Origin of the sequence: Dyadobacter sp. 676 (assembly GCF_040448675.1) — a bacterium.
Taxonomy (GTDB): domain Bacteria; phylum Bacteroidota; class Bacteroidia; order Cytophagales; family Spirosomataceae; genus Dyadobacter.
In genome coordinates this window covers 229,189-286,110 of the sequence record NZ_CP159289.1, presented here as the reverse complement: position 1 = coordinate 286,110, position 56,922 = coordinate 229,189, and the positions used below count along the sequence as shown (strand labels likewise).

The following is a 56,922-nucleotide window of genomic DNA, read 5'->3' as shown; positions in this document are numbered from 1 at the left end:
CAAGGAGGTTTTTGCGCAATCCATACACCAGGCCAGTAATCGCGCTAGGAAATCGTTTGTGGCCATTAACTGCTCCGCTTTCGGTAAAGATTTACTTGAAAGCGAAATGTTCGGGCATAAGGCGGGCGCATTTACAGGTGCCATGCGCGACAAAAAAGGGCTCTTCGAGGAAGCTAATAATGGTACCATTTTCCTCGACGAAATCGGAGAGCTGGCGCCGGAGTTGCAGGCAAAGTTGCTCCGCGTGCTCGAATCGGGCGAATTTATCAAAGTCGGGGACACCCATCCCACGAAAGTGAACGTGCGCGTGATAGCCGCCACACACCGGGATTTGCCGAAGCAGATCGAAGCCGGCGAATTTCGCAGCGACTTGTATTACCGCCTTTCCGTTTTCCAGATCACGCTCCCCGCATTACGCGAGCGCACATCGGACATAGCCGCGCTGGCGAATAGTTTTGCTACACAATTTGCATTGAAAGCCAACAAGAAAGTGGGCTCGTTGTCTCCCGATTTTATCGCCGCATTGGAAAAGAGCCCCTGGAACGGCAATATCCGGGAGCTGAAAAACGTGATCGAACGGAGTGTGATCCTTTCCGACGGCCCGGTGCTCGATATAGAAAGCCTGCCTTTCGAAATGCAACATCCGGGGCAAAACGGCCAAAACATGTCGGCATTCTCACTCGCGAGCGCCGAAAAACTGCATTTGCAAAAAGTTCTTAACTACACCAACGGCAACAAAGCCGAGGCCGCAAGGCTGCTGGAAATCGGCATAGCCACTTTGTACCGTAAAATCGAGGAGTACAAACTCTGAATAGCCCGCGCATATCCGGCAATAGCACAGCCCGCCATACCATTTCCATTCTGATAAAAAAGCTTATCATTTTGATAAGCTTTTTTTTACACTCCAAAAAATATCATCCACACATCTGTCTATCAATCAACATCTTCCCGTCGACTTTAGTCGACGGGAACAAAAGTGGCAAGCAATGCTCCAATAAGATTTAAAAAAAGAAAAACAATGACGACACTCCTTCTTCTCGCTGCGGGCGCCCTGAGCTTCGCGCTTTTTTTCAAAACCGTTCACTATTTCGAAAAGATCTGAAATCATGCCTGCGCTATTCATCGTCTCGATTCTGGTTTTCGCCTACATGTGCTACGTGCTCATGAGACCCGAAAAATTTTAAAATACCCAATCCAATGAACACTGAATTAACTGGTATCGTCGCGTTGTACGCCGCCACAGTCGCTACGGCGATTCCATTCGGCAAATACATCGCGAAAGTATATGGAGGAGAAAAAACGCTCCTCGACCGGGTCCTGGGCCCTTTGGAAAAAGGGTTTTACCGTTTGAGCGGCATTCGGCCGAGTGTGGAAATGAACTGGAAGCAGCATTTGTTCGCATTGCTGACGATCAATATGGTCTGGTTCTTCCTCGGAATGGCCGTATTGATGAACCAGGGCCGCCTGCCGCTCAACCCCGACGGCAATCCGTCGCAATCCGCCGATCTGGCCTTTAACACTGTTATTTCGTTTGTAGTCAACTGTAACCTGCAACATTACTCGGGCGAAAGCGGGATGAGTTACCTCGGACAATTGTTCTTGATGTTCCTGCAATTTGTGACGGCAGGAACCGGTATGGCTGCCGCGGCGGCGGTGATCATTGCCATGAAAGAACGCACCACCGACAAGCTGGGCAATTTTTATGACCTGTTTATCAAATCTTGCACCCGTATCCTGTTGCCTGTTTCGTTCGTCATCGCATTGATCCTGCTCGCGAACGGTACGCCCATGACATTCGACGGCAAGGGCACCATGTACACCGTGCAGGGGGATACCGTGCGGGTTTCGACCGGCCCCGTGGCAGCATTTGTGCCTATCAAGCACGTGGGCACTAATGGCGGCGGTTTCTTTGGCGCCAACTCGGCACATCCGTTTGAAAACCCCAACTACGCAACGAATCTGGCCGAAATGTTCGGCCAGATGATCATTCCCCTGGCGATGATCTTCGCGTTAGGCTATTATGTCAAAAGAAAAAGGCTTGCCTGGATGATCTTCGGTGTAATGACGCTCGGATTTTTGTCGCTGACTGTCCCGACGATCGTTACCGAGTTGCACGGTAATCCGAAGATCGCACAAATGGGTGTCGATATTTCGTCCGGGGCGATGGAGGGGAAGGAGACCAGGTTCGGCACGGCTGCCTCCGCATTCTGGAGTATAGCCACAACCGTTATTTCCACCGGTTCAGTCAACTCCATGCACGACAGCTTCATGCCGGTCTCCGGTTTGACCCAAATGCTGTCCATGATGACCAATGCGTTCTATGGCGGTGCCGGAGCCGGTATCCTCAACTTTTACATATTCATTATCCTCGCCGTGTTCATCAGCGGACTGATGGTAGGGCGTACACCTGAATTTATGGGTAAAAAGATCGAAGCGAGGGAAATGAAGATCGCGATGATCGTCGCTTTGCTGCACCCGCTGCTGATCCTGGCCGCCACGGCGTCAGGCGTGGCAATGCCGGAACTGACCGCCGGTACATTAAACAACCCCGGCTTCCACGGATTCAGCGAAATACTGTATGAATACACGTCCTCGGCCGCCAACAACGGCAGTGGTTTCGAAGGCCTGGGCGACAATACACCCTGGTGGAACATCAGTTGTGGAATTGTGCTGATCCTCTCGCGGTTTATTCCAATCATCGGCCCGGTGGCCATTGCGGGCATCCTGGCTTCCAAAAAGCACATTCCCGAAAGCGCAGGCACACTCAAAACCGATAACGGCACATTTGGCCTGATGGTATTCGCCGTGATCGTGATCATCACCGCATTGTCCTTCTTTCCCGCACTGACCCTCGGGCCGATCGCCGAATACTTTTCAATGCAATAATCAACCGAATAGCAGAAATGAAAGCTCAAAATACATCCCTTTTCCGGGGAGACCTCGTGCGCGAGGCGCTGGTACAATCCTTTATAAAGCTCGATCCCCGGATCATGTTCCGCAACCCGGTTATGTTTACAGTCTGGATCGGCACATTTGTTATGCTGATCGTGAATTTATGGGTGATATCGGGAGAAAAATCGCAGGGGGGTCTGGTTTACAACCTGGTAATCTTCGTGATCCTTCTGCTTACGTTGCTGTTTGCGAATTTCGCCGAGGCCATTGCGGAGGCGCGCGGTAAAGCTCAGGCCAACAGCTTGCGTAAAACCCGCGAAGAAACGCCTGCCAAATGGATTCAGCCGATTGGCGATATGTATGTGAATGAAATCAAAATCATCCCGTCGTCACAGTTGCGCAAGGGGCATATTTTTCTTTGCGAAGCCGGAGACATCATCCCTACCGACGGTGAGATCGTCGAAGGTCTCGCTACGATCGACGAAAGCGCCATTACGGGCGAATCGGCGCCCGTGATCCGCGAGGCGGGCGGTGACAAAAGCAGCGTTACCGGCGGCACCAAAGTTCTTTCCGACCGTATCAAGGTGAAGGTCACCATCGAGCCGGGCGAAAGCTTTCTGGACAAAATGATCGCATTGGTGGAAGGCGCGAGCCGCCAGAAAACGCCGAACGAGATCGCATTAACGATCCTTCTGGCCGGTTTTACACTCGTTTTTATCATCGTATGCGTCACATTGAAACCGTTTGGCGATTTCGCGAAAACGCCCATTACCATTGCGGCATTCATTTCGCTTTTCGTCTGCCTTATCCCGACCACGATCGGGGGATTGCTCTCGGCGATCGGCATCGCCGGTATGGACCGTGCATTGCGTGCCAATGTGATCACCAAAAGTGGAAAAGCCGTAGAAACAGCCGGCGATATCGACACATTGCTGCTCGATAAAACCGGCACGATCACGATCGGTAACCGTAAAGCCACCAATTTCTGGCCTGCCAAAGGCATCGACAAAAGCCATTTCATTAGAGCGGCCGCATTGAGCTCCGTAGCCGACGAAACCCCCGAGGGTAAATCGATTATCGAGCTCGCCGGCCTGCATCCCGATTACTTGCGTGTCGAAAATCCGACATTCATCGGGTTTACTGCCGAAACGCGCAGCTCAGGTGTAAACTTCGCGGATACCCGCATCCGCAAGGGGGCATCGGACGCGATCCGCAAACTGACCGAAAAAGCCGCCAATGCATTTCCGGACGACGTGGCGGCGAAAGTGCGCGATATTTCCAGCAATGGCGGTACGCCGCTGGTGGTGGCCGAGAACGAGCACGTGATCGGAGTAATCGAGTTGCAGGATGTGATCAAGCCCGGCATTCAGGAACGCTTTGAAAGGCTGCGAAAAATGGGTGTCAAAACCGTAATGGTAACCGGTGACAACCCGTTGACAGCCAGATATATTGCCGGGAGGGCCGGCGTGGATGATTACATCGCCGAGGCCAGGCCGGAAGACAAAATGAATTATATCAAGGCCGAACAGCAGAAAGGCAAGCTCGTAGCCATGATGGGCGACGGTACCAACGATGCCCCGGCGTTGGCACAGGCCGACGTGGGTGTAGCCATGAACAGCGGTACGCAAGCCGCCAAGGAAGCGGGTAATATGGTCGACCTGGATAATGACCCGACCAAGCTGATCGAAATCGTTGAAATCGGGAAGCAACTGCTGATGACCCGTGGCACCCTCACCACATTCAGCATCGCCAACGACGTCGCCAAATACTTCGCCATTGTGCCCGCATTGTTTATTGCGTCGGTTCCCGCCCTGCAAGGGCTCAATATTATGCGCCTGCACAGTCCGGAAAGTGCAATTTTGTCGGCCATCATCTTCAACGCCGTCATTATTCCGCTGCTGATTCCCCTGGCCTTGAAAGGAGTAGCCTACAAACCGATCGGGGCGAGCGCATTGCTGCGACGGAACTTGCTGATTTATGGGCTGGGAGGAGTGCTGGTGCCTTTTGCAGGGATTAAGGCGATTGATTTGATTGTAAGTGTCTGGTTTTAGTTCACTATTGTTCATAATGGCCATGAACGGTAACCACATTGCCTTTCTCGAAATTCTCGATGCCTTTTTCCAGACGCTCAAAATATTCTTCACGGGTTTCTTCGCGAAGAAACCCTTTGGAAGCCCGATCGCTAATGCTGATGGTAATTTCGGAGTTTTCTTTACCACGAACCAACGCTTTGATTTTTTCAATCAATTCATCTGTAAACTCCGAAGACTGAATTCTTAAAACGGCTTCCATGCGATTTCTTTTTCTCAAAATAAAAATTTCAAGCCCATGAAACAACACATTCTTCCGGCGATCCGGCTGACGGCCGTGACGCTCTTATTCTTCTCCGGTGTATATACGCTGGCGATTTTCGGCATTGCACAGCTCTTTCCTAACCATGGCAGAGGAGAGGTTATCGAACAAAACGGCAAGCGGTACTATGCCAATATCGGGCAATCGTTTACGGACGACAGGTATTTCAATTCGCGCCCCTCGGCGGTTAAGTATAATGCATCCGGTAGCGGCGGCAGCAACAAAGGGCCTTCCAATGAGGAGTATCTTGGCGTAGTGCAGGCCCGCATCGACACTTTTTTAATGCATAATCCTGATGTACGAAAGGCCGATATTCCTGTGGAGCTCGTCACAGCGAGTGGTAGCGGGCTGGACCCGCACATTTCCGAAAAAGCGGCGCTGGTGCAGGTGAACAGGATCGCGAAAGTGCGTAATGTATCCCGGCAGAAATTACAGCAACTGGTTAATGAGCATATTGAGGGACCATTGCTCGGAATGTTCGGTCCGACGAAAATCAATGTGCTGAAACTGAACCTGGCACTCGACCAATTGAAGTAGCCCCACCAAGGCGCCGCCCGTTTCCCACGCCGTCGCAGCGGGCAGCGCACATCTCAACCGCGCGGCCGAAATTGAACAGATTGCTTTTTTATGAAAACCTTGCTATTCACTCTACTTGCCATTGCCTCTGTTTCGCACGCTACTGCACAGGATTCGACACGGTCCATGTCGCCATTAGCGGTGAGCGCTTATGTGGAGACGTATTATTTACAGGAATTCCACAAAACCGGTAACCATACCATGCCCGGTTTTATCTACAACCATAACCGGACGGGCGAAGTGAGCCTGAACCTCGCATTCCTGAAAGCCGGCTATACGCATGAACACGTGCGAGCGAATCTGGCGTTGGCGGCGGGTACCTACATGAATGCCAATTACGCCGGCGAACCCGGCGTGCTGAAAAACGTATTCGAAGCGAATGCGGGGATAAAGATTTCCCGGAACCGGAACCTATGGCTCGACGCGGGCATTATGCCGTCCCATATCGGTTTCGAAAGCGCGATCGGGAAAGACAACTGGGCTTTGACGCGAAGCCTGATGGCGGAAAACACGCCTTATTTCGAAACAGGTTTGAAGTTGGCCTACACCACACAGGACTCTAAATGGTACCTCTCCGCAATGTACCTTAACGGCTGGCAACGTATTCAGCGGGCGGACGGTAATTCCACGCCCGCATTCGGGACGCAGATTACCTTTAAACCAAATGCGGCTGTGACATTGAATTACAGCACATTCATAGGCAGTGACAAGCCCGACAGTACGCGGCAAATGCGGTATTACCATAATATTTACGGAATATTTCAGTTTTCGGACCAATGGGCCCTTACCACCGGTTTCGACATCGGCAGCGAGCAGAAGGCAAAGGGCAGCGGTACGTATAACACGGTTTACGTGCCGGTAACGATCCTGCGCTTTTCACCTTCTTCCAAAATCGATATCGCGGTCCGCGGAGAGTACTATCATGACAAGAACGGGGTGATCGTCGCTACGGGCACCAGTAGTGGCTTCCGGACTTTCGGTACATCGCTGAACTTCGACTACCGGGTCACCCCGCAGGTAATGTGGCGGATCGAGGCACGCAATCTCCGCAGCCGCGACGCCATTTTCAATGGTAAGGATGCTGATTTGTCCAAAAACAAGACTTACCTGACTACCGCCCTGACTTTCGCATTGAATTGACATATAACTTTCGTGTCCGTGTATAAAACTCCCTGGCAAATGGAAACCAGCAACGCCGAACATTTCCTCGAACTGATCCGAAAATCGAGAAGGGGCAAATTCAAGATATACATCGGTATGAGCGCCGGCGTGGGCAAAACCTACCGCATGTTGCAGGAAGCTCACGCACTCTTGCGAACCGGCATCGATGTGAAGATCGGTTATATCGAAACCCATCAACGGAAAGAGACGCACGAATTGCTGGAAGGCCTGCCGGTGATCCCCAGGCGGAAGCTGTTTTACAAGGGTAAGGAGCTGGAAGAGTTCGACGTGCAGGCCGTGATCGCGCTGCGGCCGGAAGTTGTGATAGTCGACGAGCTGGCGCACTCGAATATCGAGGGTAGCAAGAACGCCAAGCGATGGCAGGATGTGCTGGATATCCTCGACGCGGGAATTAACGTGATTTCGGCCGTGAACATCCAGCATATCGAGAGCCTGAACCAGGAAGTAAGGGAAATCACCGGCGTGGAGGTGGCCGAACGCATTCCCGACAAAGTGCTTGGCCTGGCCGACGAGGTCGTGAATATCGACCTTACCGCCGACGAGCTGATTACCCGTTTGAAAGAGGGCAAAATTTACCGGGAGGAAAAGGTCCAGGTCGCATTGCAGCATTTCTTCAAGCCCCGGCACATCCTCCAACTGCGCGAGCTGGCATTGAAAGAAGTGGCTTCTCAGGTGGAGCGGAAGGTGGAGAGTGAAATACAGCCGGGAATGGCGCTCAAACACGAGCGGTTCCTGGCGTGCATCAGCAGTAATGAAAAGACGGCCCGCAATGTGATCCGTAAAACGGCTCGGCTTGCGAATTACTATCACAGTACCTGGTTTCTGCTGTATGTGCAAACGCCCCGCGAGTCGGCGAGCCGTATCGGGCTGGCGAAGCAGCGGCATTTGATCAACAATTTCAAACTGGCCACCGAACTCGGAGGGAATGTGATCAGAATCGGAAGCGGCAGCATTGCCAAAACGATCGTGGAAGTGGCCGAAAAGAACAAGATCACAACGATATGCATCGGAAAGCCCCATTTGAATCTTTTCAAGGTTATCCTCGCAACGAATGTCTTCAACGGGCTTTTAAATAAAATGTCTTCTTCCGACATTGACCTCGTAATACTTTCCTGAAATGAAGATCAAAACCAAACTGAGGCTGGGGATCGGCCTGCTTTTCGCCATGATCACCGTGCTGGCTGTGGTGGGGATCAGGCAGGTGAGCCTGCTTTCGGCGGATTCGCGCAATATCCTCGTCGCCAATCATAATTCCCTGCAATACACGCGCCAGATGCTGCAAGCGCTCGACGAGCTGGAAGTGCACGCCGGCGCATTGGATGTATTTAAAAAGAATCTCGAAGCGCAACAGAAAAATATTACGGAAATCGGGGAAAGGGAGCTTACCGCACGGCTGACGGACCATTTCGAAAAACTCAGGGCAAATGTGCGCGACAAGGGCGTAATCGCGCGGATCCGCAGCGATGCGCTCGAAATCATGCGCGTTAACCTCGACGCCATAAACCGCAAAAGCCACATTGCCGGCCAGACGGCCAAAAGCTCGATGGTGTGGATCGGCATTACCGGCACGCTGTGCTTCGTAATCGCGTTTACCCTGTTCGTCAACCTGCCGGGCAATATCGCTAACCCGATCCGCGAGCTAACGGAAAGCATCCGCCAGATCGCCAACGAGAACTACACCGAACGCGTACATTTCGGCAGTCGCGACGAATACGGGCAGCTCGCACAGTCGTTCAACACGATGGCGGAGAAACTGGAAGAGTACAACAGCAGCAATCTGGCCAGATTAATGATGGAAAAAAAGCGGGTGGAGACGCTGATAGACAATATGCATGACCCGGTGATCGGGCTGGATGAGAACCGCAAGGTGATTTTTGCCAACGAAGAGGCCAGGAAAGTGACCGGCCTGCAAGCAGCCGGGCTCGTCGGCCGCGATGCCGCGGACGTGGCGCTGCATAACGACCTCGTACGCTCGCTGGTGAAAGATATTTCAGAACCGCAGGCGAAGCATAGCGAGCAGCCGGCGCCGATCAAGATTTATGCCGACGATAAGGAGAGCTATTTTGAAAAAGAATATGTCGATATTTCTATCGTGCCCACAGGCGAGCAGCAACCGAGATCGATAGGGCACGTGATCATCCTGCGGAACGTGACGCCGTACAAGGAGCTGGATTTTGCCAAAACGAACTTCATCGCCAACGTCTCCCATGAACTCAAAACGCCCATTTCCTCGATCAAAATCACGCTGGATCTTCTGCGCAACGAGCGCGTGGGCGAAACCAACGAGGAACAGCGCAACCTGCTCGACAGCATCCGCGAGGATGCCGACCGCCTTCTGAAAATCACAGGCGAACTGTTGAACATCACCCAGGTGGAAAGCGGGAAAATTCAGCTGAATATCGGCACTGCGTCGCCCGGCGAAATCGTCCGATATGCAGTTGCCGCTACCGAAACCCAGGCCGAAAGCCGCGATATCCGCTTGCAAATTGAAGAAAACGGCGTGCGCTCGCATGTTCTGGCCGATTCGGAAAAGACAGCCTGGGTACTGACGAACCTGATTTCCAATGCGATCCGCTATTCCTACGACCATTCGAGCGTTCAAATCGCATTGACCGAGGATGACGAAACGGTGCAAATTGCGGTCAGGGACAATGGCCAGGGTATTTCACAGGAATATAAGGATAAGATTTTCGACCGCTATTTCCGTGTACCGGGTTCAGCCCGGGAGGGAACCGGCCTGGGCCTGGCAATCAGCCGCGAATTTATGGAAGCCCAGAACGGCACGCTTACCGTTGAAAGCGAGCTCGGTGCGGGCAGCACTTTCACAATCGGACTGAAAAAGGCCGGGTAATATGTGCGGTCTGTTTAGTTTTGGACTAACAGCGCGGATTACTGTCACAAACTTCTGCGGGTTGCGGTCTACAAGCGGGAACCACGAGCTCTGCACCTGCACCATGATCTTGTGGCCCCTTTTGAAACAATGTGCCGCGTCCTGCATGTCGAATTTCGCGTTTTCGATTTTACCCGGTTTCATCGGTTCGGATTTCGAAAAGCTTTTCCGGAATTTGGCACGCATTACCTCGCCGCGGACGAGCAACTGGAAACCGCCCATTTTCATGTTCGGGTTAACGGGAACGTTGTTCGGAGCGTCGCCGGGATAAACGTCGTGAGCTTGACAACGAAATCGGCATCGGTGCCGGTAGTCGATACGAACAGGTCGGCAAAGACGTTGCCCGAAATGGTCACATCTTCCTTTAAAACTTCCGACTCATACACGAGCACATCCAGCCGGGAGGTGGCAAAACGCTGGTCCTCATACATAAAATCGCTTCCGCGGATGATGCGGATTCCCGAGGCATATGGCACAGGCTTATCGGGGTCACCGCCGGTTTGATGTTTTTCAAATGCGGCACAGGCGTGCGGGCTTTCCAGAAATCGTTGTAGGTTTCGTTTTCCATCATCTGATTCCAGATGTGGTTCGGGCCCTTGAAAATCTGTTCGTTAAAGTTTTTCAGCGGCCCTATTTTCTTGTAAAATTCATAGGAATCCGGTGTTCCATAGGCTGAGAACTGAGGTGCACCTTTCGTGGTAGGGACCGGCCGCGACGCGCTGTACGACGAAAAGGAATGCGAATATACCCATCAGGAAGAATGCGCCGTTGTGGTGCCGGTCGTCGCCCATGAACCAGTCGGTAACCGGTGCCTGCGGTGAAGCGATTTTCAATGCAGGGGTGTGCCTCCACGGCCGTCATGGTAGCATAATAACCGGGCGCTGAAATGCCCCAGGTGCCTACCTTGCCATTGTTTCCTTCTATATTTTTAATGAGCCATTCGATGGTGTTGTAGTCGTCCGAGCTTTCGTCGATGTCTGTTTTACTCTTTTTAACGGGAATAGACGGCCGGTAAGCCTCGAAATAGCCTTCCGACATAAATTCGCCCTTTACATCCTGATATACGATAATATATCCCTCGCTGGCGAACAGCATGCCGGGCCCCAATGCTGTTTTGTACGAGTCTTCACCATAAGGCGCGACACTGTATGGAGTCCTGTTGAGCAGAATAGGGTAGGCTTTGCTTTTAGTGATGTCTTTGGGCAAATAAATAGAAGTGAAAAGCTTCACGCCATCGCGCATGGGGATTTGCCGCTCGATTTTGGTGTAGTGCCGGCGGATGTAAAGAGAATCCTCTTTCGTGCCCGTTTGTGCCAGTGTATTTGCCGCGACCATTAGCACAAGGACCAGTAGCAATGTGATGCGCCGACTTTCGAGGAACCGGCAAATGGAGGGGGAAGTAATGCTGTTTTCAAGACGGTTACCGGATTAGTTTCAGCCAATTTAATATAAGACACCAAACATTGGAGGCGGTTCTGCAACACGATCCCGAGAGGGACGCTACCGCTCGTCACATTGAGGTTGCAGTTCTGGAGTAGGTACTGTATATTGCATAGTACCTTGTAAAACATTTTTTACCATGAAAATAAAATCACTATTGATCTCGCAAATTGCCATACTCGCATTGCTGATTTCCTGTAACAACGGCGACGTTAATATTGCCGTGAAGGACGACGACGATTATTACCGGTTCAGGGCCCATTTCGACGAGGACCTGTCGCCATATGTTAGCGAATTTCTCAACGACCGTATTTCGCCCACGCGAATCGATCCGGAGAGGGATTCCAAAATCATCACCGTGTTGAAAGACCAAACCAAACTGACCATCGAATCATCGCCCGGCGAGCTGATGGTTTATCTCGATAAGGAGGAGAATAGCCGCGATGCTTACCATCGTGTCAAAAACCTCTGCGATGGCGTAAAGGACGTTATCCTGGCGCATAGCAAGTAACCGCCCGGAAAAACGCCGGGAACGGATTAGACCGCTGGCCGAAAATTTTTATTTTTGGCGAAGCAACAGACTGGTTACAGATGGTTCCCAAAACGATCGGCGATTTTTACCGCAAACACAGGCAGGAGCTGCTCTACGGCGTATCTCTTGCCTTTTTGCTGTTTGTGCTCCGGTGGCTCGAATTGCGGTTCCTGGTCATCGATCACCTTATTGAAATTTACGTCGGCGCGATTGCGCTGCTTTTTACCGGGCTGGGCATCTGGCTGGCGCAGAAGCTCACTACGCCGAAAGTCGAAACGCGGATCGTGGAACGGGAGGTAGCGGCCGGCGGGGATTTCTCAGTAGATGAAGCGGAGCGGTTGCGCCTGGGCATCAGCCTGCGCGAGCTCGAAGTGCTGCAACTGGTGGCCGAAGGGCTGAGCAACCAGGAAATTGCCGAAAGGCTATTCGTTTCGCTGAATACGGTAAAAACACATTCGTCACGGATTTTTGAAAAACTGGAAGTCCGTAACCGCACACAGGCCGTCGAACGGGCAAGACGTTCCAGGCTCATCGCCTGATGCAGGTGTTGTCAGGAATAGTCATATGTTGTCAGGTAGTCATGTGTTGTCAGGAATAGTCATGTGTTGTCAGGTAGTCATGTGTAATCAGGGTTAACCTACTATTTATGTCCACACCTGACAACACCTGACCATACTTGACAACATTTGACCCGAAAAAGAGACGATATTTCACCCGCCGAATGCAAAATCACCCGAAAGTATGACTCGAAAACGGCTGCTACGTCTCAATTTCGCAGTATTGTCGGATACTTAAATCGAAATGATATGAACAGGATCATCGTTATCTGCGGCCTTATTTCGGGCGTGCTCGTGTCGACTTTCATGGTAGCTTCAATGGCCGTTTGCTATCAGAAGGAGAGTTTTGAAGGCAATATGCTGCTTGGCTACTCAGCCATGCTGCTGTCGTTTTCAATGGTTTTTGTCGGGATCAAAAACTACCGCGACAAGTACAACAACGGCCCGTTTTCTTTTGGAAAAGCATTTAAAATCGGATTATACATCACATTGGTGGCGTCGACTGTATATGTCGTAGTCTGGCTGATCGATTATTACCTTTTTATCCCCGATTTCATGGATAAGTACACGGCCCATTTGCTGAAACAATTTCAGGCCGAAGGCCCGACGGCGGCGGAGCTGGACGCAAAAGTGACCGAACTGGCGGATTACAAGGAAATGTACCGGAATCCGCTCGTGGTCATTCTGTGGACCTATGCCGAAATCCTGCCCGTGGGGCTGGTCGTTACGCTCATTTCCGCATTGATCCTCAAAAAGCCCGGCGCCGAGGTGCGGCCTGCATAGGTGCGGCCTGCATAGGTGCGGCCTGCATAGGTGCCGCCTGCACAGGTGCACGTAAAAAATCTGCCGGACGACCTCGTTACCGGAGGTGCCGATAAAGTATACATGCGGAGAAAGATTGATCAACGAGTAATACTTAATGGATAGCCAGTTTTTTGACCACACTCCGGCCGTTTACATTCACTTTCAAAAAATAAATACCGGCTGAGAGCTGGCCGGGCAGGAACGGGGCTGCCGTCGGGCCGAGGGTCATCTCGCGGGTATCTAATGTCCGGCCCGAGATGTCGGTGAGCGTGAGATCCGCCCTTTGCAGGGCATGCCCCGTCGTCCGGATCTGCATTTGGCTTGCCGGCGATGGGTTGGGTATGATTTCGACGTCGACGGTCATGCCAGGTTCGGTGGCAAGAACGACTTCCCTTAATGTGATCCCGCGAATAGGTGTGTACAATAACCGCCCGTCGTTGCCGGCTGCCACGATACGGTAGTAATACTGCGTGTCTACCGGTAGACTGGCGCTCTGGGTGTCGGTGTATGTATAGTCTTTTCGCGCCGTAGAATTGGGTTTAATGGCAGCCCTGCCGACTTCCGTAAAATTGGGAGGGGCGGCAGACCGCTGAATGGCGAAATATGCGAGATCGAATTCAGAGATAGTCGACCAGGAGAGTGTGACCAGATTTTTGTCATCCTTCTTCGCGTCGAAACTTACGAACTCGGCCGGGAGAGGCCTGGCAACTTCTACATGGAAAACATCCTGAATGCAATTTTGCCCGTCTTTTACGACGTAGTCTGCATTTTCCGCGGGTTGCACCGTGATTGTCCGCGTTTTTGAGCCATCGTTCCATATATAATCGCCTATAAAAGAGGCTTTCAGCTCCACATCCTCGTCGAGGGCTATTGCGTAGGTTGTTTCCTTGTTTACGCCTTTTTCCATCGTGAACTGGTCGCGTACCAGGCCGTCGGCAGCTATCCATTTCAGATCGAGTCGGTTACTTTCTACTTCGAGTATCAAACCGCCACCTCTTTCTGCGTCGGAGTAGTACATGGCCTTGTGGGGAAAACCGGCTTTCGGGGCGCCGAGCTGGCCGCCCGAGCCTGCCACAACGTATACAGTGCCACGGTTTTGCGGGGTATTTTTGATATAAGGACAGGAATTGTCCGAACCGTCATACCGGGCCGAGGAACTGCTGACGACGTGTTTGGCGGGGTCGAACGTGCTGCTATGCCCGTAATGCCCGCCCATCAGGCGCGAGCGCTCGTACACATGGCTGTGCCCGCACAGGATCAGGTCCACTCCGAGCCGTTCAAGAATGCGGATGAAGTTCTGCCGGATGGCCGTCATTTCCGGGTCGCCGTCCGATTCACGGGAACCCTTCGAGTAGGGCGGATGGTGCCAGTAGGCGACTACCCAATCCTTATTTTTGTTGGCGGCGAGGTCTTTTTTGATCCACTGTACCTGCCGGCCCAATGTGTCGTAAAGCCTTGTGGCGTTGTCTTCGCGGCCGTAGGAATCCAGTGAGAGGAAATGCACATTGCCATAGTCGAATGAATAGTAGGCCTCCGTTCCCGAAGGTTCGCCACCTGCTTCGCCTTCGGCGGGCATCGTAAAAATATCGTAATAAGGAACCCGGTGGTCGTCTTGCCGGGCCGGATTGTCGTTGTCGTAGTCGTGGTTACCGGGACTCGGAAAGAGCGGACTTTTTTTCAGGAAATTGTCTTTGTAATGCGCAAAAAAATTCGATTGATACTCCGCGTCCCGCCCGAACGAGTAGGCATTATCGCCTAGCAGCAGCCAGGCATTCATGTAGTTGTTACCAAGGTATTCCGTCATTTTGTCTCTTACGGCTTGCTGCGTCGCCGAGCTGTTGCCGCAGTCGCCGATCACCCCGAAGCGGTACTTGCCGGCTTTACCTGCGACGGCGGCCGTCTGGAAGTAATTTTGCTCGTCCGCCTGCAACACCCCGCTTTGCGAACCGACCGAATAGTAGTAGCGCGTTTCAGCCAGCAGGCCTGTGATCTTTACCTCATGCTCGGTAGTGGCGGTATTATCGGCGATGATCCGGTCGAGCGACTGTGCGCTGGTGCCGATTTTAACGACGGAACCGGAAGGCTTATCCGTGCGCCAGCGTATTACGATGCTTGTGGGCGTGGCTACCTGAAGGTACGGGCCGCGCAGGAGTACGCCTTGCCCGCGGGTGGCGATCATGGCGAAGACTAAAAGGAAGGTAAATAAATATGGTTTCATAGGCGGTCGGTGAGCGCATGTAAAAAGGCAATGAGATCGGATTTTTCCTGATCGGAAAGGCGGAGCGGCGTCGCTGACAACGTTTGTCCGGGTATACTGACGCCCAGGCCCGAGCCACCGCCTTTGTCATAAAATTCGATTACCTTTTCCAGACTTCCAAAAGTGCCGTTATGCATGTAGGGAGCGGTCGCGGCGGCATTCCGGACGGTGGGCGTCTTGAATGCACCGCGATAATAGGGGGTGGGGCGGATTTCGAAACGCCCTTCGTCGGAGTCTGCTTTCGGATGCAGGAAGTCGTCCGAGGCGGTAGTGCCCAGTATTTCAAATTCCGTAAAGGTATACAGCGGTGGGACCAGCCCATTGAAAAGCGGCGCGAAATGGCACGTACCGCATTGTGCCTTGCCCATGAAGAGGTTGAAACCATTGATCTGGCTGTTGGTCAGGGCCGTCTTTTCGCCGGCAATGTACCGGTCGAAGTCGGAGCTGAATGGCCGCAATGTACGCACGTAGGCCGCAATAGCCTTGTAGATAAGGGTATCATTCAATGGCGTCCGGCGTGGTACCGCGTTGCGGATCAGGCGGCGGTACGGCCGTTCCCGCGCCAGCTTTCGTATGGTTTCCTCCGGTTTCCCGTTCATTTCCAGGCTATCGTGGATCACGGTGCGGATTTGCTCTTCCAGCGTTCGGGCGCGGCCATCCCAGAACTGCGCATGTTGGAACGCACTGTAAAGCAACGATGGCGCGTTTCGCCTCGCTGTCCCACCCGGATGGATGCCGATGCTTTTGGGCAGGCCGTCGGTGAAATGCAATGCGGGATTGTGGCACGATGCGCAACTGCGGGCGCCGTTGGACGACAGCCTGGTTTCGGAAAAGAGCTCCTTACCCAATGCGGCCAGACCGGAGTCCCCGTTTTCGTTTTCCCCGAACGGGCCATGTGCAAAGGCGTCCGGACTAAAAAGATTTTCGGCGTTGTAGTTCAGGATACCTTTTTCATTAAGTTCCAGTCCCATTCCGGCGATCATCCTGCCGAAGCGTTCCTGCAATGGCAATGCGTAATTGGTCAGGAAATGAAGACGATGGAATGCGTCGAAATCGCTGCTTTCGCCAAGCGCGGCTTCACAGGAAGCAAGCAATTCGCAAACGACATTGTCGTTGGCCTGTTTTGCGTAGGGCTTTAATACGGTATCGATCGTTTCGAGCGAAACGCGTGCTTCTTCAAGTCCGCTTTTCAGTAATGGCGCGTCGAAACCGGTGATGCTGAGCGTCATGACCCTTATGAGCTCGATGCGCACGCTTTCAAGGATTTGCGCGTCCGTTGCTTTGAAATTGTACAATAATGCCGGCAAATCGTCCGCAGCGGTTTCGAGTAGGCGGCATTGTTGCAGCATTTCGTTTTTATGCAGGCCGGGATTTTCGAAAAGCAGCGCTTCGATGTATTGCAGGCCGGCGGGTTCGGCGTATTCGAGGTGCGGTTCTTCGATTTCGTTTTTGGGCGGGCGGTTGTAAATGCGGGAAGAGGTGAAAAAGAAGTATTCCAGAAAGAATGCGATCCGTTTGTAGTGCAGGCGTGCTTCTTTCAGCTTTTGTTTGGCAAGCCGGATGCCGGACGCGTTCGAACTATCCATTTGCCCGATAGCGGCTTTCATTTCCTTCACGCTTTCCGCAAATTTCCCCGCATCGACCCTGAACACCGCAACGCAGTTTTCGACGCCGATGGATTGCCGTCGCGGCGCGGATGCGAACAAGAGCAATGCGAGCGCGATAGCGAAGGCCTTCCACATGATTTGCGGGGTTTTGTGAAATGCTGCAAGATACTAAACGGCCATTTAAAACGCACGAAGGGCCCGGGTTTGCGGAATAAACCCTAAATTGCCGTTTCTGACCCAATTCAAGGATTACGCATGCACGGTTCATTTCCCAGGCTCGACATCGGTCCGCTCTCGGAGTATCGCGAAGACCATATCATGATCGCACGGTTTTCGGAGTACCGCCATGAGCACCAGAGCCTCATTTTTCCGCACCGCCATAGTTTTTACCACCTGGTGCTTTTTACCGAGGGGCACGGCCCCCATACCATCGACTTCCATCGTTTTCAGGCAGCGCCTTTCCAGATCTATTTCATGATTCCCGGCCAGGTACATTCATGGGATTTTGAAGAGCAAATGGAGGGATATGTGGTGAATTTTTCGGATTCCTTTTTCAAATCGTTTCTGCTGCAACCCGAATACCTGGATTCATTCTCTTTCTTTGACCAGGATAGCAGTAATAATGTGCTGACAATCACGGAGAATATCCGGGAGCGTGTCTGCGGGCTGTTTGAAGAGCTGCTGGTGCAGAATCGCCGCTCAACCACCTGGCGCGACGACTTTATGCGGGTTTTGCTCTTGCAGATATTCCTGCTCATCGAGCAAAGCGATTCGGTAGACAGGAAGAAGGTCGGCGGAAAAAGCAAGAATGCGACGGTGCGGAACTTCATCCGGCTGATCGACAAACACTACGACCAGAAAAGGCTTCCCGGCCAATACGCCGAAATGCTTAACGTGACGCCCAATCACCTGAATGCGTTGTGCAAGGAGCATGTGGGTATGCAGGCGGGAGAACTGATCCGCAGCCGCATCGTGCTGGAAGCCAAAAGGTTGCTTATCAACCTGGACCTTACGGTTGCGGAAATCGCCTACAAACTGAATTTCAACGACAATTCCTACTTCACCAAGTTCTTCCGGAAAGAAACCGGCATGACCCCGGAAGATTTCCGGAAGAGCACGGCGATATGATAAGCTACGCGCGTTCTTCGGTTGAAACCGGCTTAATAAACAGCGCCAGCCAGGTCCTGCGCGCCATGCGGTAAAAAAGCGGTGTCAGGATCACGAGGATCGGGATAATGCTTACCAGGAAATAGTCGAGGTATTCCTTGAAGAAATTGACGAATATCAGAAAGTAAATCACCATGAATGCCACGTAAAACGCGTAACTGATGTAAAGCGCTCCCTGATAAAACCCGGGCTCGGGTACCAGGTCGGCACCGCAGTGAGGGCAATAGCGGTTCATTTTGTCGAAGTTCCGCAGGTTGTAGGCACTTTTTGTAATGAAGAAATCACCCTGGCCGCATCGCGGGCATTTGTTGAACAAAACGCTGTATATTTTATTGGGCTTTGCCATGATCTTACTGTTTTAATCTCCCTACAAATTTCCCCACAAACCCGTTTAAAAAGAAAGACTGAATCCCGCTTTTATGGTACAAATCAACGATTGCTAAAAATATTATTCCAACTCGTTGATAAAAGAAGCCATTTGAATGGTGTCGAAAACGTAATCCACGTGCAGGTGGGTCATGGCGTAATGCGGCATGAAAGGCATCTGGGCGGTGTCGGGATTTTGTACGGCCGTAATGCCGCCGGCCTGCTTCACCGCGGCCAATCCTTCCGAACCGTCCTCGTTGGCGCCGGAAAGCAGGATCGCAACCAGGCGGCTCCCGTACACTTCCGCGGCGGATTCGAATGTGACGTCGATGCTCGGACGGCTGAAATGGATTTTCTCGGAGTAGTCGAGCGAAAAGGTGCGTTCGTGCTCGATGAGCAGGTGATAATCGGCGGGGGCCAGATAGATCGTGCCCGGTATTACCGGATCTTTGTCTTCCACCTCGCGGGTCGGGTTCGGGGTTTTGGAAGCCAGCAGGTCCGACAGCGAGGAGTCTGCCGAATTGCGCCGGTGCAGTACCAGCACCACCGGAAACCCCAATCCGGCACGCAGGAGCGGAAGGAGCTTGAACAGTACTTCAAGACTGCCTGCCGAACCGCCGATCAGCAGTAATTCACACGTATTTTTCAGTTGATTTTCTTCCATATTTTTTCCCGGTTCAGTTGCTTGAACTTGTTTTGTATCGCCGAGAATTTCAATGTCTCCTTGGTGCCCAACGCCAGGTAACCAAGCGTTCCGAGACTTGCGTCGAAAAGTTTCAATACCCTGTCCTGCAAATCTTTGTCAAAGTAAATCAGTACGTTACGGCAGAGGATCAAATCGAATTCGTTGAACGAGCTGTCCGACACCAGGTTATGGGTCGAGATGATGATCTTTTCCGACAGCTCGTTATCGAACTTGGCCTGACCGTACTGGGCAGTGTAGTAACCCGAAAAATCATGCGTGCCACCTGACGCGATGTAGCTTTCCGAATACTGCTTCATCAATCCAAGGGGAAATATGCCTTTCCTTACTTTTTCCAAAACGCCGGGATTGAGGTCGGTGGCATACAGAAGGGAGCGGCGCAGCAAATTGGCCTCTTTGAGCAGGATCGCCATCGAGTACACCTCTTCGCCCGTCGAACACCCCGCGTGCCAGATCCTGATAAAAGGCTTCGTGCCCAGAACAGGCAGTACCTCTTCCCGCAGCGATTTGTAAAACGACGGGTCACGAAACATTTCGGTCACATTCACCGTGATTTCCTCCACGAACCGTTTCAGATAGGAAGGGTCGTTTCGCACACGGTAGCGCAATTCCGCGAAACTGGGGAATTTGTCGAGCGAGCAAAGTCGTACCACGCGGCGTTTCAGCGAAGCGCGCGAGTACCGTGTGAAATCGTATCCGTAGATGTCGAACAGGTCATTCAGCAAAAGATCGATGTTTTCCTCTTCTATCATGCCTTCATACGGTGCTAAGGATGTTCAAAAGTTTGTCGACATCGATCGGTTTGGAAACATAGTCGTCGGCGCCCGCCGCCAGGCATTTTTCGCGGTCGCCTACCATCGCCTGTGCCGTAACGGCGATTACCGGCATGGTTTGCCGGTTTTCCAGGCCTTTAATCAGTGGAATGGCCTCGTAACCATCCATTTCGGGCATCATCATATCGATCAGCACGGCGTCAACGGGTGTGACGGTCCGAAGGATATCCAGCGCCTCGCCCGCGCCCGAGCAGGCAATGCATTCGAACCCCTTTGCGCGGAGGGTCGCCTTCAAAGCGAAAATGTTCCGGGCATCGTCATCGACGATCATGATCTTTTTCTTTTCCATTGTGAGGGTCAGGATTTTTCGTAAAGCCAGACGCGCAGCAGCGACATCAGCTGGTCGATATCCACGGGTTTGGTAATGTAGTCGGACGCGCCGGCGTTGATGCATTTTTCACGGTCGCCGGTCATGGCCTTGGCTGTAACGGCAATCACGGGCAGGTTTCGCCATTGCGGGTTTTCGCGGATACGCCTGGCAGTTTCGTAGCCGTCCATTTGCGGCATCATCATATCCAGCAGCACGACGTCCACACCCGGGTTTTCTTGCAGTTTTTGCAATGCCTCCTTGCCGTCCAGCGCCGTCAGGACATTCATTTTATAGTTTTCCAGGGATTTGGATAGCGAGAAAATGTTCCGCACGTCATCGTCGGCGATGAGCACCGTTTTATTGTTCAGAATTTCCCCTAATCCGCCTAGCTTCCTGGTTTCGGTATTTTGCCGCGCGTTTTTCTTGTTCTCTTCCACCACGTGCAGGAACAGCGACACCTCGTCGAGCATACGTTGGTAGGAATGCGCCGTTTTGACGATAATCGAATCGGCATATTGCCTGATCCGCAGCTCTTCGGTCATGGAAAGGCTCTTTCCGGTGAAAATGATAATCGGAATATGTTCGAAATCCGGGTTCTTTTTAGCCTCTTCCAGCATGTCGTAGGCCTTTTTGTCGGGAATTCCCATATCCAGGATCACGCAGTCGACCTCGTTGCCCGAAAGTGCATTGATACCGTCCCTGATGTCGCTTTTCAGCTCCGAATGAATATCGAACGTGCCGAGGAAGTAGGCCAGCGCCTTGGCGTGCATCGAATTATCTTCTACGATGAGCACTTTCTTCGATTTCCTGCTGATCACATATTCTATTTTCCGGAAAATCTCGTCCATTCTTTCGATCGCCACGGGCTTGTCGATAAAATCGATCGCGCCTTTCTGCAAGCTCTCGTTTTTCATCCGGTGCGACGACATGATATGTACCGGAATGTGCCGCGTTTCGGGGTCGTTTTTAAGCTGATCCATTACATCCCAGCCACTTACCACCGGAAGCTGGATGTCGAGCAGGATGCCCATCGGCCTGAACGTGCGTGCCAGTTCAAGGCCTTCGTCGCCGCGAACGGCCACAATGCCTTTGTAGCCCTGTTTACGGGTGTAATCGAGCAATGACTTGGCAAAAAATGTGTCGTCTTCTATGATCAGTATCGATTTGTCGGTAATTCCGATAGTTGTGCGGTCGTCGGGAATGCTTTCGGGAATAACCGTGCTGATGAACCGGTTTTCCGGTTTCGTTGCCGGTTTTGGCGTTTTTTCTTCGGCATGGCTCGCAAAGAAATTGGCGGTTTCCGGCTGGCTGGTGGCATATGAAGGCCCGACCGGCACAAAAAGTGTGAACTCGCTGCCCTGGCCGACGATGCTTGTGAGCGAGATTTCGCCTCCGAGCAGCTTGGCCAGTTCGCGGCTGATCGACAAGCCCAGGCCGGTGCCGCCGTATTTGCGTTTGGTGGAGCCGTCGGCCTGTTGGAACGCCTCGAAAATATGGTGCTGCTTTTCCGGAGGCACGCCGATTCCCGTGTCGCGAACCGCGAAGCACAACATTTTGTCATTGCCTTCCTGCGGTTTAATCGAAATGCTTACCGATCCCCTCGAAGTGAATTTCAAAGCATTGGAAATGAGGTTTTTCAGGATTTGTTCCATCCGCATTTTGTCCGTTTCGATTACAGCCGGAACCCCATTTTCCATTGTTATGGAAAATTCGAGCCCTTTCTCGCGGGCAACCGGGGCGAACAAGCCCTTCATGTCGTCGCAAATTTCCTTGACGGACACATTCACATAGTCCAGCTCCATCTTCCCGGCTTCGATTTTCGAGAGGTCCAGGATTTCGTCGATCAACCCCAGCAGCCCGTTGCCGGACGACTGGATTACCGTCGCATATTCGATTTGCTCTTCCGTCAGGTTTTTGTTGTCATTTTCAGCCAGCAATCGGCTCAGCAGCAGGATGGAGTTCAGCGGGGTGCGCAGTTCGTGCGACATATTCGCGAGGAACTCCGATTTGTACCGCGTGGTCAATTCAAGCTCTTCGGCCTTTTTCTGGATCTCTATGTTCTTTTCTTCCAGCAGCGCGCTCCGCTCTTCCAGTTCTTCGTTGGTCTGCTGCAATTCTTCCTGCTGTACCCGCAATTCTTCTTCCGAGGCCTGCAATTTCTGCGATTGCGCTTCCAGTTCCGCATTCAGGTTTTCCAGCTCGTTGTGCTGCGTCTGGAAGTTCTTCCGCCTGGGCTTGTGTTTCTTCCAGAAAGTTCTGAAGTTTCACATAATCTAATGCCGAATTGATGCCGCTAGCGATGGTTTCTAGGTTTTCTTCCAGGAAACGCATTGTAAGGTCTTCCGGCGTTTTAAGAAATGCCAGCTCGATTAACCCTATGCACTCATAGGAATACACCAGCGGAAGGATTGCCAGCGCGGCGGGGCTCGCTTCGCCGAGGCTGGATGTTACTTTGATGTAATTTTCGGGTACGTCGCGGACGAGCAGCGGTTTTTTCGTCTCGATGACCTGGCCCGCCAGCCCTTGTCGCGGCACCACAGTACGGGGCGCGTCCTGCGCGGCGAAGCTGCCTGCCAGGCTGAATTGCCAGTCGGCATCGAGGATGTAGATCGTGCCCAGGCTCGCACCGGAATAGGACGTCAGGGTGTTGATCAGGTTTGCGGCCAGTTTTTTGAGGACCCGTTCGCCGCGGATCGCGTCGTTGATCTGCACCTCGCCGGCTTGTAACCAGTTCTGGACGCTGAGGTCGCTGAACGTCTGTTCCAGAGAACTGGCCATAGTGTTCAGGGCGCTTGAAATCCGGCCGAGCTCATCGTCGGTTTCGTCCAGGCTTCTCGCCGAATAATCGCCCTCAGAAACCCTTCGGGTAACCTGTTCGATATGGCCGATGCGACGGTTGGTTTCAGCATACTTCTCCTCGTCGAGCTGCTGCTGTGCAATGCGCTTGCCCATGTCGGCGCGGATGCGCATGTATGAGGAAATCGTGATGAGGATCGATATAAGGGCGGCGGCAATCAGCAGGATAGGAGTATATTTGATATAAATCTGCTGTTGTTCGAGCCGTTCCGAGAGCATTGCATTTTCGTCTTCCTTGATTCGTTCGATGGTAAGCCGCAGGTCGTCCATAATTTTTCTGCCCCTTATCATTTCCCGCAGCCGCTCTTCGGTGTCGTTCGCGAAGTTGTTGTTCTTTTTGGCCATATCGATGATATTCTGCATCTGGCCGAATTTGGCTTCGTACAACGCTTTTACCTCACGGAGGTTTTTCTGCTGCACGGGGTTGTCGGAGGTCAAGCTCCACCAGGCTGTTGTAGCTGTCGGTGGTTTTTTCATATGCGCCTTCGTATGGTTTGAGAAACTGTGGATCGGACGTGATCAGGAACCCTCTCTGACCGGTTTCCGCATCCTTCATATGCGACATAATGGCTTCGGCTTCGATGAGCACCTTGTTGGTATGGTTCACGAGCTCCGAATTATTGATCAGCTTTTGCGTGCTGTAATACGACGCGAGAAGGCTGAAAAACAGGAGCAGAATGGAGAAGGAAAATACGATCTGTAATTGCTGGATGATCGAATTGGAGACTTTCTTCATAGATAAGGGTCGGCTAATTTTCGGTTTTTACGGGTGCGGGAGCTTGCTCCTGGACAAACGGAAGCACCAGAATGAACTCGGAACCCTCGTTTTCGGTGCTCCGGGCGGATATCAGCCCGTTATGCTTGTCCATGATCTTTTTGGCGATGGCGAGCCCGATGCCCGTGCCTTCGTATGCGTTAATATTATTGAGCCGCTGAAAAATGACAAAAATCCGGTCGAGGAACTTTTCGTCGAAGCCTATGCCGTTGTCGGCGATGGTAATCCTGCAAAAAGGACCGCCCGGCGACGTGGCGCCCGTCAATTCCTTATGAGGGATGGTTTCGCAGCGGATGTCGACCTGCGGGGCTACGTCCGGCCGGGAGAATTTCAATGCATTGCTGATCAGGTTTTGAAACACCTGACGGATCTGGCTGGGAATCGTTTCCACCACGGGCAAGTGCGCCCTGCGGATGATGGCTTTTTTCTCGCGGATGGTTTCGTCGAAATCGGCAAGCAGTTCGTCCAGCAGTGCATTGAGGTCGGTAGGCTGAAAATGAGCGGTTACCGACAGCCGCGAGTAATCGAGCAGGTCGCTGATGAGCCGCGACATCCGTGCCGAAGAGCTGATCGAACGGTTGAGATACGAGATGGCTTCGTCGTTTCCGGTGAGGTATTTATCTTTGATCAAATGGCTGAATGTCTGTATTTTACGGAGAGGTTCTTTGAGGTCGTGCGACACCACCCAGGCGAATTGCTGCAACTCGTGATTGGTCGTTTCAAGCTCGGAGTTCTTGTCCAGAAGTTCCCTCGTTCGCAATTCGACCTTATGTTCCAGTATCTCGTTGGCAATTTTTTGCTGGTGGATATCGGTGAAAGTACCTACCCAGCGGACGATTGCGCCGTGTTGCAGGACAGGAATTATTTTGAGCAGAAAATATTTGTAATCGCCGGTCGTAAGATGTTTCAGACGGGTTTCGCCCGAAAATTCGAGACCATTTTCAAAATGCTTCTGCCACTGGTCGCAAATGTGGTCGTCCGGATGAATATCGGGAAAAGCCTGCGTGTCGGCCGAGTACTGGAACCAGTGCTTGTTCACGTATTCGATCTTCCCGTCCGTCCGGATCGTGAACGCGATCTGCGGGAGCGATTCAAGGATGAACTGGAAGCTCGTCCATACGGGCCGCAAGCTCTTCCTGGGCGTGTTTGCGGATATCGATTTCGGTGCGGAGCGATTCCTGGATCGCTTTTAACTCCTGCTGCTGCTCGAAAAGCCTGTAAAACGTCTTGACTTTCAGCAGCAGAATGTCGGGGTCGACGGGCTTGGTGAGGTAGTCGATCCCGCCCGAGGTGTAGCCTTTTGTAATGAATTTTTTTTCCGTGTTGACTGCCGAAAGGAAAATGATCGGTGTATCGCGCGCTTTTCCGAAACCGGCGATGGCTTCCGCCACTTCGAAACCGTCCATACCCGGCATTTGTACGTCGAGGATGATCACCGAATAGGTCGTGCTCAGCACTTTTTTCAGTGCTTCTTCCCCCGACTCTGCGGTGTCGGTTTTGAAATTGTGGAGTTCCAGGATTTTTTTGAGCGGTAAAATGTTTTCCGGCCTGTCGTCGACAATGAGGATCATGGTTTCGGGTAAAATGGGCACTAAAATCGGGTAATCGTCGAAGCACCGGAGTGTATATACGGTTGGCTCGCTTTACGTAAAGGGCAGTGCGTGTACAAAGTGCTTCCATGCTTGTATGTGCAAGCATGCGGCATAAAAATTGTACCAACACGGGCCCCGGCAGCTCACTTTTTGTCCGGAACTATGCGCCGCCGTCAGCGGGAGGGGCAGGCAACGCCTGTCTTACCAGTTCTTTGAGCTCCTCCACACGTTGCTGCACGGTCACCATCGGATGCAAAAATGGCTTATTAAAGTCCTCGACAATAGCCTTTTTATTTCGCTCCCTGGCCAAGGTCACCAGTATGTCGATGAATTTCTGATCGGCCGGGTCGTATTCCGTGTCCTCGTTGAACCCGGATACTTTTTCAAGAAAACGGAAAGTGTCGAGCAGCTGTGTTGTGTCCATGAGTACCGGAAATTTGATGTAACCGTGCGGCAATTGGGGAATTTCTTCCCGGAAATGTTCGGCGGCTGTTGGCATAATTTTGTATCAAAACGTGTACTAGCGCCACTTTTCCCGACGAAATGGTTCTTCCGGCACGGCCGGAAGAAAAAGCGAATGCGGGTCGGGATGGCGTTTTCTCCAACGCAAACAGACTGATATGAAGAAGATTGCCAATAAAAAGCTAATCGATCAATCCAAAGAAAACGATGTCGCGGTTTATCCGGGCGAACCGTACCCCCTGGGTGCGATCTGGGATGGGAAAGGGGTAAATTTTGCGCTGTATTCCGAGAACGCCACAGGTGTGGAATTGTGCCTGTTCGACAGCCCGGATGCGAAAACCGAACACATTAAAATACAGATCAGGGAAGTTTCGCACCATGTATGGCATGCCTACGTTCCCGGCCTGAAACCGGGGCAGCTGTACGGGTACCGCGTCCACGGGCCTTACGAACCCACTGTGGGACTGCGTTTTAACCCGAACAAGTTGCTGATCGACCCTTATGCGAAGGCTATTTCGGGTACCGTACAATGGCACGACGCGCTGTTTGGCTATAACATAGGCGATACGGAAGAAGACCTCAGTTACAGTGAATTGGATAGCGCACCCTACATACCGAAATCAGTGGTGGTAGACCATACCTTCGACTGGGAAGGCGTAACCGCGCCCGAAATCCCTTACCATGACACCATTATTTACGAACTGCATGTAAAGGGTTTTACCTTCCTGCATCCCGACATTCCGGAGGAGATCCGGGGCACATATGCCGGCCTGGCGCACCCTAAAAGCATTGCTTATCTTAAAAAGTTGGGGGTCAATGCCGTGGAGCTCATGCCGGTGCATCATTTTATATCCGACAGGCACCTTCAGGAGCGGGGGCTTTCCAATTACTGGGGCTATAATTCGATCGGTTTTTTTGCTCCTGACGTCCGGTACAGTAGTTCGGGGGCTTACGGGGAGCAGGTGAAAGAGTTCAAGAATATGGTGAAAGAGCTTCACAAGGCGGGTATCGAGGTGATTCTCGATGTGGTCTACAACCATACCGGGGAGGGTAACCATTTAGGGCCGACGCTGTCGTTCAGGGGAATCGACAATTTGGCTTATTACCGCCTGATGGATGGCCGGTATTATATGGATTATACCGGAACGGGTAACACGCTGAATGCCAGGTTGCCCAGCGTATTGCGATTGATCATGGACAGTTTGCGGTACTGGATCACCGAAATGCACGTGGATGGCTTCCGGTTCGATCTGGCGTCGACCCTGGCACGTGAGCTGCACGAGGTCGACAGGCTGAGCGCCTTTTTCGACATTATCCACCAGGACCCGGTGATTTCGCAGGTCAAACTTATTGCAGAGCCCTGGGATATCGGCTTCGACGGCTATCAGGTAGGGAAATTCCCGATCGGCTGGGCGGAATGGAACGGCCGCTACCGCGACTGTATGCGCGATTACTGGCGTGGCGCCGACAGTATGCTCGCCGAATTTGCCGAACGTTTCACCGGCAGTTCCGACCTGTACAAAGGCGAGGACCGCCTGCCTACGGCAAGCATTAATTTTATAACCGCTCATGACGGCTTTACCCTGAACGACCTGGTTTCGTATAATGAGAAGCGTAACGAGGCTAACGGCGAGGAAAACCGGGACGGCGAGAGCCATAACCGCTCCTGGAACTGCGGGGCGGAAGGTCCTACCAACGATAAGAGCGTCATCGAGCTGCGCAACAAACAGAAGCGGAACTTCCTGACGACCTTGTTCCTTTCACAGGGAGTGCCTATGCTCGTGGCAGGTGATGAATGGGGGAGGTCGCAGAATGGCAATAACAACGCCTACTGCCAGGACAACGAAATTTCATGGCTCAACTGGGACAAGATGGATAAGGAACTGCTGGCGTTTACCCGGAAACTGATCGCATTCTGTAAGGCACACCCTACGTTCAGGCGAAAGCATTGGTTCCGTGGCGTGCCCATTAAGGGAATAGGCCTGGAAGACATAGCGTGGTTCCTGCCCAATGGAGAGGAAATGCCCGACGAAAACTGGAACCACGATTTCGCGAAATCACTGGGTATTTTTCTGAACGGAAAGGGGATCCGCCACATGGACCCCAAGGGCCGGCCGATCTACGACGATAGCTTTTATATGATATTCAATGCGCATTACGAGCCCGTCGAATATACATTGCCGCCGGAAAAATACGGCAGTGAGTGGCGCAAGGTGATCGATACCGCCGACGCCTGTGTAAGCGACGACGGGCAGGTGGTGAGATCGGGTGAGAGTTTTTCGGTGGAAAGCCGTTCGGTAGTGGTATTCAGACACGCATTGGAAGAACAAAAGATATGAGTTACGAAGCAATGATGGGAGTGAGACCCGGTGTTACTTTCAACGACCGGGGCGAGGCAAATGTGCTCGTGTGGGCACCAAAGGCAGAAAAAGTACAATTGAAATTCGGGGATTCGCTACCGCTCGACCTGGAAAAAGGGGCATACGGCTTCTGGACGCTGGAAACGTTCGCATTGCGGCCCGGTGATAAATATGGCTTCCTGCTCGACGATCAGGGCCCATTGCCGGACCCGGCCACCCTCCACCAACCCGACGGCGTACATGGCCTTTCGGGCGCATTCGACGTGCGAAAGTTCAGTTGGACGGACGGCCAATGGAAGAACCCTGCGATGAAAGATTACATCATCTACGAGCTCCACACCGGCACGTTTACGCCGGAGGGAACATTTGCGGGTATAGCAGAAAAGCTCGGTTACCTGGCGGAGCTTGGTGTGAACGCAATCGAGATTATGCCGGTTTCACAGTTCGCCGGCGAGCGCAACTGGGGCTATGACGGCGTGTTCCCGTACAGTGTCCAGAATTCCTACGGTGGTCCGGGCGGCTTGCAGTATCTGGTGAATGCGTGCCATGAAAGGGGCATTGCGGTTGTCCTCGACCTGGTGTATAATCACCTCGGACCGGAAGGAAACGTACTGGAACGGTTCGGCCATTATTTTACGGCCAAATACAATACACCCTGGGGAGAGGCCGTCAATTTCGACGACGCGTGGTCGGATGCGGTGCGGCATTATTTCGTACAAAATGCATTGATGTGGTTTCGCGACTTTCATATCGACGCCCTGCGGCTCGATGCCGTGCATGCGATCAAAGATTTCAGTCCGGTGCATATTTTGCAGGAAATCAGGGAAAAAACCGATGAGCTTGCGAGGGAAACGGGCAGGGAGCATTATCTGATCGTCGAAATGGACCTTAACGATACCCGTTTTGTAAAACCTGTTGAATCCGGGGGGTACGGCATGGACGCGCAATGGGTCGACGAGTTTCACCATGCGCTGCGGGTAAGCTCGGGACAGGAGCGGACCGGATACTATTCGGACTTCGACGGTGTGGCTTCGCTTGCCAAATCTTATCGTGACGCGTACGTGTACGACGGCATTTATTCCGACCACCGGAAAAGAAAGTTCGGTATGAAAGCGGATGGCATTCCGGGGCACCGGTTTATTGTTTTCTCCCAAAACCACGATCATGTCGGCAATCGGATGCTGGGCGAGCGTACCAGCCGGCTGGTGAGTTTCGAAATGCAGAAATTACTCGCGGGGGCGGTCTTTGCGAGCCCCTTCGTGCCCCTGCTTTTCATGGGGGAGGAATGGTCGGAGCCTAACCCGTTTCAATACTTCGTGAGCCATACCGATCCCGAACTGGCGGAGGCTGTCCGGAAAGGTAGAAAAAAGGAATTTGCCGCATTTCACCTCGAAGGCGAAGCACCCGATCCCGTGGCTGCCGCTACGTTTGAGCGTTCCCGCGTGCAATGGCATCTGATCGACCGCGAGCCGCACAGGACTATGTTGCGTTATTACAGGAAATGGATAGGCTTACGTAAAACCCAGCCCGTGCTGAAAGCATGCGACCGCGAGGGTTTATCGGCGGATGTTTTTGAAGAAAAGGAGCTGATCATCGTTGAACGCGTGTGGGAGAGGCAGCATGTAGTGGCCTTCCTTAATTTTTCCAAAACACCGCGGGAGGTCTCGTTGCCATTTGCACATTTGACCTGGCATAAGCTGATCGCCTCTTCGGATACCGTCTGGAACGGGCCGCAAACGATGCCCGAAAAAGCGGAAGCCGGACCGGTAATCATGCCGCCGGAATCGATTACGGTTTATGCCAATATCATAAATTCCTGATTTTGATCCTGATGTCGTGAGGTGCAGTTTCGTCGCCGCCGAAGTAGGGCAGCAACTTGTAGGCGATACCCACGCCTCCGGAACAGTGGCGGGGCATTACGGTTTCGGTACCGCGGTATGTGAAAACATAGGAATTATCGCGGATATCGATCCGGAAGCTCGTGGGTTCGTTGAGTTCGCAAGTGCCGAGCTCGCGTTCCTGGCGTACGCCGTTCACATATATGTAGGCATAAATACGCAGTGCGCCCTCGCGCCAGTTCCAGCCGAAACGCGCGCTGTTATTCTGGTGCTGGGAGCTGCAATCGGAAAAGCCGTAGAGTTTGTTGATATCGTTCTGGTTCTCTGGAACGGTCGTTTTGTACACGCAGCTGCTGTCGAAAAGTGCCTGGAAATGCAGGGACGAGGCGGTGAACGGCGTATTCAGGTTGCGATCGACTTCATGGTTCCCCGCCTTGATATTGTATGTGATAAAGTCGTCGCCGAAACTCGGCGTATTGCCGATCCATTCGCAGGAAACGGCGCCGGTCAGGAGGATAAGCGCCATCAGATATCGTCTCATCTGTCTTGGTTTTATCGGTGTGAGCCGGTCAATGCCGGCAATCCAGCATAGGAACGACCAATCGCGGCGAAAATTGGATCGCGTGGGGACGATGTTGATTTTGAAATAATGGTGTCATATTTACACAATCCATGAGTAAGACTTCGGGTTTGGGACTTTTTAAAAAGGCAACAACCTGTATTTGAAATGACAGAACAACATGGATACCATCTTCGCGCAGGCCTTTTCGGTATTGGCCTGGAAGCGTACTGGGAGCAATTCGACGGCCTGGAAGCACGGTTAAAAGCTTATGTGGGCGTTGTGGCGGAGCGGCTGGCCGGATACGGCGCTGAAATCGTTAACCTCGGCCTCATCGATACCCCCGAAAAAGCGCTGGCAGCGGGGCATACGTTCCGGCGCGAAGACGTGGATTTGATTTTCCTTTACGTAACTACCTACGCATTGTCGTCTACGGTACTGCCCGTCGTCGCTCGCGCCAAAGTACCGGTAATCGTGCTGAATCTGGCACCGGAGCCTGCGATCGATTACGCTTGGTTCAACTCCCTGGGCGACCGCACGCGTATGACAGGCGAGTGGCTGGCCTATTGCTCGGCATGCCCGGTTCCCGAGATCGCGAATGTGTTCCGCCGCTCGCGCGTTCCGTTTTATCAGATTACGGGCACGCTCAACGACGATCCTGCGGTGTGGCAGGAGGTGAACGAATGGATCGCCGCGGCGAAAGTTGCACACACCATGTATCATAACCGCCTCGGTGTAATGGGCAATTACTATGGAGGAATGCTCGACATTTATTCAAACCTTACATTGCAGTCGGCCACTTTCGGCGGACACGTGGAAATAATCGAAGTGGACGAACTCTCCGCATTGCGCGAAAACGTTACGGAAGCCGAAACCGGCGAAATGCTGCAGACATTCGCGGCCACTTTCGACATCCAGCCCGATTGTTCGGAGTTTGAACTGGAAAGGGCAGCGCGGACAGCCGTTGCATTGGAGAAGCTTGTCGGCAACCACCGGCTCGGCTCCATAGCTTATTACCATAAAGGCACCGGCAACCCATTGAACGAGGACACGATGAGTTCCGTCATTCTCGGCAACTCCCTGCTCACGGCACGCGGCATTCCGGTAGCCGGGGAATACGAAATCAAGAATGCGCAGGCAATGAAGATCATGGACAGCTTTGGCGCCGGCGGGTCATTCACCGAGTATTATGCGATGGATTTTAAAGACGATGTGGTGCTTATGGGGCACGATGGGCCCGGGCATATCGCCATTGCGCAGGGAAAGACGAAGGTGAAGCCGCTGCGGGTATACCACGGAAAGGTAGGAAACGGGTTGTCGGTGGAAATGAGCGTAGCACACGGCCCGGTGACGTTGCTTTCGGTGGTCGAGACGGTCGGAGGGGAGGTATTCCTGCTGGTGGCGGAGGGAGAATCGGTACCGGGGCCGATTTTGGAAATCGGGAATACGAACAGCCGTTACCGGTTTTCGATTGGCGCGAAGCGTTTTGTGGAGGAATGGAACAGCCATGGCCCGGCGCACCATTGCGCGGTGGGCGTGGGCCATATCGGTTCAAAGATAGATAAACTGGGAAAATTGCTGGGGATTGGCACCGTGAGGGTATGTTAATCGTCTCGCAGGCGGCGACGGCTTATCGGTAGCAACCCGAGAACCACTACCGGCGACTTTGAAGCCCCGGAGCCGGCTGACCTGTACCGATACCAAAATAGCCCATAAGTGGCAACCGTTGCCGGCGCGCGACGATTTGTGAGTACATAAGAGGGCATAAAAAAACGAAGTCCGGATGTTCGTTCATGCGGACTTCGTCTTAACTTAAACCATTTGATAAGGTGCTTTTACGCTACCTTTCCTGTTTTCCCAGACTGTGACGTTGTTTTTGGTTGCTGGTAATATGATTACCTTTTACCATCTCTTCTTCACGATGCCTGCTATCCAGATTGTCCTTGTTTTCAGGCTTGTTCCGAACCTGTCCTTGCGGCATGGTTCCTGAACTTTGTGACTGTTTCATGACAATTTTCCAAATGGTTATGTCTTATATTATCTAAATATTATGCCAAAGTCCGCGGATGTTATGCCAAGTTTCGTAGGGCTGCCGCTAACCTCGCCTGGATCCCTCATAAAGTTCGTATTCCAGGAGCCTGCAATCGATTTTTCCGGAATAAAACTCGGTTCTGCGCCTGGCTTTGAGGCCTATTTTCTTCGCCAGATCGAGGTTTCCGGTAAAGACATATCCGTAATATCCTCCACACTTCTGTTTCATAAAATCACCAATTCGTCCATAAGTTTCTTCAAGTTCGCCGATCTCGCCGAGCCGTTCGCCATATTCCGGGTTGACGAAAAACACGCCCTTGTGGTCCTGCGGTACCTCTGTGTCGGCAAAATCGCAAATATCGAACTCGATCATGTCCGCCACACCGGCCGCAATCGCGTTCTTTTTGGCATTGGTTACCGCATTCTGGTCGTAGTCGGTGGCGATAATGCGCGCTTCGGGGGCTTCGATGATCTGAGCTTCCAGTTTATCCTGCGCTTCGAAATACACCTCCTCGTCGTAACCGAGCAAGTGCATGAACGAATAATTGTCCCTGAAAAGCCCCGGTCGGCTGTTGGTGGCGATCAGTGCGGCTTCGATCGCGAGCGTGCCGGAGCCGCACATCGGATTGACGAACGCCGAATTGCGGTCCCAGCGGCTGGCCAGAATGGTGGCGGAGGCCAGTGCTTCCAGCATCGGTGCCTTGCCCGGGATTTTGCGGTAACCGTGCCGCGCTATCGTTTCACCGGAAGTATCGATGAAGATTTCGGCCTTATCGTCCTTCCAGAACAAATGCACCACCGCACCTTTCAGCTCCGGGCCGGTGGACGGTCGTGAACCCCGTTTTTCGCGCAGACGGTCCACAATGGCGTCCTTTACCCGTACGTTCGCGAACATGGTATTGTTCACGGTTGCCGTCATGACGTTGCTCGTCACCGAGAAATACGCGTCGTCGGCAAGGATGGTTTCCCACTGCATTTTGGTCAAAAAGCGGTAGACGTCATCGGGATGCCGTGCGCTGAATGTCCCAAGGCTATATAACACCTGGCTGGCGCAATAGAGGTTAAGGTTCAGTTTGATACAATCATTGACAGTCCCCCGCAGCCGCACGCCCGTTACGAAAGTTTCTTCCACCCGATAACCAAGCTCCGTCACCTCTCTTTCAAGAAAAGGCGCAAGACGTTTGTAGCAGGTAATGATAATGGGAGCGGTGGTTTTGAATGGGAACATAGTAAATGCTTTAGGCTGTAAGCTGTAAGCCTTAGGTTCGAACTTTAAGTTTATCACGAGCCATAAGCTTATCGCCTCAAGCTCAAAGCATACAGCCTAAAGCTTACAGCTTTTTTGCAAAGCTACCTCATTTGCGACGCGCAATCAGTACTCCTCATCGATTAATTCGTGATTGAGCCGGGCGCCGGCTATGGTTCCTGCGGCCATTGCGCCGGTTAACCCTCTGAATGCGCCGCTGTTATCGCCGGCAGCGTAGATGCCCGGGATTGTTGTTTTTTGTGCTTCGTCCACTTTGATGAATCCCTGCGGATTGAGTTCGCAACCCAATTCCTCCGGCAGAGACGAGTGTTGTACAAATGCAGGACGATGGTAGAGCGCGGTGATGTCGCGGGTACTGCCATCGGCAAGATGCAGCGTTTGTAGGTAACCGTCGTGGTGGTCGAGCGATACGAGCGGCATTTCGATGATTTCCACGCCGATGGACCGGATCTTATTCCTCGCCGCCTCGTCGAAAGTGGCCGGGCCGTTGGTATAAAGTGTGAGATCGGCGGTCCAGTGACGGATCATTTTTACGTATTCCATGGCCATTTCGCCGTTCATCAGCACACCTGTGCGGGCGTCGCTGTATTCGTAGCCGTGGCAATAGGGGCAGTGGATCGCGCTGATGCCCCAGCATTCGGCGAAACCAGGGATTTCGGGCATCAGGTCGCGGATACCGGTCGCGAAAATCAGTTTTTTGGCTTGCACCGATTGCCCGGCATCGGTAATGATTGTAAATGCCCCATTACTACCCAGGATCTGGGTGACGCTTCCCGCACGCATTTGCACGGTAGGGTAGGCGAGTACCTGCTCCCGTGCGAGCGCAGCGATTTCGGCGGGCGTCTTGCCGTCGTGGGTGATGAGGTTATGGGAATGCGGGGTCTGGCGGTTGCAGGGTTTGCCGCTATCGATGATAACGACATGCCGGCGGGCGCGGCCCAAGGTCATGCCGGCGGAGAGGCCCGCATAGCTGCCGCCGATAATCACAACGTCGAAGTTTTCTTGATCGGTCATGTTGGAAATCTATAAATGTCTCAAAAATGAGACATGGTTGGACAAAAAATTTAAATACCTATTCCTTTACTGAACGAGAACCACGCAAGTTGCCGCGCCGCCGTACGGTCGAGCACGCCTTTTTGCTGGGAGTTGATAAACACGACCACCACGCTCTGAAAAAAGTTGTGGATCCAGTCGACAGTCATGTTCCCGTTGATAACGCCTTTGGCCAGCAGCACGTGCAGGTTATTTTTCCAAAGCTCGAAAGTATGGTCGTATTCCGAACATTCCTCGTTCGCAGCCTGGTGCTTGTGATCGTGTAGCGTATGTAGCTTGTGCAGAAAAGTATTTTTCGAACCACAGTCGAGTCCGGCGTAGAACATCGCTTCCAGCCTTTCCCGCGGATCGTCGGTCGTATGGTACGCGTTGAACATCGCCACCGCGCAGGCTTTCCTGATTTCTTTCTGGCATTTATCCATCAGCTCCCTGCGGTCTTTGAAATACCTGTGCAGGGTCCTGCGCGTAACCTGCGCCTGATCCGCCACTTTTTCCAGCGGTGCGGAGAGGTCCTCGTTGAAAATCAGGATCGCCGCTTCGATGATACTTTGCTCGGTGTCTTTCATGGTTTTGCAAAGGTAATAAAATGTCTCACATTTGTGACATGTGTTGCGCAGTATTTTCAATGCAGCAAAGAGAAAAGCGTCCCGGAAGGGACGCTTTTCTTTCAAAATCAACAACATACCATCAAATGCCGTTCAGTTCGGCCTCGGTGAATGCTTTTTCGCGGCCTTGCAGTTTCGTGCGGACTTTGGCGACTTCTTCGGTGGTCACCTTGTCGGCGTTGTTGCGCCACGAACGGCGGATGAAGCTCAGAAGCTGCGCGATGTCTTCGTTAGGCATGTCTTTGTCGTAGCCGATGCCGGGCATGTCGCCGCTTACCTCGGGTGTTTGATAAATGTGGCCGTTCACTTTCACAGGACCGGTAAGGCCGAAAAGGACAATGGAAATAAGCTTGTCTTTATTGCCTGTCACCCATTCCGACTGGTTCAGCGGTGGTGCGAGCGATTTCACGCCGCCGCCATCGGCACCGTGGCAGGTCTGGCACACCGACGTAAACAATGCTTCGCCTTTGGGGAATTCCTTTTTGAGCATTTCCGGGTTACGGTTGCCCATCGCATTGCGGATACCCGTCACGACGCGCGCGAGCTGTTTGTTGAGCACGGCATTCGGGTCGGTTACCGAGCCCGCAATGGCGCTCTGAAAAGCTTCCTCCTGGCCCTGCAGGGTACTGATCACCGCGTCGGCCACGTACCGGTTGTTAGGATATTTCACCGCCAGCTTGTTGAGCAGTCCTCGTGCCGCATTCGGGTCGAATTTTTCGATGCTCCTGGAAAGGAAGGCGATATAGGGAGCGGACAACGAGTCGCCCGAATCGACCATGGTGTTAAAGGCCGTTACGAATTGCGGGTAGGAGGTGGGTGTGATCACCGCCGCCGAAGCATACAGCCCCTGCGCCCGGAATGTCCACGACGATTGCCGCATCCAGGCTAAGGCTTCCTCCGGTTTCAGCGAATTCAACCCTTCCAGCGTCCACAACGCATGAATAGCGAGCAGCGGATCGGCCGTTTGTTTGATGGCCTCGCGCAATGCAGGAACAGTCTGGTTGTATTTGCCGTCGACCAGTTTTTGCTGCGCCCGGTCGCGAACCCAGCCGTTGGCATGGCCCAGCAGTTTCACCAGTTCCTGGGCCCCGTCGGGAATAGTTCCGGGTTTGGGGCGCGATCCTTTCGGAATAATCTTGTAAATGCGCCCGGCCGAGAGCGGCTGCGTAAGGTCGCGCTTGCCGATCTGGTCTTTCAGGTAGGGCGTCAGGTAAGTTTTGTGCTGGATAATGCCCCGGTACATATCGAGAACGAACAGGCTGCCGTCGGGCGCATTATAGAGGCTTACGGGCCGGAACCGTTCGTCGGTGCTGGCGAGAAATTCCCTGCCCTTGTAGGCGATGTCGCCTTTCACGACATATCCGTTTTCAGTCAGGATATTGCGTTTGACGAGGTTCGCCGAAGGTTCCGGCACAAATGCATTGAAATCGTAGTTCTTGCCGAACAGATCGCCCCTGTAAACGACAGGCGCGGCGGCGGCGGTAAATTCGTTCAGGCGGAGGCTGTCGTCGAGGACGTTTTTCATGTAGCCGCGGTTCACGCCGGGTGTAGGATGAAGCGGGTATACTTTGTTGTTTGCCACAGCCTTCTCATTATAGCCGGCCACGCCTTTCTGGTTCCTGTTCCAGGCGCCGAAACCGGCCGGGAAGTAGTCGCCCAGCAGGTTTTGCGAATTGTTGTTATAATAGAGCCGGCCGTAATTGTCCTGACAAATTCCCCATTGGCCACGGAAATGCGTGTGCTCGATAACCCACTTGCCTCCGATGCGACGGTAGCGCTTGTCGGATTTGGCATTGTAGATCCAGTTGTCCATTGCACGAAGGAGGCCATTAGGCTGGTGCTCCACGTTGCCGCCCTCCGTGTATTTGGGGTCGACGAGCGTTTTTTTGACCACCTGGTCGTTTTTCAACTCGTAAAACCAGAGATTGGTCGGTTCGGCCACCAGAATGCCGTTGTCTATCAGGCAGATCGCACGCGGAAGCACGAGCGAGTCGATCACGACTTTGCGGTCGTCGTAAACGCCGTCTTTATTTTTGTCGTCGAGGACTACGATGTTGCCATTGGGAATATCTTCGCCCGTACCGATGGTATCGGGCATATACCCCACCATTTCAACGACCCACATTCTGGCTTTATCGTCGAACTGCATGGCTACCGGCGCGCTTACGAGCGGTTCCGCAGCGACGAGTTTTACTTCGAAGCCATCTTCGATCACCATTTTGGCGATGGTTTCGGAAGCGGGTATAAATGGCGATTTCCCGGTAGCCGGGGCGGGTCTTTCTTCTTTCGCGACGGTTGTGGTTGCGGACGAGGCGGTTTGCTGGCTGGTTTGTTTGTTGGTTTTACAATACACCAACAAAAAGGAAACCGCCAGGATCACAAGGGGATAACGGTACTTCTTCATCAGAATGCTATGCGTGCAAAATTACAATCTTGGTGATTTTTGAAAATCAGTTCTTTAACGATTCTTCGACCGGCTTCATGGTGCTGGTCAGGAAATGAATGACCAGCCAGGCGATAATATAAGCTAACCCGCAGATAATGAACAGGATATTGTAGCCAGCACCGATGTTGCCGGATGCTTTGTAGTAATCGAGCAGCGCGCCCACAAGCAACGGGAAGAAAGTAGAGCCGAGCGAGCCCGCCATGCCGCCGATACCGACCACCGAACTAACGGCCCGTTTTGGGAAAATATCGGAAACGATGGTAAAAATATTGGCGCTCCAGGCCTGGTGTGCCGCTGTTGCGATCGCGATAATGGCCACGACCGTCCAGATGTCCGTAGCGAACTGGGCCAGAATGATCGGCATGACGGCGAATGCTACGACCAGTAATGTGGTTTTGCGCGCCCGGAGCGGTGCCCAGCCTTTTTTAATGAGGTAGGAAGATAAATATCCTCCGCCGATACTTCCGAATGTAGTGGCCGTGTAAACGATCGCAAGGTGCAGGCTTGGCTTTTTGAGGTCCAGTGCAAATGTGGTCGCGAAGTAGGACGGCAGCCAGAAGAGGAAGAACCACCAGACGGGGTCTGTCAGGAATTTACCTACGATGAATACCCAGGTTTGCGGCAGCGCAACCAGTTTGGTCCAGTGAATGGGTTTCTGGCCTTCGCCATCGCCCGCCTCGTTGTCGCTGTGGATGAACGCGTATTCTTCCGCGCCCAACTTTTTATGACGCGAGGGAATTTCATACATCAACCACCAGAAAACCAGCCAGATAAATCCGAGTGCGCCAGTGATCAGGAATGCGCCCTGCCAGCCGTAGCTGCTCAGCAGCCAAGGTACCAGAATGGGGGCCGCCACGGCGCCGATACTGGTGCCCGAGTTGAAAATACCTGTTGCGAGCGCGCGCTCGCGTTTGGGGAACCACTCGGCTGTGGCTTTTACCGCTGCCGGGAAATTGCCCGCCTCGCCTAACCCCAGCAATGCCCGAACTGCTCCGAAACCGAATGTGCTTTTTACAAACGCGTGTGCCACAGCGGCAATGCTCCATATGATAATCGAAACCGCGTAGCCGAGTTTGGAGCCGATCTTGTCGATGATATTGCCGAAGACGATATAACCGGCCGCATAACAGCCCGCGAACACCATCACTATGTTGGCGTAATCGCTTTCGGTCCAGTTGAATTCCGTTTCAAGGGTCGGTTTCAGTAATCCAAGAATCTGTCTGTCGATGTAGTTGATAGTGGTTGCAAAGAACAGTAATGCGCAAATAACCCAGCGATAATTGCCAATATTGGTTTGTTTCATGATGGGGAATAACTGATTTCTTGGATTCAGGAATGAATAAAAATACGTCTGTTTGGAGATAAGACTGCTTTTTACCCATTCTACCCCTTAATTTTTTTGCAAAAGACTTCAACAAAAAGAATCCCGCGCCGGTCGGGGCGCGGGAGATCAGGGCATTTATCCGGAACGTCCCGTAAATAATTTCGACATAAAAAACCATGGAAAAAAGGCCCGGACCGCCCCGAACGCTCACGTAATGGGATAGGCAAGCTGGGCTTTCACAAGTTCTGCTTCGTTGGTGAGGTCGAGGCGGAGCGGTGTAATGGAAACGAACTGGTTTTCGATGGCCCAGCGATCGGTACCTTCTTCGGCAGGTTCGAGGGGTACCACGGTGAACCAGTAGTGCTTGCGGCCCATCGGGTCGAGCGCCGGGACGATCTTATTGTCGTATAGCCGCACCGACTGCCTCGTCCAGCGTACGCCTTTCGGATTGTGAGGAAAATTAACGTTCACCAGGTTCAGATGCGGGTTTTTGAACAGCAGGTCCAGTGCTTTTTCCACAAACGGGTCCAGCTTTTCGAAATCGGGTTCGACGTCGGTGGGCGTGCTCAACGCAATGCCTTTTATACCGAATAGAACCGCCTGCTTGGCTGCGGCCAATGTGCCCGAATGCCACATCGCATTCCCCAGGTTCGGCCCCAGGTTGATCCCCGAAAGCACCACATCGGGCTTGTCCCAAAGATGCTGTCCTAGCGCCACGCAGTCGGCCGGGGTACCATTTACACGGTAAGCGTCGATGCCTTCGAATTCGATGGGCGATTTTTTGTAGGAAAGGGGGCGGGAGGCCGTAATCGCGTGACCCATAGAGGATTGTTCCACGTCGGGGGCTACAATTTTCACTTCCCCGAACCGCGAGGCGATCTTGGCAAGCGCCGCGATACCGGGGCTGTATATTCCGTCGTCGTTCGTTACCAGGATTTTCATAACGTATAGCGTTTTCAGGTGATTGCTAATAAAATTATGCCTGGTATATTTTTTATAAAATCCGGTGTAAGCTACACATCCAGATATGAAACGGACAACCCTTTTACACAATCCGACGGCCGGAGATAACGAGTTTTCAAAGAAAGAGCTGCTGAAAATCATCAGAAAGGAAGGTTTTGAATGCGCATACGCTTCGGTGAAGGAAGAAGGCTGGGACGACTTCGATGATGAAACCGATTTCCTGATCGTCGCCGGCGGGGACGGAACCGTGCGGCGGGCCGCGAAAGCGCTCATGAGACGCAAGCGGCTCGACAAGCAGTTTCCGCTGGCGCTCCTGCCTCATGGCACGGCCAACAACATCGCCACCGCATTGCAGATCGAAGGTCATCCGAAGGACATTATCCCGCACTGGCACAGCTATCGGCTGCAACCTTTCGACATCGGCCGGGTGCATGGCATGGGCGACGACCTGTTTTTCCTGGAAGCCTTCGGCTACGGCATTTTTCCGCGATTGATGAAGGTAATGGATAAAATCGAAGACGATATCGGAGGAACGGCGGACGACAAGCTCAGGGCAGCACGCGCGGTTCTTTACGAGATCGTGCAGCAGTACGAAGCACGCCCATGCACGATCGTGGCCGATGGCGTAGAGCATTCGGGAAACTACATTATGGTCGAAATCATGAATATCCGTTCGATCGGCCCCAACCTCGTGCTTGCAAGCGACGCGGCACCCGGCGACGGTTGTCTGGATGTGGTGATGGTTTCCGAAGCCAGTCGTAGCAAATTCGAGTCGTTTCTGCTAAGCCGGATCAACGACGACGAAAGGGAGTTCAGTTTTTCGACCATCCGCGCGAAGAAAGTGAAGCTTTTTTGGGACGGGAAGGATGCCCATGCCGACGACGAGCGATTGAAATTTGAAAAACCGGTGGAAGTGGAAATCGAAATACTGCCTGATATGCTTCAATTTATGGTTACGGGGGGCTAACCATAACTTTTGGTTATAGCGGATAACCTAATGTGATTGGCGCGCGATGCGGCTGTCCAGTACTTTTGAAACATCAAAGGTTTCCAAAATTCATATCAGGTTATGATCCATACAGACATTTGCATCATCGGCGCCGGGCCGGTAGGGTTATTCGCGGTTTTCGAGGCCGGACTACTAAAAATGCGCTGCCATCTGATCGACGCATTACCGGTGGTAGGCGGCCAGCTCGCCGAAATTTATCCTCAAAAACCCATTTACGACATTCCCGGTGCCCCGGCCATCATCGCCGAAGACCTCGTGGACAATCTTATGAAGCAGATAGGGGAGTTCAGGCCCGGATTTACGCTCGGTGAAAGGGTCGAAGCGCTCGAAAAGCAGGAAGATGGCAGCTACATTGTCCGCACCAACGAAGGTACGGGCGTGCATTGCCAGGTAGTGGTGATCGCCGCGGGACTCGGCAGCTTCGAGCCCCGCAAGCCGGCTGTGGAACAACTCGAATATTTCGAGGGCAAGGGTGTGCATTATATGGTCAGAAAGCCCGAGCAATTCCGCAATCGCAAAGTGGTGCTCGCCGGAGGCGGCGATTCCGCGCTCGACTGGACGATCTTCCTGGCGGACATCGCGGAGCGGGTTACGCTCGTGCACCGGGGCGATACGTTCCGCGGCGCGCCCGATTCCGCCGAGAAAGTGTACGATCTGGCGGGAAAAGGCAAGATCGACCTCATTCTTCAGGCGCAGGTGAACAAGCTCGGCGGAAACGGCGTGCTCAAGGAAGTTTCGATCCTGGGTAACGATAAATCGGTTACCGTCGTTCCTACCGACGATTTTATCCCCCTGTTCGGCCTTAGCCCCAAGCTCGGCCCCATTGCGGACTGGAACCTGGGCGTTGAAAAATCGGCCGTCGTGGTCGATACATTCGATTACTCCACCAATATCGAGCGCATATACGCGATCGGTGACATCAATACGTACCCGGGCAAACTGAAACTTATTCTCTGCGGCTTCCACGAAGCGGCCATTATGATGCAGAGCGCATTCAAGTATGTTTATCCCGACCAGAAATTAAGTTTCAAGTACACCACAGTTAACGGTGTAAATCCTTTTTAGCCATGATCAACATATTCATAGAGAACGATTCAGGGAAACGTAGCGCCCTGGAAGTACCCACCGATATGGGTTTTAGCCTGATGGAAATTCTTAAGGCATACGAATACGACATACAGGCCACCTGCGGCGGTATGGCACTCTGCGCGACATGCCACATCGAAGTGCTCGAAGGCATGGAAAAACTGCCGGAGTCGAATGACAACGAACTGGATACACTGGATACGCTTCCGAATGCGGATGCTAACAGCCGGCTATCGTGCCAGCTCAGGCCTTCGGACGAAATGGACGGGCTCGTGATCCGCCTGAAAGCCTTACAGGAAGCTTGAAATAGGGTTATTAGAATTTTGGAATAATAGTACATAAACCCCCGCTGGCATACGGCGGGGGTTTTTAGTTTCAGGCCATTACGGCAATGAGGTTTAATGTAATGCCTCCAAGTTCTTTATTTCCAGTTAATTGTGCTTTGCTCAATGCTTCGTCCGGTTTCATGGCTTTGGTGAAGAGCTTCCACGCCGTATCGGCGTCGAGTATTACGGAGGCGTCGGGCGCGTTTTCGGACGTTTCGCCGATTTTCCATCCTTCCTCGGTTTTTACCACAAACCATTCGAAGGTTTCTTCCAGTCGGATGCCGATGCGCACGGTCGTACCCTCGGGTGCGCGGGTGTTCCGGTAGGTGTGGGGGAGCCCGCGGAGGAAGGTTTCGATCAGCGGGCGAAACAGCCGGGGCGTCATGATGCCCGGTTTGCCCACCGCATCGCGGATCTGTTGCTGGTGGTGCCACTTTTCGGTGTATTCGCGGGCAATGTGGAACCAGTTTTCCGAAACGGTTTCACCGGCCCAGGAAACCGGGAAAATGGCGTCTGCTGCCAGGTCCTGCTGTGCTATAATCGCCGAATACCACTTTCCGGTAATTTCCAGAAGCTCCGTGAGCAGGGCCGGGCTTATTCGGCCGGCTGCCTTTACCCAATCCGCATTCAGCAGGTTCAAGTAAGTTACCAGGTCGTCGTAACCGTTGATCTCCCGATCGGGCGCGACGAAATGGCCGTCGCGGTACATCGATATAGCCCGGATGTTTCCGTCGAGCAAATGGGCCGCAACGTCCCTGACTTTCCAGAGCCGGGCGACGGTCGGTTTTTCCCAATCTTCGGGCGTCAGCGATTTGAGCAATGCAATGAGGTGTTGGTCGAGTTCGGGGAACAGGTGAACGGTGTGGATCATGGCGATGGCTGGGATTGTTGGACCCTAAATATCGATGAAAAAGGCATTTGTTGTGAAGTTCAGGATGCGATTTGGTACTTTTGGAACCGAATTGGGGCATTTGCAATGTCTGACTATATGTGAGATGCCGTGTCCGGCAGTTGTTAATCGAAATAAAATGACTTATTGTTTGGGAATAAAAGTGAAGGAAGGGCTCGTGGGGCTCGCCGATACGCGGATTACCGCCGGTACCAATACCACTACCAAAAAGAAGCTGTATATCACCCAGAAGGACAACTATTCGATGTTCATTATGACCAGCGGCCTGCGCTCGGTGCGCGACAAGGCCGTGCATTATTTTGAAGAAATGATCAACGAAGGGGTTACTTATAATAAACTTTACAAGGCTGTAAATGCCTTCGGCGACCAGATCAAGCGGGTTGCTGAGGAGGATAAGGCAAGCCTGGAACGGTCGGGGTTCAAATTTAACCTGAATTCCATCGTAGGGGGGCAGTTGAAGGACGACGAGGACCATAAGCTGTTTCTGCTCTATTCGGAAGGCAACTGGGTGGAACTCGACGAGGGCTCGCCCTATGTGATTATCGGGAACTCGGGCCAGGGAAAGGCTATTCTTAACCGTGTCCTGAATGAAGATTCAACCATGAAACAGGCGTTGAAAGCAGGTTTTCTCTCATTCGACTCTACCCGCGTGAGCAACAACGACGTCGATTTCCCGATCGATGTCGTATTGTACAAAAAGAACAGCTTCAAAATGATCGAACACCGTTATGAGCAAAAGGATATGGAACAGATATCGGCTATTTGGGCGGAAAAGCTCAAAGAGGCGCTCGACGACATCCCCGAGGAATGGATGGACAAGACTTTCGATAAGATCGGATAGCAAAAAGGGCTGGAATTCCAGCCCTTTTACTTTGGTTCAGCTCGGCCTGACGTCTTTGCCCTGCCGCCTGGCAATGGAAAGCAGCAATGCCGGTAGCAGGATCAGGTTTGTGCACATGGCTACGAGCAGGGTAATGGACACCATCACACCCATCGCCGCCGTCCCGCCGAAGCTCGACGCGGAGAAAATCGAAAATCCGCAGAACAGGATCACCGCCGTGTAAATCATGCTGAGCCCGGTGCCGAAAATGGACGCGGTAACAGCCTTGGAGGGCGTCAGGCCCTTCTTATACAGCTCCTCGCGGTAGCGCGTAAGGAAATAAACCGTTCCATCGGAGGCAATTCCGAAGGTTATGCTGAAAATCAGGATGGTCGTCGGTTTGAAATAAATATCGAAATAACCCATGATGCCGGCCGTCAATGCGAGGGGAATGAGGCAAGGCAGTTTCGAGAGCAGGATAATGGGTATCGAACGGAAAAGCGCCATGCCTACGATCGCGATCAGGACAATGGCTATCAGCAGACTTTCGTACAGGTTGCTCAGCAGGTAATCGTTGCTTTTGAGAAACACCAGGCTGTGACCGGTGAGGCTTACCTTGTATTTATCCGGACTGAAAATCGAATCTACTTTCGGGCGGATCCGGTTCATTAGTTCCTTGATGCGTTCGGAACCTACGTCGGCCATCTGGAAACTCACCCGTGTGACGCTTTTGTCTTCGTTGAGGAACGAGGTCAGCTGCTTTGCCGCGCCTTGCTGGCTTTGCAGGTACGGCGTCATTTTGTTCAATTCCAGAACACCCGGCAATGCGTAATACTTCGCTTCGCCGCCACGATAACCCTGGTAAAGGAACCTGGAAGCTTCGACGATCGAGACCGGTTTCGAAAACTCGGGGAATTTGGCCATTTCGTTCTGAAATGCCTTGATTTTGTAAAGCGTCCTGGCCTGATCGGCGAAAATGCCGTTCGGCTGTCTGGTATCGATCATTACTTCGAAAGGCAGCACGCCGTTGAAATTCTTTTCAAAAAAGCGAAGATCGGTGTAAACGACGTCCTTTTTGGGCAGATCGTCCACCACATAGCCGATCGTCCTGATCTTGGTCATGCCGTAAGCCGATACGATGATCAGCACGACCATCGCAATATAAATTTCCTTACGGCGGTTGTGCACCAGGTTGTTTACCATTCTAAGGAACCCGAATGCCCATTTCCCTTCGAGGTGTTTCAAATGCCGGGGCTTCGGCGTACTCATATAATGCAGGGTAATTGGCAGCAACACCAGACAAAGCACGTAGGTAACCATCACGCTGATGGCCGCTACCACGCCAAATTCGACCAAAAGAATACTATTTGTGAAATAAAACACCCCAAAACCGATCGCCGTGGTCATGTTCGCGAGAAAGGTCGAAAGGCCGATTTGCCGTATCATTTCGCGCAACGCCTCGTCCTTATTGCTGTGTGAAACGAGCTCTGCCTGATATTTATTAATCAGGAATACGCAGTTAGGCACGCCGATCACGATCAGCAGGGGAGGTATGAGGCCCGTTAGCGCGGTGATCTTGTAGTTAAACAAATGCAATGTGCCTACCGAAAATACCACGCCGATCAGGACGACGGCAATGGATAGCAACGTGAGCCGGAAAGAGCGAAAAAACGCCCAGAGAATAAACAGCGTGACAAATACCGCAAGGCCCATAAAAAGCTCCATTTCACCGGAGATTTTCTTCATATTCACGGTGCGGATATAGGGCATGCCGGAATAATGCAGGTCGGTGTTGTATTTGGCGGCGAATGCTTCGGCCATTTTCTCAATGTCGTCGACGATCGTCAGGCGGCGTTTGGAATTGAGCTCCTTGTCGTTGAAAGTGATGACGATGAGCGTTGCATTGGTTTTGCTGTTGAGCACCAATCCCTCGTAAATGGGTAAGTTGGCGATTTCTTTTTTGATACTGTCCGCTTCGGCCTGGGTAGCAGGGATGTCCCGGATCACCGGGGAAAAATCGAAACGGGAGAGGCTGTCGTTCCGGGTGATTTTGTAAACATTGGCCAGCGAGAGCACATTTTTGATCCCCTCCGTTTCCCGGATCTGCTGCGAGAGCTTGCACCAATCGCGGAACTTGTTGATTTCGAAAAGCTGCGGGTCCTGCCAGCCGATCACCATCACGCTGCCGTCCTCGCCGAAAAGCTTGCGGAAATCCTGATATTCTTTCTCTACGGGGTCATTGGATGGAAGTATACGGGCGAAATTGTAGGAGAGTTCAATTTTGCTGGCTTCATAGGCCATAAAGACCGTCGATACTAACACGATTGCAACCCACAAAAGCCGGTAGCGGATAATGTAAGTTGCTATTTTATTCCACATAATTGATTATTGAGTTCACAAAAAGTTGCAAATATAGCCACCCGAACCGGAAAATGGGCCATTTAAGCGGTTTCAAATGCCGGCCAATCTTTCAAGGTGATGGTATTCAATGCCAAAGAAACGCTTTGCCTCCCTGATTTTTTCAAGCGCCGCGGCCTGCGATTTTTCGTTGTGCCGGCCTCTGGTACCGACGATGAGCACATTCTTGGGCGTGTGTGCGTCCGAGATGAATTCGAATACTTTTGTTTTATACCCGAAGTATTCGAGTACCAGGGCCCGGATGCCGTCGGTCACCATTTCCGCCTGCCTTTCGAGGAAAATACCATGCCGGGTAAGAAAGCCCAGATCGTTCCCGGTTTTGTGCTTTTCAATCTGGCGGCGGATTTGTTTGTGGCAGCACGGGGCCACCACGATGAGCTCCGAGCCGGCCTGGATACCTTTGAAAATGGCATCGTCGGTAGCGGTGTCGCACGCATGTAGCGCGATGAGGATGTTCGTCCCCGTCGCATCGAAATCGCTGATCGTTCCTTCGCGGAATGAGAGCCCGGCGAAACCCGCATCCGCGGCGATCCGGTTGCACAGGTTTACGAGATCTTCGCGGAACTCGATGCCAGTCACCTCGGGATCGAGAGCCAGAACATTTTTGAGATAGTCGTACAGTGCAAAAGTGAGGTAACCTTTCCCCGATCCCATATCGGCGACTTTCAGGTGGTTGCCGGGGGCGATTTCTTTGATGAGGCTACTCAGGATATCGATGTAGTGATTGATCTGGCGGAACTTGTCCTGGGTATTCTGGTATACATTGCCCTGCGGGTCGGTGATTTTGAGCTCGGAAAGATAACCTTTGCCGGCAGGGGAAATAAGCCTGTTTTTGGCTTTGTCGTGACTGAGCGAAGGGTTTTTGCGCCCGGCCGCCGCCTTTTTCCTTACGGTCGCCTTGCCGCTGGGATGCATTTCGAAATGGATATCCTCCGAGAGCGTTTGCAGTGTTGCTACGCGGAAATCGGTTCCCAGCCATTGTCCCAACATTCCCGTCAATTCCCCGGCAGTGTGGTTCTTGGTAATATCCCGCGTCTTGTGGCGGTAAGTAAGGCTTAGCCGGGGCTCTTTGCGGATGAGGACTTTCTTGATGTAGATGTTTTTGAGGCTTTCATCGGCTCCCCGGTAGTTGCCCAGTGAGAGCTTTACAAAAGAGCCGTCTTGCAGGCTTCCACGGACTTCCGCGATGAATTCCTGCGCTTTTTCGGTAACATTCATGAGGGTGCTTCAAACTTTCTATATGAGGTAACGCCCAAAAGTGCGGTTACAGTCTTGGTAACCGTAAGAATCATTTGACGATGACTTTGGGTATTTCGATTTCGACACGGATGCCGCCCTGTTCCTCGCTTTGGATATGTATTTTACCGTGCAGACTTTCCACCCGGCTTTTTATATTTCTCAAACCGACTCCCTGGCGGTTGGGTTCGATCATCCCCGTCCCGTTGTCGCTGACAATCAACACAATGCTTTTCGGGTTTTCTGTGAGATCAACCGAGGCCTCGGTTGCACCGGAATGCTTGATGATATTGTTGGTCAGTTCCAGCACGATGCTGTACAGCTCAAATTCGATCTTGTTATTGAGCCGCTTGTCCATGCCTTTCAGATTGAAAGTGAATGCGATGTTCTTGTTCTCATTCAACTTGCTGATCAGCCTTTGCAGGGCCATAATGAGTCCGTGCTCTTCGAGTTCGGCGGGCATAAGATTGTGCGAGAGGCTTCTGACCTCCTTGTAGGCCGCGCTTACCATCTGGTGTACACTGTTATAAATCTTTTGCTCCTCCTCCGAAAGCACTTTCTTGTCGATACCGTACAGATACCAGTTGAGGGATGCCAATGTGCCGCCGAGGTGGTCGTGAAGCTCGGCCGCCACGCGCTTCCGTTCGATGGTCTGCCCTTCGATCAACGCAGCCTGGATTTCGGCGTTCTTCCTGCGGAGCTTTTTATTGTTGAACCAAAGGGAGATTGCAAATAATATCATCAGACAGGTAAACCCGATCAGGAAGCGCTGTACGAGGCGCTGCTCGTTGATGATTTTTTGCTGGATTTCGGTGTCCATCAGCTTGTTGTCGTACATGAGCTGGTACATCGTGTACTGCCGCTTGATCGTCTCGTCGTGGATCATCCTGCGAATGTAATTGACGGCCTGGCTGTAATCCAGGGCTAAGTCGTACATTTTCTTGGCTTTGTACGAACGGGAAAGTGTCACCAGCGCCCAGTTGGTTTGCTGCATCGAATGGTAGATCTTCGAGTATTCCAACGCCTTCAACCCTGCGTCGATAGACTTGTCGTACTTTTTCTGATAATAGTAGGTATTACTCAGATCGTTGAGACAATTCAGTTCACCGTAGCGGTTATCGATCTTACGGAACAAGGCAATACTCCGAAGGAAATATTTTTCGGATTCCTCGTAGTTGGACAGGCGCACGTGCATGTAACCGATACTCTGAAGTACGGTGGCCCGGCCCCAGTCGGAGTTCATCTTATCGAACATCCCGTACGCCCGATCGTAGAGTTTTACAGCGACATCGTACATACTTTTTTCGCGGTAGCAGTTACCCAGGTTCTCGATGCTCAATGCGAGGGAGCTGTCGGCTTTGAGGCGGGTGAACATTTGGATGGCGTGCTCGTAGTTGATACGGGAGGAATCCCACTGGCGGTACTCCGAGTAACTTTCTGCCAGAAAACGCTTGCCGTGGGCCGTAAATACAGGAAGTTTGAGCTGTCGTGAGAGGGTGATCGTTTCGTTGGACAATTCCCGGAGTACGTCATAACTGCCGTCGAGCAGGTAATAGGTACTCAGCAGGTTGTAGGCCAGGAGTTTCCCCTTGCCCCACTGGTGCTTTTGCGAGAGCCTGAGCACATGTTTGGAATAAAACATCGATTTCTCCGCATCCTGAAAAAGATACTCCGACGCGAGCCGGTGGTATTTGTGAACGAGCATCGTGTCTTCTGCAAAACCTTCCTGTGGTTTGGCCTCTACGATTTCCGCGTTCCGGGCCGCGCCGTCGCGCTGTCCGATAGAAGTACACTGGCCGAAAACACACCCTAACGAAAAGAGGAGAATTAGCTTATAGAATTCATTCATATATCACTGATAACTTCGTAGTTAGGGTGCGCATTGGTGTATGCCGAAGCTCATTTAATAAGGCATGTTTATTTAGCCTTTACTTACAAAAATATTGTCTTTTATGTAATATCTGTAAGGAAGTTCACGACCGACATTGATCCCGATACGCGGCCCGGCCACGATGTTTTCAGGTACCGACGCCGCAGCGCGCAGGTACAGGTTCCCTCCGGAAAGCAAGGTGCCGTTGTGCACCGCCCGCTCGATCCCCATCGCCCTGACCAGCTTTCCCGGGCCGCGGCATAGCTCTTTCACAGCGATCTTCGCGGGGAAGGCCCCGGGGGCTTTTCCCGGCCTGAGGAGCCGCCGCATTTCCATAAGCCCGACACCCGCGGCAGGTTGCAGCGCGCGGATCAGCACCGCCTCGCCGACGCCTTCCGCATTGCTCACAATATTGAAACACTGGTACATCCCGTAGATCAGGTATACGTAGGCGGTTCCCGCCACACCATACATGGGCTCGGTACGGGCAGTGCGGCGGTTGAACGCATGGCAGGCGGGATCATCCTGCAAATAGGCTTCGGTTTCGACGATAATACCGCTCGTGAGGCCGTCGGGGCTCTCGTGCACCAGCTCGCAGCCGAGCAGTTTTTTCGCGAGCGTGCAGGTATCGTAAGCCGAAAAGAAAGAAAGGGGAAGTTTCTCTTCGGGCATCAAATAATGTTCATCGTTTGCTCCTTGATCTTTTCGAGCTCATCCTTCATCTGAACCACAAGGTGCTGGATCGTAGCGTCGTTGGCTTTCGAGCCGATGGTGTTGATTTCCCGGCCGATTTCCTGGGCGATAAAATTCAATTTCTTTCCATTGCTTTCCGTAGCCTTCATCGTTTCGAGGAAATAGTCGAGATGGTTGGACAAACGAATTTTTTCTTCGGAAATATCGAATTTTTCGACATAATAGATCAGCTCCTGCTCGAAGCGGTTGGGATCGAAAGTATCATCGGACAGGTATTCCCTCACTTGCTTTTCGAGGCGTTCGCGCACTGCCGGAATGCGGGTTTTGTCCTGCTCCGCAACCTGTTCGAGCAATGTCTGGATCGTTTTGATATATTCGGCAAACTTCTCGGCCGTCATGCGCCCTTCCTGCTCGCGGAAGACCGAGCATTTGCGCAGCGCTTCCAGCACTGCGACTTTGATTTGCGCCCAATCGTCCTCTTTGCTGGTCTCGTCCACCGTTTCGTTGTTATAGGCATTGGGCATTTGCAATGCGATGCGAAGAAGTTCCGTGGAATCCGGCATGAAGCCCAGCTCGGTAGCCGTTTGCGATAGATCCTGGTAATAGGCGTTCACAAGTGCCCTGTTCACCGAAGTGGAGGCAACTGCCTTGCCCACCGGCTGGACGGTGAGCGTAAATTCCACCTTACCGCGTTCCAGCGACTGGGTAATGAGGTTTCGTATTTCAATTTCCCGTTCGGAGTAGTTACGCGGGACGCGGCAGTAAATATCCAGGAATTTGGAGTTCAACGTCTTGATTTCGACTGTGACATTGATCGATTCGGATTCGATATTGGATACACCGTATCCGGTCATTGATTTTAACATAAGGATGTGCGTTAATTCCGTTAAGGGAACTGGTTGATTTTTCTGATGGCCCGTAGCCGGATTTGTGAAACGTCGGGATACTAATTGAATCGCTGCTTCCCTCCCGACTTCGCCGGATGCTGGCTTTCCGAAGGTTGTGGTTTCGAGATCAATGCATTCTTTTCCATTTCGGCATTAAAAATGCGGAATCTGGACACGTCGCAGGCCAGGTAAAGCGCTTGCAGCAGGGAGCCGGGCTCTGCAATGTTTTTGCCTGCAATGTTATAGGCGGTACCGTGATCGGGCGAGGTGCGGACAGCGGAAAGTCCCGCTGTGAAATTCACGCCTTCGTTGAACGCGAGCGTTTTGAAGGGAATCAGGCCCTGGTCGTGGTACATGGCCAATACGGCGTCGTACTGGCGGTAGGTACCGGCGGCAAAGAAACCGTCGGCCGGGAACGGGCCTATCACCAGGTGGCCTTTTTCCTTGAACTGCTTGATTACCGGCTGGATAATCTCGATTTCCTCGGTACCCAGCAAACCGTTTTCGCCCGCATGGGGATTAAGTCCGAGCACGGCCAGTTTAGGTTTTTTTATGCCAAAATCGCCTTTCAGCGATTGCAGTATCTGCTCGATCTTGGCGGAAAGTCTTTCGGCGGTAATGTGCTCGCGCACATTCTGCAGGGGTATGTGGCCCGTAAGCACGCCCACGCGCAGGTCGCCCGCGACCATGAACATCAGCGCGTCGTCTTTGCCGAACGCCTGTGCGAGAAACTCGGTATGGCCGGGAAATTTGAAGTCGTCGTTCTGGATATTATCCTTATTAATCGGGCCGGTAACCAGTGCTTGTATTTTTCCTTCTTTGAGGTCTTCGACAGCGCGTTTGAGCGCGGCAAACGAGCCCTGACCGGCTTCGGCGGTGACTTTCCCGGGTTGTATTTCTGTCTGGTGGTCGTGCCAGCAGGTGATGACGTTCGTGAGTTTATGGTTGGCCTGCTCGGGCTTCTGGATCCCGTGCAGGTTCCAGTCTTTCATTTCGAGCAGGTTGCGGTACTGGTTCAATACTCTCAGGGAGCCGTAGATGATTGGTGTGCACAATTTCGATAACTGGTTCCCTTCTAATGCTTTAAGGATTACTTCCGGGCCAATGCCGTTATAATCGCCGATTGTGATCCCGATGACCGGTTTATCACTGTGTTGTTCGCTCATGTAGGTAAATGCTGTTGTATGTGTTCTCCTGCGTAATTCTGTATTACTTTTGCCGAACGGTTCAACCGGCAAGTTACAAAAAATCCCGTGCTACTATGAAAATCCTGATCGCAGACTCCATGCATCCCTCCTTATTCGGAATGCTGGACGAGCAAAAATGGGAATATGATTACCATCCTGAATACAAAAGAGAAGATATAAAGAATGCACTGCCCGGCTACGATGGCCTCATGATCCGCAGCAAGACCTTCCTCGACCGTGATATGCTTGAAAATGCGCCAAAGTTGCGTTTCATCGCACGCGCGGGGGCCGGCCTGGACTTGATCGACCTGGATGTGGCGAAAGCGTTTAATATCGAAGTTTTCCATGCAGGCACCGGCAACCGCGATGCGGTGGCGGAACACGCCCTGGGCATGTTGCTGGCGCTTTTTAACAATATTCTGCGCGCCGACCGGCAGGTCAGGAACGGTATATGGGACCGGGAAGGCAACAGGGGAGTGGAGCTGATGGGCAAGACCGTCGGGCTGATCGGCTACGGGAATAACGGCTCTGCTACGGCAAAGAGACTCAGCGGTTTTGGCTGTAAGGTGCTTGCGTATGACAAGTACCGTGACAATTACGGCGACGCGTTCGCCAGGGAGTCGTCTATCGAAGAAATCCAGCGCGAAGCCGATGTGCTGAGCCTTCATATTCCGTTGACCGAGCTCACCCGCTACCTCGTCGACGAAGAATTTATTCGCGCTTTCAGGAAGCCATTTTATTTATTGAACTTATCCAGAGGAGAAGTGGTGAAATTAAAGGCGGTCACCGAAGCTTTGGAAAGCGGCAAAATCAAAGGCGCCTGCCTGGATGTGCTGGAAAACGAAAAGATCGGAAAGCTGAGCGCCGAACAGCAGGAAGTATTTGATTACCTGCGTGCTTCCGACCGCGTGGTGCTTACGCCGCACATCGGAGGCTGGACGCATGAAAGTTATGTCCGGATCAACGAAGTGCTGGTGGAGCAAATCCGGAACTGGCTATAAACAAATATGCCGACCAATGGTCGGCACGTTTGCATCTATTAGCCATGAAAAATAAAATACTTACTTGCCAAGTGTACCGCGAAGCGCACGTGGGATTTCAACTGATGCGATCGGGTTACTTGCCGCTGTCAATATAACAAAATTTTCAGCTTTGAGTGCCCCAACCTTCACAGATTTTCCTAAATCAAGGTCTGTTACATCTACATTTACATAGTCAGGGATGTTCTCCGCAAGACCCTGTACGCGCAATTTACGCAATTTTTGGTTCATTTTACCACCTTTCATTACCCCGGTAGATGTACCTGTCAATTTAATGGGCACTTCCACTTTAATTTCTTTTCCGGGTACGATTTGCAGGAAATCCGCATGGATCAGCGCATCGTTTACCGGGTGAAATTGTTTTTCCTGAAGAATCGCATTGTACTCGGTACCTTCGATATTCAGTGTGACGTTAAAAATATCCGGTGTGAAAAGCAATTCACGGAACAACATAGCCGGTGCATAGAAGTGTACCTGCTCTTTACCTCCGTATAGCACAGATGGAACATAACCCTGAGCGCGCAAGTTCTGTGATTCCACCTTGCCGAGATTCGCTCTTTTAAACCCTACAATCTCATGCTTTTTCATAAGAATTTTTATAAGAAAGTTAAATAAAAGAAAATTTACTGATAATTTATAAACAATGAACTAATAGATTCATGATCGCGGATCCGTCCTATTGCCTTTGCAAAAATCTCTGCAACCGACAGTACGCGGATTTTTTCATTCTGTTGCTTAAGAGGAATGGTATCTGTTACAATCAGTTCTTTGAGCACCGAGTTCGCAATGTTTTCATGCGCTTTGCCCGACATAATGGCGTGTGTGCTGATTGCCCTTACGGACGTCGCCCCCTTTTCCATGATGATTTCGGCCGCCTTGCAAAGCGTTCCGCCCGTGTCGATCAGGTCGTCTACCAGTACTACATCCATCCCCTCTACGTCTCCGATCACCTGCATGCTGGCGATTTCGTTGGCGCGTTTCCGGTGTTTGTCACACAGGATCATGTCCGCGTTGAGGAACTTGGCGAAATTCCGCGCCCGAGCTGCACCGCCTACGTCAGGAGATGCTATCAGCAGATTTTTGAGGTTCAGGGATTTAATATAAGGAACAAAAATCGAGGTTCCTTCGAGGTGGTCGACAGGCAGGTCCAGAAAACCCTGGATCTGTCCGGCATGTAAATCTATGGTCATTACGCGGTCGACTCCGACGGCTGTGAGGAGGTTGGCCACAACTTTCGCTGCGATGGCCACCCGCGGTTTGTCCTTTCTGTCTTGCCTGGCGTAGCCGAAGTAGGGGATCACGACCGTCACATAATGCGCCGAAGCACGACGGGCCGCGTCCACCATCAGCAGCAACTCCATCAGGTTATCGGCAGGAGGGAAGGTAGATTGGATGAGAAAAACATCACAACCCCTGATCGACTCCTCGAAACTCGGTGACAACTCGCCGTCGCTGAACTTGCGTAACGTGTAACCACCCAGCTCCTTACCATAATACCTGGCAATGTCTTTGGCCAAATATTCGGACTGACTCCCCGAAAATATTTTTACTGTATTGAATGAGCCCATGGCCAAACTAAAATTTGCGCAAAATTAAACAAAACCGGTTAATTAAGATAGTATCTTTTTAAAAAAATATAATAAAGCTGCACAAAGCAATAGCCGACCAATAGCCCGACCAGCGCTCCGACCAGGATATCGAGCGGGTAATGCACGCCTACATATACGCGACTGTATGCATAAATAGCTGCCCAGAGGAATAAAAATGCCATTTGGGGCACCTTTTGACGTAACAGACCGAACCACGTAATCGCCAGCGCAAAACTGGTCGATGCGTGCGACGAAGCGAACCCGTACATTCCCCCGCAATCCGTCACATGGTGCATTACCGTCGTGATTGTCGGGTCGTGGCAAGGCCTCAACCTTAGAAAATAGGGTTTCATGAAGCCGGATGTGATCTTGTCGGCCACAGCAACGGCCAAAACCACGGCGATCACGATGAATCCACCCTTTTTCCATCCCTCCGCCCGGATCGTCGCGGCGATGAGCACTATATATAACGGAATCCAGGTGTATTTATAGGTAATCCAGTACATCACCGTGTCTAGCCAGGGCGTGTGCAGGCCATTGAGCCATAAGAACAGCTCCTGGTCGGCACGAACCAGGCTATGTACGGCGTCTGTCATGAACTGAAACCGAGTACTTTACGCACCTTACCGATCGTGTCCTGCGCGATTTCACGCGCTTTGGCTTCGCCTTCCACGAGAATGCTTTCCAGTTCGTCGGTGTTTTCCATATAATAATTGAAAATCCGTCGTGGCTCAGCGAATACTTCCATGAAGCATTCAAACAACGCCTGTTTGGCATGTCCGTAGCCGTAGCCTCCGTTCAGGTAGTTCCGGCGCATGGTTTCCACTTCCGATTCCTTTGCCACGAGGCTGTAAAGCTGGAAAGTAATGTCGGTATCCGGGTTTTTGGGCTCTTCCAGCGGCGTTGAGTCGGAAAGGATTTTTTTGGTGACTTTCTTCAACTCGTTTTCGGGCAGGAAAATATCGATGTAATTGTGATACGACTTGCTCATTTTCTGCCCGTCGAGCCCGGGGATCGTCATAATGCGTTCGTCGATCTGCGGTTCGGGGAGCACCAGGATTTCCTCGCCTGCCAGGATGTTGAAACGGCTGGCAATATCCTTGGTCATTTCCAGATGCTGCTTCTGATCTTTGCCGACAGGGATAATATTTGCATTATAGAGCAGAATATCGGCCGCTTGCAAAACAGGGTAGGTGAAAAGCCCGGCATTTACATCCGACAATTTTTCCGATTTGTCTTTAAACGAAGTCGC

At 52.3% G+C, this 56,922-nt stretch carries 54 protein-coding genes and 1 pseudogene (2 of these 55 cut by a window edge); 20 read left to right on the top strand and 35 right to left on the bottom strand.

Annotation, left to right across the window (positions count from 1 at the left end; translation table 11 throughout):
- The 4 genes from ABV298_RS01460 to kdpB all read left to right on the top strand — a co-directional run.
- Positions 1-811, top strand: partial view of a sigma-54 dependent transcriptional regulator gene (locus ABV298_RS01460; RefSeq protein WP_353720428.1) — the 3' portion only. The gene continues 524 nt to the left of window position 1, outside the view; 811 of the gene's 1,335 nt are visible here — the last part of the coding sequence; its start codon lies beyond the left edge, outside the window; its stop codon occupies positions 809-811.
- A gap of 295 nt (positions 812-1,106) precedes the next feature.
- Positions 1,107-1,184, top strand: coding sequence for a potassium-transporting ATPase subunit F (locus ABV298_RS01455; RefSeq protein WP_353723122.1), 78 nt, complete (start codon positions 1,107-1,109; stop codon positions 1,182-1,184).
- A 13-nt stretch (positions 1,185-1,197) separates the two neighbouring features.
- The gene (kdpA, locus tag ABV298_RS01450) at positions 1,198-2,886 is read left to right on the top strand and encodes a potassium-transporting ATPase subunit KdpA (protein ID WP_353720427.1); all 1,689 of its coding nucleotides are present in this window, start codon (positions 1,198-1,200) and stop codon (positions 2,884-2,886) included.
- Positions 2,887-2,903: 17 nt separating this feature from the next.
- Complete coding sequence (kdpB, locus tag ABV298_RS01445; RefSeq protein ID WP_353720426.1) at positions 2,904-4,943, top strand: potassium-transporting ATPase subunit KdpB; 2,040 nt, start codon at positions 2,904-2,906, stop codon at positions 4,941-4,943.
- A 4-nt stretch (positions 4,944-4,947) separates the two neighbouring features.
- Here the strand turns inward: kdpB and ABV298_RS01440 are convergent, their stop codons facing one another.
- Complete coding sequence (locus ABV298_RS01440) at positions 4,948-5,184, bottom strand: hypothetical protein (protein WP_353720425.1); 237 nt, start codon at positions 5,182-5,184, stop codon at positions 4,948-4,950.
- A 36-nt stretch (positions 5,185-5,220) separates the two neighbouring features.
- On the opposite strand from ABV298_RS01440, the gene ABV298_RS01435 reads away from it, so the two are divergent.
- From ABV298_RS01435 to ABV298_RS01420, 4 genes are all read left to right on the top strand, one after another.
- The gene (locus tag ABV298_RS01435; RefSeq protein WP_353720424.1) at positions 5,221-5,781 is read left to right on the top strand and encodes a K(+)-transporting ATPase subunit C; all 561 of its coding nucleotides are present in this window, start codon (positions 5,221-5,223) and stop codon (positions 5,779-5,781) included.
- A 90-nt stretch (positions 5,782-5,871) separates the two neighbouring features.
- Complete coding sequence (locus tag ABV298_RS01430; RefSeq protein WP_353720423.1) at positions 5,872-6,960, top strand: porin; 1,089 nt, start codon at positions 5,872-5,874, stop codon at positions 6,958-6,960.
- A 39-nt stretch (positions 6,961-6,999) separates the two neighbouring features.
- Positions 7,000-8,118: a universal stress protein gene (locus ABV298_RS01425; RefSeq protein ID WP_353720422.1), complete on the top strand. Its 1,119-nt coding sequence runs from the start codon at positions 7,000-7,002 to the stop codon at positions 8,116-8,118.
- 1 nt (position 8,119) lies between these two features.
- Positions 8,120-9,853 (top strand): ATP-binding protein, encoded by a 1,734-nt coding sequence (locus ABV298_RS01420; RefSeq protein WP_353720421.1) that lies wholly within the window; start codon positions 8,120-8,122, stop codon positions 9,851-9,853.
- A 63-nt stretch (positions 9,854-9,916) separates the two neighbouring features.
- Here ABV298_RS01420 and ABV298_RS01415 read toward each other — a convergent pair.
- The 3 genes and pseudogenes from ABV298_RS01415 to ABV298_RS01405 all read right to left on the bottom strand — a co-directional run.
- Positions 9,917-10,078: pseudogene (locus tag ABV298_RS01415) on the bottom strand (CocE/NonD family hydrolase C-terminal non-catalytic domain-containing protein); the annotation flags it as partial.
- 38 nt (positions 10,079-10,116) lie between these two features.
- A complete protein-coding gene (locus tag ABV298_RS01410; RefSeq protein WP_353720420.1) occupies positions 10,117-10,368 on the bottom strand; it encodes a CocE/NonD family hydrolase C-terminal non-catalytic domain-containing protein in 252 nt (83 codons plus the stop codon).
- A gap of 154 nt (positions 10,369-10,522) precedes the next feature.
- Complete coding sequence (locus ABV298_RS01405; protein ID WP_353720419.1) at positions 10,523-11,248, bottom strand: CocE/NonD family hydrolase; 726 nt, start codon at positions 11,246-11,248, stop codon at positions 10,523-10,525.
- 223 nt (positions 11,249-11,471) lie between these two features.
- Between ABV298_RS01405 and ABV298_RS01400 the strand changes: the two genes are divergently transcribed.
- The 3 genes from ABV298_RS01400 (at position 11,472) to ABV298_RS01390 (ending at position 13,204) form a co-directional block, all read left to right on the top strand.
- On the top strand, positions 11,472-11,843 hold the full coding sequence (locus ABV298_RS01400) for a hypothetical protein (protein WP_353720418.1): 372 nt from the start codon (positions 11,472-11,474) through the stop codon (positions 11,841-11,843).
- Between the two features lie 80 nt (positions 11,844-11,923).
- A complete protein-coding gene (locus ABV298_RS01395) occupies positions 11,924-12,403 on the top strand; it encodes a response regulator transcription factor (protein ID WP_353720417.1) in 480 nt (159 codons plus the stop codon).
- 267 nt (positions 12,404-12,670) lie between these two features.
- On the top strand, positions 12,671-13,204 hold the full coding sequence (locus ABV298_RS01390; RefSeq protein ID WP_353720416.1) for a DUF4199 domain-containing protein: 534 nt from the start codon (positions 12,671-12,673) through the stop codon (positions 13,202-13,204).
- A 133-nt stretch (positions 13,205-13,337) separates the two neighbouring features.
- Here ABV298_RS01390 and ABV298_RS01385 read toward each other — a convergent pair whose 3' ends face one another.
- Positions 13,338-15,443 (bottom strand): metallophosphoesterase, encoded by a 2,106-nt coding sequence (locus ABV298_RS01385; RefSeq protein WP_353720415.1) that lies wholly within the window; start codon positions 15,441-15,443, stop codon positions 13,338-13,340.
- On the bottom strand, positions 15,440-17,224 hold the full coding sequence (locus tag ABV298_RS01380) for a cytochrome c peroxidase (RefSeq protein WP_353720414.1): 1,785 nt from the start codon (positions 17,222-17,224) through the stop codon (positions 15,440-15,442). Before ABV298_RS01380 ends, ABV298_RS01385 begins: the two co-directional genes overlap by 4 nt.
- A gap of 120 nt (positions 17,225-17,344) precedes the next feature.
- On the opposite strand from ABV298_RS01380, the gene ABV298_RS01375 reads away from it, so the two are divergent.
- Positions 17,345-18,217 (top strand): helix-turn-helix transcriptional regulator, encoded by an 873-nt coding sequence (locus ABV298_RS01375; RefSeq protein WP_353720413.1) that lies wholly within the window; start codon positions 17,345-17,347, stop codon positions 18,215-18,217.
- 4 nt (positions 18,218-18,221) lie between these two features.
- Here the strand turns inward: ABV298_RS01375 and ABV298_RS01370 are convergent, their stop codons facing one another.
- The 10 genes from ABV298_RS01370 to ABV298_RS01325 all read right to left on the bottom strand — a co-directional run bounded on the left by ABV298_RS01370 (position 18,222) and on the right by ABV298_RS01325 (position 26,115).
- Entirely contained in the window at positions 18,222-18,602 is a 381-nt protein-coding gene (locus tag ABV298_RS01370; RefSeq protein WP_353720412.1) for a DUF983 domain-containing protein, read from the bottom strand.
- A 102-nt stretch (positions 18,603-18,704) separates the two neighbouring features.
- Complete coding sequence (locus tag ABV298_RS01365) at positions 18,705-19,286, bottom strand: chemotaxis protein CheB (RefSeq protein WP_353720411.1); 582 nt, start codon at positions 19,284-19,286, stop codon at positions 18,705-18,707.
- Positions 19,268-20,077 carry a protein-glutamate O-methyltransferase CheR gene (locus ABV298_RS01360; protein WP_353720410.1) on the bottom strand — a complete coding sequence of 270 codons (810 nt, stop codon included), beginning with the start codon at positions 20,075-20,077 and terminating at the stop codon, positions 19,268-19,270. The genes ABV298_RS01365 and ABV298_RS01360 overlap by 19 nt, the downstream gene beginning before the upstream one ends.
- 4 nt (positions 20,078-20,081) lie before the next feature.
- Positions 20,082-20,447, bottom strand: a complete 366-nt coding sequence (locus ABV298_RS01355) for a response regulator (protein WP_353720409.1) — start codon at positions 20,445-20,447, stop codon at positions 20,082-20,084.
- Positions 20,448-20,455: 8 nt separating this feature from the next.
- Positions 20,456-22,456 (bottom strand): response regulator, encoded by a 2,001-nt coding sequence (locus tag ABV298_RS01350; protein ID WP_353723121.1) that lies wholly within the window; start codon positions 22,454-22,456, stop codon positions 20,456-20,458.
- A gap of 37 nt (positions 22,457-22,493) precedes the next feature.
- A complete protein-coding gene (locus ABV298_RS01345; RefSeq protein WP_353720408.1) occupies positions 22,494-23,801 on the bottom strand; it encodes a GAF domain-containing protein in 1,308 nt (435 codons plus the stop codon).
- Positions 23,722-24,060, bottom strand: coding sequence for a CHASE3 domain-containing protein (locus ABV298_RS01340; protein ID WP_353720407.1), 339 nt, complete (start codon positions 24,058-24,060; stop codon positions 23,722-23,724). Before ABV298_RS01340 ends, ABV298_RS01345 begins: the two co-directional genes overlap by 80 nt.
- A gap of 13 nt (positions 24,061-24,073) precedes the next feature.
- Positions 24,074-25,228, bottom strand: coding sequence for an ATP-binding protein (locus ABV298_RS01335; protein ID WP_353720406.1), 1,155 nt, complete (start codon positions 25,226-25,228; stop codon positions 24,074-24,076).
- Entirely contained in the window at positions 25,191-25,670 is a 480-nt protein-coding gene (locus tag ABV298_RS01330) for a response regulator (RefSeq protein ID WP_353720405.1), read from the bottom strand. Before ABV298_RS01330 ends, ABV298_RS01335 begins: the two co-directional genes overlap by 38 nt.
- A 181-nt stretch (positions 25,671-25,851) precedes the next feature.
- Complete coding sequence (locus ABV298_RS01325; RefSeq protein ID WP_353720404.1) at positions 25,852-26,115, bottom strand: hypothetical protein; 264 nt, start codon at positions 26,113-26,115, stop codon at positions 25,852-25,854.
- Positions 26,116-26,311: 196 nt separating this feature from the next.
- Between ABV298_RS01325 and glgX the strand changes: the two genes are divergently transcribed.
- Together glgX and treZ are read left to right on the top strand one after the other, a co-directional pair.
- Positions 26,312-28,492, top strand: coding sequence for a glycogen debranching protein GlgX (gene glgX / locus ABV298_RS01320; RefSeq protein ID WP_353720403.1), 2,181 nt, complete (start codon positions 26,312-26,314; stop codon positions 28,490-28,492).
- Positions 28,489-30,333, top strand: coding sequence for a malto-oligosyltrehalose trehalohydrolase (treZ, locus tag ABV298_RS01315; RefSeq protein ID WP_353720402.1), 1,845 nt, complete (start codon positions 28,489-28,491; stop codon positions 30,331-30,333). The genes glgX and treZ overlap by 4 nt, the downstream gene beginning before the upstream one ends.
- Here the strand turns inward: treZ and ABV298_RS01310 are convergent.
- Positions 30,320-30,892, bottom strand: a complete 573-nt coding sequence (locus ABV298_RS01310; protein ID WP_353720401.1) for a hypothetical protein — start codon at positions 30,890-30,892, stop codon at positions 30,320-30,322. The two genes, treZ and ABV298_RS01310, sit on opposite strands and share 14 nt — an antisense overlap.
- Positions 30,893-31,078: 186 nt before the next feature.
- Here ABV298_RS01310 and ABV298_RS01305 point away from each other — a divergent pair, with 186 nt between their 5' ends.
- The gene (locus ABV298_RS01305) at positions 31,079-32,518 is read left to right on the top strand and encodes an arabinose isomerase (RefSeq protein WP_353720400.1); all 1,440 of its coding nucleotides are present in this window, start codon (positions 31,079-31,081) and stop codon (positions 32,516-32,518) included.
- A 232-nt stretch (positions 32,519-32,750) separates the two neighbouring features.
- Here the strand turns inward: ABV298_RS01305 and ABV298_RS01300 are convergent, their stop codons facing one another.
- The 7 genes from ABV298_RS01300 to surE all read right to left on the bottom strand — a co-directional run bounded on the left by ABV298_RS01300 (position 32,751) and on the right by surE (position 40,578).
- Positions 32,751-32,918 carry a hypothetical protein gene (locus ABV298_RS01300; RefSeq protein ID WP_353720399.1) on the bottom strand — a complete coding sequence of 56 codons (168 nt, stop codon included), beginning with the start codon at positions 32,916-32,918 and terminating at the stop codon, positions 32,751-32,753.
- Positions 32,919-33,005: 87 nt separating this feature from the next.
- Entirely contained in the window at positions 33,006-34,169 is a 1,164-nt protein-coding gene (locus ABV298_RS01295; RefSeq protein WP_353720398.1) for a class I SAM-dependent RNA methyltransferase, read from the bottom strand.
- A 144-nt stretch (positions 34,170-34,313) separates the two neighbouring features.
- Entirely contained in the window at positions 34,314-35,222 is a 909-nt protein-coding gene (locus ABV298_RS01290; protein ID WP_353720397.1) for an NAD(P)/FAD-dependent oxidoreductase, read from the bottom strand.
- 50 nt (positions 35,223-35,272) lie between these two features.
- Positions 35,273-35,827 (bottom strand): hypothetical protein, encoded by a 555-nt coding sequence (locus tag ABV298_RS01285; RefSeq protein ID WP_353720396.1) that lies wholly within the window; start codon positions 35,825-35,827, stop codon positions 35,273-35,275.
- Positions 35,828-35,948: 121 nt separating this feature from the next.
- Entirely contained in the window at positions 35,949-38,270 is a 2,322-nt protein-coding gene (locus ABV298_RS01280) for a c-type cytochrome (RefSeq protein WP_353720395.1), read from the bottom strand.
- Positions 38,271-38,316: 46 nt separating this feature from the next.
- Positions 38,317-39,615 carry an MFS transporter gene (locus ABV298_RS01275; RefSeq protein ID WP_353720394.1) on the bottom strand — a complete coding sequence of 433 codons (1,299 nt, stop codon included), beginning with the start codon at positions 39,613-39,615 and terminating at the stop codon, positions 38,317-38,319.
- Between the two features lie 228 nt (positions 39,616-39,843).
- The gene (gene surE, locus ABV298_RS01270) at positions 39,844-40,578 is read right to left on the bottom strand and encodes a 5'/3'-nucleotidase SurE (RefSeq protein ID WP_353720393.1); all 735 of its coding nucleotides are present in this window, start codon (positions 40,576-40,578) and stop codon (positions 39,844-39,846) included.
- Positions 40,579-40,663: 85 nt separating this feature from the next.
- Between surE and ABV298_RS01265 the strand changes: the two genes are divergently transcribed.
- The 3 genes from ABV298_RS01265 (at position 40,664) to ABV298_RS01255 (ending at position 42,999) form a co-directional block, all read left to right on the top strand.
- Entirely contained in the window at positions 40,664-41,566 is a 903-nt protein-coding gene (locus ABV298_RS01265) for a diacylglycerol kinase family protein (RefSeq protein WP_353720392.1), read from the top strand.
- 102 nt (positions 41,567-41,668) lie between these two features.
- Positions 41,669-42,673, top strand: a complete 1,005-nt coding sequence (locus tag ABV298_RS01260; protein WP_353720391.1) for an NAD(P)/FAD-dependent oxidoreductase — start codon at positions 41,669-41,671, stop codon at positions 42,671-42,673.
- A 2-nt stretch (positions 42,674-42,675) separates the two neighbouring features.
- Positions 42,676-42,999 (top strand): 2Fe-2S iron-sulfur cluster-binding protein, encoded by a 324-nt coding sequence (locus ABV298_RS01255; protein ID WP_353720390.1) that lies wholly within the window; start codon positions 42,676-42,678, stop codon positions 42,997-42,999.
- A gap of 70 nt (positions 43,000-43,069) precedes the next feature.
- On the opposite strand, the gene ABV298_RS01250 is transcribed toward ABV298_RS01255, so the two are convergent.
- Entirely contained in the window at positions 43,070-43,891 is an 822-nt protein-coding gene (locus ABV298_RS01250; RefSeq protein WP_353720389.1) for a maleylpyruvate isomerase N-terminal domain-containing protein, read from the bottom strand.
- 157 nt (positions 43,892-44,048) lie between these two features.
- On the opposite strand from ABV298_RS01250, the gene ABV298_RS01245 reads away from it, so the two are divergent.
- Positions 44,049-44,771, top strand: a complete 723-nt coding sequence (locus ABV298_RS01245; protein ID WP_353720388.1) for a peptidase — start codon at positions 44,049-44,051, stop codon at positions 44,769-44,771.
- Positions 44,772-44,807: 36 nt separating this feature from the next.
- Here the strand turns inward: ABV298_RS01245 and ABV298_RS01240 are convergent, their stop codons facing one another.
- The 6 genes from ABV298_RS01240 to pdxA form a co-directional block, all read right to left on the bottom strand.
- Complete coding sequence (locus tag ABV298_RS01240; RefSeq protein WP_353720387.1) at positions 44,808-47,129, bottom strand: MMPL family transporter; 2,322 nt, start codon at positions 47,127-47,129, stop codon at positions 44,808-44,810.
- A gap of 72 nt (positions 47,130-47,201) precedes the next feature.
- Complete coding sequence (locus ABV298_RS01235; protein WP_353720386.1) at positions 47,202-48,386, bottom strand: SAM-dependent methyltransferase; 1,185 nt, start codon at positions 48,384-48,386, stop codon at positions 47,202-47,204.
- Positions 48,387-48,456: 70 nt separating this feature from the next.
- On the bottom strand, positions 48,457-50,253 hold the full coding sequence (locus ABV298_RS01230; RefSeq protein WP_353720385.1) for a sensor histidine kinase: 1,797 nt from the start codon (positions 50,251-50,253) through the stop codon (positions 48,457-48,459).
- 72 nt (positions 50,254-50,325) lie between these two features.
- Entirely contained in the window at positions 50,326-50,946 is a 621-nt protein-coding gene (locus ABV298_RS01225) for a DNA-3-methyladenine glycosylase (protein WP_353720384.1), read from the bottom strand.
- Positions 50,946-51,833 (bottom strand): YicC/YloC family endoribonuclease, encoded by an 888-nt coding sequence (locus tag ABV298_RS01220; RefSeq protein WP_353720383.1) that lies wholly within the window; start codon positions 51,831-51,833, stop codon positions 50,946-50,948. Before ABV298_RS01220 ends, ABV298_RS01225 begins: the two co-directional genes overlap by 1 nt.
- Positions 51,834-51,913: 80 nt before the next feature.
- Positions 51,914-53,020, bottom strand: a complete 1,107-nt coding sequence (gene pdxA, locus ABV298_RS01215; RefSeq protein ID WP_353720382.1) for a 4-hydroxythreonine-4-phosphate dehydrogenase PdxA — start codon at positions 53,018-53,020, stop codon at positions 51,914-51,916.
- Between the two features lie 8 nt (positions 53,021-53,028).
- On the opposite strand from pdxA, the gene ABV298_RS01210 reads away from it, so the two are divergent.
- On the top strand, positions 53,029-54,042 hold the full coding sequence (locus ABV298_RS01210) for a 2-hydroxyacid dehydrogenase (protein ID WP_353720381.1): 1,014 nt from the start codon (positions 53,029-53,031) through the stop codon (positions 54,040-54,042).
- Positions 54,043-54,102: 60 nt separating this feature from the next.
- Here ABV298_RS01210 and ABV298_RS01205 read toward each other — a convergent pair whose 3' ends face one another.
- The 4 genes in view from ABV298_RS01205 to trpS are tightly spaced (at most 38 nt apart) and all read right to left on the bottom strand, a layout consistent with a single transcriptional unit that may run on beyond the window.
- On the bottom strand, positions 54,103-54,669 hold the full coding sequence (locus ABV298_RS01205) for a 50S ribosomal protein L25/general stress protein Ctc (RefSeq protein WP_353720380.1): 567 nt from the start codon (positions 54,667-54,669) through the stop codon (positions 54,103-54,105).
- A gap of 35 nt (positions 54,670-54,704) precedes the next feature.
- Positions 54,705-55,649 carry a ribose-phosphate pyrophosphokinase gene (locus tag ABV298_RS01200; protein WP_353720379.1) on the bottom strand — a complete coding sequence of 315 codons (945 nt, stop codon included), beginning with the start codon at positions 55,647-55,649 and terminating at the stop codon, positions 54,705-54,707.
- A 38-nt stretch (positions 55,650-55,687) separates the two neighbouring features.
- The gene (locus ABV298_RS01195) at positions 55,688-56,266 is read right to left on the bottom strand and encodes a phosphatase PAP2 family protein (RefSeq protein WP_353720378.1); all 579 of its coding nucleotides are present in this window, start codon (positions 56,264-56,266) and stop codon (positions 55,688-55,690) included.
- Positions 56,263-56,922, bottom strand: partial view of a tryptophan--tRNA ligase gene (trpS, locus tag ABV298_RS01190; RefSeq protein WP_353720377.1) — the 3' portion only. 318 nt of this gene lie beyond the right edge of the window; 660 of the gene's 978 nt are visible here — the last part of the coding sequence; its start codon lies beyond the right edge, outside the window; it ends in the stop codon at positions 56,263-56,265. Before trpS ends, ABV298_RS01195 begins: the two co-directional genes overlap by 4 nt.

What these genes read in the sequence shown, in the direction of transcription:
- ABV298_RS01425 (WP_353720422.1), top strand. Translation starts at nt 7,000, where the DNA reads ATGGAAACCAGCAACGCCGAACATTTCCTCGAACTGATCCGAAAATCG.
- ABV298_RS01205 (WP_353720380.1), bottom strand. Translation starts at nt 54,669, where the DNA reads ATGAAAAAGCATGAGATTGTAGGGTTTAAAAGAGCGAATCTCGGCAAG.
- ABV298_RS01200 (WP_353720379.1), bottom strand. Translation starts at nt 55,649, where the DNA reads ATGGGCTCATTCAATACAGTAAAAATATTTTCGGGGAGTCAGTCCGAA.
- ABV298_RS01310 (WP_353720401.1), bottom strand. Translation starts at nt 30,892, where the DNA reads ATGAGACGATATCTGATGGCGCTTATCCTCCTGACCGGCGCCGTTTCC.
- ABV298_RS01265 (WP_353720392.1), top strand. Translation starts at nt 40,664, where the DNA reads ATGAAACGGACAACCCTTTTACACAATCCGACGGCCGGAGATAACGAG.
- kdpA (WP_353720427.1), top strand. Translation starts at nt 1,198, where the DNA reads ATGAACACTGAATTAACTGGTATCGTCGCGTTGTACGCCGCCACAGTC.
- ABV298_RS01255 (WP_353720390.1), top strand. Translation starts at nt 42,676, where the DNA reads ATGATCAACATATTCATAGAGAACGATTCAGGGAAACGTAGCGCCCTG.
- ABV298_RS01430 (WP_353720423.1), top strand. Translation starts at nt 5,872, where the DNA reads ATGAAAACCTTGCTATTCACTCTACTTGCCATTGCCTCTGTTTCGCAC.
- ABV298_RS01370 (WP_353720412.1), bottom strand. Translation starts at nt 18,602, where the DNA reads ATGGCAAAGCCCAATAAAATATACAGCGTTTTGTTCAACAAATGCCCG.
- ABV298_RS01400 (WP_353720418.1), top strand. Translation starts at nt 11,472, where the DNA reads ATGAAAATAAAATCACTATTGATCTCGCAAATTGCCATACTCGCATTG.
- ABV298_RS01220 (WP_353720383.1), bottom strand. Translation starts at nt 51,833, where the DNA reads ATGTTAAAATCAATGACCGGATACGGTGTATCCAATATCGAATCCGAA.
- ABV298_RS01350 (WP_353723121.1), bottom strand. Translation starts at nt 22,456, where the DNA reads ATGTCGCACGAACTGCGCACCCCGCTGAACTCCATCCTGCTGCTGAGC.
- pdxA (WP_353720382.1), bottom strand. Translation starts at nt 53,020, where the DNA reads ATGAGCGAACAACACAGTGATAAACCGGTCATCGGGATCACAATCGGC.
- ABV298_RS01440 (WP_353720425.1), bottom strand. Translation starts at nt 5,184, where the DNA reads ATGGAAGCCGTTTTAAGAATTCAGTCTTCGGAGTTTACAGATGAATTG.
- glgX (WP_353720403.1), top strand. Translation starts at nt 26,312, where the DNA reads ATGAAGAAGATTGCCAATAAAAAGCTAATCGATCAATCCAAAGAAAAC.
- ABV298_RS01330 (WP_353720405.1), bottom strand. Translation starts at nt 25,670, where the DNA reads ATGATCCTCATTGTCGACGACAGGCCGGAAAACATTTTACCGCTCAAA.
- surE (WP_353720393.1), bottom strand. Translation starts at nt 40,578, where the DNA reads ATGAAAATCCTGGTAACGAACGACGACGGAATATACAGCCCCGGTATC.
- ABV298_RS01295 (WP_353720398.1), bottom strand. Translation starts at nt 34,169, where the DNA reads ATGTTCCCATTCAAAACCACCGCTCCCATTATCATTACCTGCTACAAA.
- ABV298_RS01325 (WP_353720404.1), bottom strand. Translation starts at nt 26,115, where the DNA reads ATGGACACAACACAGCTGCTCGACACTTTCCGTTTTCTTGAAAAAGTA.
- ABV298_RS01360 (WP_353720410.1), bottom strand. Translation starts at nt 20,077, where the DNA reads ATGATAGAAGAGGAAAACATCGATCTTTTGCTGAATGACCTGTTCGAC.
- kdpB (WP_353720426.1), top strand. Translation starts at nt 2,904, where the DNA reads ATGAAAGCTCAAAATACATCCCTTTTCCGGGGAGACCTCGTGCGCGAG.
- ABV298_RS01375 (WP_353720413.1), top strand. Translation starts at nt 17,345, where the DNA reads ATGCACGGTTCATTTCCCAGGCTCGACATCGGTCCGCTCTCGGAGTAT.
- ABV298_RS01240 (WP_353720387.1), bottom strand. Translation starts at nt 47,129, where the DNA reads ATGTGGAATAAAATAGCAACTTACATTATCCGCTACCGGCTTTTGTGG.
- ABV298_RS01355 (WP_353720409.1), bottom strand. Translation starts at nt 20,447, where the DNA reads ATGGAAAAGAAAAAGATCATGATCGTCGATGACGATGCCCGGAACATT.
- ABV298_RS01390 (WP_353720416.1), top strand. Translation starts at nt 12,671, where the DNA reads ATGAACAGGATCATCGTTATCTGCGGCCTTATTTCGGGCGTGCTCGTG.
- ABV298_RS01260 (WP_353720391.1), top strand. Translation starts at nt 41,669, where the DNA reads ATGATCCATACAGACATTTGCATCATCGGCGCCGGGCCGGTAGGGTTA.
- ABV298_RS01195 (WP_353720378.1), bottom strand. Translation starts at nt 56,266, where the DNA reads ATGACAGACGCCGTACATAGCCTGGTTCGTGCCGACCAGGAGCTGTTC.
- ABV298_RS01245 (WP_353720388.1), top strand. Translation starts at nt 44,049, where the DNA reads ATGACTTATTGTTTGGGAATAAAAGTGAAGGAAGGGCTCGTGGGGCTC.
- ABV298_RS01235 (WP_353720386.1), bottom strand. Translation starts at nt 48,386, where the DNA reads ATGAATGTTACCGAAAAAGCGCAGGAATTCATCGCGGAAGTCCGTGGA.
- ABV298_RS01275 (WP_353720394.1), bottom strand. Translation starts at nt 39,615, where the DNA reads ATGAAACAAACCAATATTGGCAATTATCGCTGGGTTATTTGCGCATTA.
- ABV298_RS01280 (WP_353720395.1), bottom strand. Translation starts at nt 38,270, where the DNA reads ATGAAGAAGTACCGTTATCCCCTTGTGATCCTGGCGGTTTCCTTTTTG.
- treZ (WP_353720402.1), top strand. Translation starts at nt 28,489, where the DNA reads ATGAGTTACGAAGCAATGATGGGAGTGAGACCCGGTGTTACTTTCAAC.
- ABV298_RS01230 (WP_353720385.1), bottom strand. Translation starts at nt 50,253, where the DNA reads ATGAATGAATTCTATAAGCTAATTCTCCTCTTTTCGTTAGGGTGTGTT.
- ABV298_RS01420 (WP_353720421.1), top strand. Translation starts at nt 8,120, where the DNA reads ATGAAGATCAAAACCAAACTGAGGCTGGGGATCGGCCTGCTTTTCGCC.
- ABV298_RS01305 (WP_353720400.1), top strand. Translation starts at nt 31,079, where the DNA reads ATGACAGAACAACATGGATACCATCTTCGCGCAGGCCTTTTCGGTATT.
- ABV298_RS01385 (WP_353720415.1), bottom strand. Translation starts at nt 15,443, where the DNA reads ATGAAACCATATTTATTTACCTTCCTTTTAGTCTTCGCCATGATCGCC.
- ABV298_RS01250 (WP_353720389.1), bottom strand. Translation starts at nt 43,891, where the DNA reads ATGATCCACACCGTTCACCTGTTCCCCGAACTCGACCAACACCTCATT.
- ABV298_RS01340 (WP_353720407.1), bottom strand. Translation starts at nt 24,060, where the DNA reads ATGAAGAAAGTCTCCAATTCGATCATCCAGCAATTACAGATCGTATTT.
- ABV298_RS01395 (WP_353720417.1), top strand. Translation starts at nt 11,924, where the DNA reads ATGGTTCCCAAAACGATCGGCGATTTTTACCGCAAACACAGGCAGGAG.
- ABV298_RS01380 (WP_353720414.1), bottom strand. Translation starts at nt 17,224, where the DNA reads ATGTGGAAGGCCTTCGCTATCGCGCTCGCATTGCTCTTGTTCGCATCC.
- ABV298_RS01455 (WP_353723122.1), top strand. Translation starts at nt 1,107, where the DNA reads ATGCCTGCGCTATTCATCGTCTCGATTCTGGTTTTCGCCTACATGTGC.
- ABV298_RS01435 (WP_353720424.1), top strand. Translation starts at nt 5,221, where the DNA reads ATGAAACAACACATTCTTCCGGCGATCCGGCTGACGGCCGTGACGCTC.
- ABV298_RS01365 (WP_353720411.1), bottom strand. Translation starts at nt 19,286, where the DNA reads ATGGAAGAAAATCAACTGAAAAATACGTGTGAATTACTGCTGATCGGC.
- ABV298_RS01225 (WP_353720384.1), bottom strand. Translation starts at nt 50,946, where the DNA reads ATGCCCGAAGAGAAACTTCCCCTTTCTTTCTTTTCGGCTTACGATACC.
- ABV298_RS01285 (WP_353720396.1), bottom strand. Translation starts at nt 35,827, where the DNA reads ATGAAAGACACCGAGCAAAGTATCATCGAAGCGGCGATCCTGATTTTC.
- ABV298_RS01210 (WP_353720381.1), top strand. Translation starts at nt 53,029, where the DNA reads ATGCTGTTGTATGTGTTCTCCTGCGTAATTCTGTATTACTTTTGCCGA.
- ABV298_RS01345 (WP_353720408.1), bottom strand. Translation starts at nt 23,801, where the DNA reads ATGAAAAAACCACCGACAGCTACAACAGCCTGGTGGAGCTTGACCTCC.
- ABV298_RS01300 (WP_353720399.1), bottom strand. Translation starts at nt 32,918, where the DNA reads ATGAAACAGTCACAAAGTTCAGGAACCATGCCGCAAGGACAGGTTCGG.
- ABV298_RS01290 (WP_353720397.1), bottom strand. Translation starts at nt 35,222, where the DNA reads ATGACCGATCAAGAAAACTTCGACGTTGTGATTATCGGCGGCAGCTAT.